59 protein-coding genes and 1 pseudogene (2 of these 60 cut by a window edge) are annotated in these 57671 nt (G+C 27.6%); 5 read left to right on the top strand and 55 right to left on the bottom strand.

Annotation, left to right across the window (positions count from 1 at the left end; translation table 11 throughout):
* From glyS to H8891_RS00725, 24 genes are all read right to left on the bottom strand, one after another.
* Window positions 1-1451: the 5' portion of a glycine--tRNA ligase subunit beta gene (gene glyS / locus H8891_RS00845; protein ID WP_187004804.1), read on the bottom strand. The gene continues 616 nt to the left of window position 1, outside the view; 1451 of the gene's 2067 nt are visible here — the first part of the coding sequence; its start codon is at window positions 1449-1451; the stop codon falls past the left edge of the window.
* Window positions 1451-2329 (bottom strand): glycine--tRNA ligase subunit alpha, encoded by an 879-nt coding sequence (gene glyQ, locus H8891_RS00840; RefSeq protein WP_147546394.1) that lies wholly within the window; start codon window positions 2327-2329, stop codon window positions 1451-1453. Before glyQ ends, glyS begins: the two co-directional genes overlap by 1 nt.
* Window positions 2330-2465: 136 nt before the next feature.
* Window positions 2466-3044, bottom strand: a complete 579-nt coding sequence (locus H8891_RS00835; protein WP_207723182.1) for a DUF4342 domain-containing protein — start codon at window positions 3042-3044, stop codon at window positions 2466-2468.
* Complete coding sequence (recO, locus tag H8891_RS00830; RefSeq protein WP_147546390.1) at window positions 3037-3810, bottom strand: DNA repair protein RecO; 774 nt, start codon at window positions 3808-3810, stop codon at window positions 3037-3039. Before recO ends, H8891_RS00835 begins: the two co-directional genes overlap by 8 nt.
* The gene (locus H8891_RS00825; protein ID WP_147546388.1) at window positions 3761-3934 is read right to left on the bottom strand and encodes a YqzL family protein; all 174 of its coding nucleotides are present in this window, start codon (window positions 3932-3934) and stop codon (window positions 3761-3763) included. Before H8891_RS00825 ends, recO begins: the two co-directional genes overlap by 50 nt.
* Before the next feature lie 70 nt (window positions 3935-4004).
* A complete protein-coding gene (gene mgtE / locus H8891_RS00820) occupies window positions 4005-5384 on the bottom strand; it encodes a magnesium transporter (protein WP_187004803.1) in 1380 nt (459 codons plus the stop codon).
* A gap of 15 nt (window positions 5385-5399) precedes the next feature.
* Entirely contained in the window at window positions 5400-6290 is an 891-nt protein-coding gene (gene era / locus H8891_RS00815; protein WP_147546384.1) for a GTPase Era, read from the bottom strand.
* Window positions 6291-6330: 40 nt separating this feature from the next.
* Complete coding sequence (cdd, locus tag H8891_RS00810) at window positions 6331-6732, bottom strand: cytidine deaminase (protein ID WP_147546381.1); 402 nt, start codon at window positions 6730-6732, stop codon at window positions 6331-6333.
* Between the two features lie 134 nt (window positions 6733-6866).
* A complete protein-coding gene (locus H8891_RS00805; RefSeq protein WP_147546379.1) occupies window positions 6867-7580 on the bottom strand; it encodes a diacylglycerol kinase in 714 nt (237 codons plus the stop codon).
* A 4-nt stretch (window positions 7581-7584) separates the two neighbouring features.
* A complete protein-coding gene (gene ybeY / locus H8891_RS00800; protein WP_147546377.1) occupies window positions 7585-8043 on the bottom strand; it encodes an rRNA maturation RNase YbeY in 459 nt (152 codons plus the stop codon).
* Between the two features lie 10 nt (window positions 8044-8053).
* Complete coding sequence (locus tag H8891_RS00795; RefSeq protein WP_147546375.1) at window positions 8054-9055, bottom strand: PhoH family protein; 1002 nt, start codon at window positions 9053-9055, stop codon at window positions 8054-8056.
* 12 nt (window positions 9056-9067) lie between these two features.
* Window positions 9068-10387, bottom strand: coding sequence for a sporulation protein YqfD (yqfD, locus tag H8891_RS00790; RefSeq protein ID WP_187004802.1), 1320 nt, complete (start codon window positions 10385-10387; stop codon window positions 9068-9070).
* A gap of 13 nt (window positions 10388-10400) precedes the next feature.
* On the bottom strand, window positions 10401-10637 hold the full coding sequence (locus tag H8891_RS00785) for a YabP/YqfC family sporulation protein (RefSeq protein ID WP_147546372.1): 237 nt from the start codon (window positions 10635-10637) through the stop codon (window positions 10401-10403).
* A gap of 146 nt (window positions 10638-10783) precedes the next feature.
* Window positions 10784-11290, bottom strand: coding sequence for a TspO/MBR family protein (locus tag H8891_RS00780; RefSeq protein WP_334298990.1), 507 nt, complete (start codon window positions 11288-11290; stop codon window positions 10784-10786).
* 108 nt (window positions 11291-11398) lie between these two features.
* On the bottom strand, window positions 11399-11842 hold the full coding sequence (locus H8891_RS00775; RefSeq protein WP_187004800.1) for a GatB/YqeY domain-containing protein: 444 nt from the start codon (window positions 11840-11842) through the stop codon (window positions 11399-11401).
* Window positions 11843-11868: 26 nt separating this feature from the next.
* Window positions 11869-12048, bottom strand: a complete 180-nt coding sequence (rpsU, locus tag H8891_RS00770) for a 30S ribosomal protein S21 (protein WP_021125460.1) — start codon at window positions 12046-12048, stop codon at window positions 11869-11871.
* Between the two features lie 164 nt (window positions 12049-12212).
* Window positions 12213-12560 carry a histidine triad nucleotide-binding protein gene (locus H8891_RS00765; RefSeq protein WP_187004799.1) on the bottom strand — a complete coding sequence of 116 codons (348 nt, stop codon included), beginning with the start codon at window positions 12558-12560 and terminating at the stop codon, window positions 12213-12215.
* A gap of 40 nt (window positions 12561-12600) precedes the next feature.
* Window positions 12601-13902 (bottom strand): tRNA (N(6)-L-threonylcarbamoyladenosine(37)-C(2))-methylthiotransferase MtaB, encoded by a 1302-nt coding sequence (gene mtaB, locus H8891_RS00760; RefSeq protein ID WP_187004798.1) that lies wholly within the window; start codon window positions 13900-13902, stop codon window positions 12601-12603.
* Window position 13903: 1 nt separating this feature from the next.
* Entirely contained in the window at window positions 13904-14656 is a 753-nt protein-coding gene (locus H8891_RS00755) for a 16S rRNA (uracil(1498)-N(3))-methyltransferase (protein ID WP_147546367.1), read from the bottom strand.
* A 9-nt stretch (window positions 14657-14665) separates the two neighbouring features.
* Window positions 14666-15607 (bottom strand): 50S ribosomal protein L11 methyltransferase, encoded by a 942-nt coding sequence (prmA, locus tag H8891_RS00750; RefSeq protein ID WP_147546366.1) that lies wholly within the window; start codon window positions 15605-15607, stop codon window positions 14666-14668.
* Between the two features lie 221 nt (window positions 15608-15828).
* Entirely contained in the window at window positions 15829-16794 is a 966-nt protein-coding gene (locus H8891_RS00745) for a DUF4003 family protein (RefSeq protein WP_187004797.1), read from the bottom strand.
* Between the two features lie 47 nt (window positions 16795-16841).
* Window positions 16842-17366 (bottom strand): GNAT family N-acetyltransferase, encoded by a 525-nt coding sequence (locus tag H8891_RS00740; protein WP_187004796.1) that lies wholly within the window; start codon window positions 17364-17366, stop codon window positions 16842-16844.
* 160 nt (window positions 17367-17526) lie between these two features.
* Window positions 17527-18117, bottom strand: a complete 591-nt coding sequence (locus tag H8891_RS00735) for a phosphatase PAP2 family protein (RefSeq protein ID WP_187004795.1) — start codon at window positions 18115-18117, stop codon at window positions 17527-17529.
* A gap of 403 nt (window positions 18118-18520) precedes the next feature.
* Window positions 18521-19324 (bottom strand): MerR family transcriptional regulator, encoded by an 804-nt coding sequence (locus H8891_RS00725; RefSeq protein ID WP_187004793.1) that lies wholly within the window; start codon window positions 19322-19324, stop codon window positions 18521-18523.
* A 111-nt stretch (window positions 19325-19435) separates the two neighbouring features.
* On the opposite strand from H8891_RS00725, the gene H8891_RS00720 reads away from it, so the two are divergent.
* A complete protein-coding gene (locus H8891_RS00720; protein ID WP_187004792.1) occupies window positions 19436-20065 on the top strand; it encodes a GNAT family N-acetyltransferase in 630 nt (209 codons plus the stop codon).
* Window positions 20066-20132: 67 nt separating this feature from the next.
* On the opposite strand, the gene H8891_RS00715 is transcribed toward H8891_RS00720, so the two are convergent.
* On the bottom strand, window positions 20133-21053 hold the full coding sequence (locus H8891_RS00715) for a hypothetical protein (RefSeq protein WP_187004791.1): 921 nt from the start codon (window positions 21051-21053) through the stop codon (window positions 20133-20135).
* 292 nt (window positions 21054-21345) lie between these two features.
* On the opposite strand from H8891_RS00715, the gene H8891_RS00710 reads away from it, so the two are divergent.
* A complete protein-coding gene (locus tag H8891_RS00710) occupies window positions 21346-21963 on the top strand; it encodes a VanZ family protein (RefSeq protein ID WP_187004790.1) in 618 nt (205 codons plus the stop codon).
* A gap of 74 nt (window positions 21964-22037) precedes the next feature.
* On the opposite strand, the gene H8891_RS00705 is transcribed toward H8891_RS00710, so the two are convergent.
* Window positions 22038-22715, bottom strand: coding sequence for an MgtC/SapB family protein (locus H8891_RS00705; protein ID WP_187004789.1), 678 nt, complete (start codon window positions 22713-22715; stop codon window positions 22038-22040).
* Between the two features lie 198 nt (window positions 22716-22913).
* Between H8891_RS00705 and H8891_RS00700 the strand changes: the two genes are divergently transcribed.
* Window positions 22914-24011 (top strand): PQQ-dependent sugar dehydrogenase, encoded by a 1098-nt coding sequence (locus tag H8891_RS00700; RefSeq protein WP_187004788.1) that lies wholly within the window; start codon window positions 22914-22916, stop codon window positions 24009-24011.
* 305 nt (window positions 24012-24316) lie between these two features.
* Here H8891_RS00700 and H8891_RS00695 read toward each other — a convergent pair whose 3' ends face one another.
* Window positions 24317-24748: a YmaF family protein gene (locus H8891_RS00695; protein ID WP_187004787.1), complete on the bottom strand. Its 432-nt coding sequence runs from the start codon at window positions 24746-24748 to the stop codon at window positions 24317-24319.
* Window positions 24749-25214: 466 nt separating this feature from the next.
* Between H8891_RS00695 and H8891_RS00690 the strand changes: the two genes are divergently transcribed.
* Window positions 25215-26594 (top strand): GntP family permease, encoded by a 1380-nt coding sequence (locus tag H8891_RS00690; RefSeq protein WP_187004786.1) that lies wholly within the window; start codon window positions 25215-25217, stop codon window positions 26592-26594.
* An 81-nt stretch (window positions 26595-26675) separates the two neighbouring features.
* Here H8891_RS00690 and H8891_RS00685 read toward each other — a convergent pair whose 3' ends face one another.
* The 24 genes and pseudogenes from H8891_RS00685 to gpr form a co-directional block, all read right to left on the bottom strand.
* Entirely contained in the window at window positions 26676-27731 is a 1056-nt protein-coding gene (locus H8891_RS00685) for an ABC transporter substrate-binding protein (RefSeq protein ID WP_187004785.1), read from the bottom strand.
* 320 nt (window positions 27732-28051) lie between these two features.
* Entirely contained in the window at window positions 28052-28420 is a 369-nt protein-coding gene (locus tag H8891_RS00680) for a phage holin family protein (RefSeq protein ID WP_147546340.1), read from the bottom strand.
* Window positions 28421-28795: 375 nt separating this feature from the next.
* Complete coding sequence (locus H8891_RS00675) at window positions 28796-29017, bottom strand: YdbC family protein (RefSeq protein ID WP_187004784.1); 222 nt, start codon at window positions 29015-29017, stop codon at window positions 28796-28798.
* 17 nt (window positions 29018-29034) lie between these two features.
* The gene (locus H8891_RS00670; RefSeq protein WP_207723511.1) at window positions 29035-29274 is read right to left on the bottom strand and encodes a DUF1653 domain-containing protein; all 240 of its coding nucleotides are present in this window, start codon (window positions 29272-29274) and stop codon (window positions 29035-29037) included.
* Window positions 29275-29850: 576 nt separating this feature from the next.
* Complete coding sequence (locus tag H8891_RS00665; RefSeq protein WP_187004783.1) at window positions 29851-30381, bottom strand: hypothetical protein; 531 nt, start codon at window positions 30379-30381, stop codon at window positions 29851-29853.
* Between the two features lie 249 nt (window positions 30382-30630).
* A complete protein-coding gene (locus tag H8891_RS00660; protein ID WP_187004782.1) occupies window positions 30631-31545 on the bottom strand; it encodes a DUF2935 domain-containing protein in 915 nt (304 codons plus the stop codon).
* 110 nt (window positions 31546-31655) lie between these two features.
* On the bottom strand, window positions 31656-32990 hold the full coding sequence (locus H8891_RS00655) for an amidohydrolase (RefSeq protein ID WP_187004781.1): 1335 nt from the start codon (window positions 32988-32990) through the stop codon (window positions 31656-31658).
* A gap of 15 nt (window positions 32991-33005) precedes the next feature.
* The gene (locus H8891_RS00650; protein WP_187004780.1) at window positions 33006-34112 is read right to left on the bottom strand and encodes a M20/M25/M40 family metallo-hydrolase; all 1107 of its coding nucleotides are present in this window, start codon (window positions 34110-34112) and stop codon (window positions 33006-33008) included.
* 72 nt (window positions 34113-34184) lie between these two features.
* Window positions 34185-34901, bottom strand: a complete 717-nt coding sequence (locus tag H8891_RS00645; RefSeq protein ID WP_147546327.1) for a hypothetical protein — start codon at window positions 34899-34901, stop codon at window positions 34185-34187.
* Between the two features lie 13 nt (window positions 34902-34914).
* Window positions 34915-35667, bottom strand: a complete 753-nt coding sequence (locus H8891_RS00640; RefSeq protein ID WP_243196515.1) for a DUF5058 family protein — start codon at window positions 35665-35667, stop codon at window positions 34915-34917.
* A 247-nt stretch (window positions 35668-35914) separates the two neighbouring features.
* Window positions 35915-37201, bottom strand: a complete 1287-nt coding sequence (locus H8891_RS00635; protein ID WP_187004779.1) for a transcriptional regulator — start codon at window positions 37199-37201, stop codon at window positions 35915-35917.
* A gap of 151 nt (window positions 37202-37352) precedes the next feature.
* Window positions 37353-38060, bottom strand: coding sequence for a YjjG family noncanonical pyrimidine nucleotidase (locus tag H8891_RS00630; protein WP_187004778.1), 708 nt, complete (start codon window positions 38058-38060; stop codon window positions 37353-37355).
* Window positions 38061-38188: 128 nt separating this feature from the next.
* On the bottom strand, window positions 38189-38680 hold the full coding sequence (locus H8891_RS00625) for a hypothetical protein (protein WP_187004777.1): 492 nt from the start codon (window positions 38678-38680) through the stop codon (window positions 38189-38191).
* A gap of 118 nt (window positions 38681-38798) precedes the next feature.
* A pseudogene (locus tag H8891_RS00615) lies at window positions 38799-40067 on the bottom strand (dicarboxylate/amino acid:cation symporter).
* A gap of 285 nt (window positions 40068-40352) precedes the next feature.
* Window positions 40353-41504, bottom strand: coding sequence for a molecular chaperone DnaJ (dnaJ, locus tag H8891_RS00610; protein WP_147546313.1), 1152 nt, complete (start codon window positions 41502-41504; stop codon window positions 40353-40355).
* Window positions 41505-41607: 103 nt separating this feature from the next.
* Window positions 41608-43443, bottom strand: a complete 1836-nt coding sequence (dnaK, locus tag H8891_RS00605) for a molecular chaperone DnaK (RefSeq protein ID WP_147546312.1) — start codon at window positions 43441-43443, stop codon at window positions 41608-41610.
* Between the two features lie 65 nt (window positions 43444-43508).
* On the bottom strand, window positions 43509-44063 hold the full coding sequence (gene grpE, locus H8891_RS00600; RefSeq protein WP_330594187.1) for a nucleotide exchange factor GrpE: 555 nt from the start codon (window positions 44061-44063) through the stop codon (window positions 43509-43511).
* Between the two features lie 15 nt (window positions 44064-44078).
* A complete protein-coding gene (gene hrcA / locus H8891_RS00595) occupies window positions 44079-45098 on the bottom strand; it encodes a heat-inducible transcriptional repressor HrcA (RefSeq protein ID WP_187005925.1) in 1020 nt (339 codons plus the stop codon).
* A gap of 104 nt (window positions 45099-45202) precedes the next feature.
* The gene (gene hemW, locus H8891_RS00590) at window positions 45203-46333 is read right to left on the bottom strand and encodes a radical SAM family heme chaperone HemW (RefSeq protein ID WP_187004774.1); all 1131 of its coding nucleotides are present in this window, start codon (window positions 46331-46333) and stop codon (window positions 45203-45205) included.
* Between the two features lie 139 nt (window positions 46334-46472).
* Window positions 46473-47795: an APC family permease gene (locus H8891_RS00585; protein WP_187004773.1), complete on the bottom strand. Its 1323-nt coding sequence runs from the start codon at window positions 47793-47795 to the stop codon at window positions 46473-46475.
* A gap of 299 nt (window positions 47796-48094) precedes the next feature.
* Entirely contained in the window at window positions 48095-49900 is a 1806-nt protein-coding gene (gene lepA / locus H8891_RS00580; protein WP_147546305.1) for a translation elongation factor 4, read from the bottom strand.
* 133 nt (window positions 49901-50033) lie between these two features.
* Window positions 50034-50291 carry a hypothetical protein gene (locus tag H8891_RS00575; protein WP_187004772.1) on the bottom strand — a complete coding sequence of 86 codons (258 nt, stop codon included), beginning with the start codon at window positions 50289-50291 and terminating at the stop codon, window positions 50034-50036.
* A gap of 9 nt (window positions 50292-50300) precedes the next feature.
* Window positions 50301-51254, bottom strand: a complete 954-nt coding sequence (gene spoIIP, locus H8891_RS00570; RefSeq protein ID WP_187004771.1) for a stage II sporulation protein P — start codon at window positions 51252-51254, stop codon at window positions 50301-50303.
* A gap of 12 nt (window positions 51255-51266) precedes the next feature.
* Window positions 51267-52223 (bottom strand): GPR endopeptidase, encoded by a 957-nt coding sequence (gene gpr, locus H8891_RS00565; protein WP_187004770.1) that lies wholly within the window; start codon window positions 52221-52223, stop codon window positions 51267-51269.
* A 275-nt stretch (window positions 52224-52498) separates the two neighbouring features.
* On the opposite strand from gpr, the gene rpsT reads away from it, so the two are divergent.
* Complete coding sequence (gene rpsT, locus H8891_RS00560; RefSeq protein ID WP_147546297.1) at window positions 52499-52765, top strand: 30S ribosomal protein S20; 267 nt, start codon at window positions 52499-52501, stop codon at window positions 52763-52765.
* A gap of 252 nt (window positions 52766-53017) precedes the next feature.
* Here rpsT and holA read toward each other — a convergent pair whose 3' ends face one another.
* The 4 genes from holA to H8891_RS00540 all read right to left on the bottom strand — a co-directional run.
* A complete protein-coding gene (gene holA, locus H8891_RS00555) occupies window positions 53018-54049 on the bottom strand; it encodes a DNA polymerase III subunit delta (RefSeq protein WP_187004769.1) in 1032 nt (343 codons plus the stop codon).
* The gene (locus H8891_RS00550; RefSeq protein WP_207723184.1) at window positions 54003-55283 is read right to left on the bottom strand and encodes a ComEC/Rec2 family competence protein; all 1281 of its coding nucleotides are present in this window, start codon (window positions 55281-55283) and stop codon (window positions 54003-54005) included. The genes holA and H8891_RS00550 overlap by 47 nt, the downstream gene beginning before the upstream one ends.
* Before the next feature lie 108 nt (window positions 55284-55391).
* Window positions 55392-56420, bottom strand: coding sequence for a BMP family lipoprotein (locus tag H8891_RS00545; protein ID WP_187004768.1), 1029 nt, complete (start codon window positions 56418-56420; stop codon window positions 55392-55394).
* A gap of 136 nt (window positions 56421-56556) precedes the next feature.
* On the bottom strand, window positions 56557-57671 hold the 3' portion of the coding sequence (locus tag H8891_RS00540; RefSeq protein WP_187004767.1) for a GNAT family N-acetyltransferase. 52 nt of this gene lie beyond the right edge of the window; only the last 1115 of its 1167 coding nucleotides appear in the window; the start codon falls outside the window, past its right edge; its stop codon occupies window positions 56557-56559.

The following is a 57671-nucleotide window of genomic DNA, read 5'->3' as shown; positions in this document are numbered from 1 at the left end:
AATGCTTGACGTCTAAGTGCATAAGGGTCTTGAGATCCTGTTGGTTGTATTCCTATTGCAAAGAACCCTGCTATAGAGTCTAATTTATCTGCTATTGATAATATAACTCCATGGTTAGTTTTTGGCAGTATATCTCCTGCAAATCTTGGTAAATAATGTTCGAATATAGCTTCTGCTACATTTTCATTTTCTCCACTTACTTTTGCATATTCTCTTCCCATTATTCCTTGAAGTTCTGTAAATTCAAACACCATACCTGTAACTAAATCTGCTTTACATAATTTAGCTGCACGAAGTGTATCTTCTTTTATATCTTGGAAATTTAATCTATCTATTATATCATTTGCTAATTTTTCTATTCTTAAAGACTTATCGTATACTGTTCCAAGTTTAGCTTGGAATACAACAGTCTTTAATTTTTCTATGTAATCTTCTAAAGGCTTCTTAGTATCTTCTTTGTAGAAGAATAATGCATCTGCAAGTCTAGCTTCTAGAACTTTTTCATTACCTTTTTTTACATTATCTATCTTATGGCTGTCCCCATTTCTAACAGCTATAAAGTTTGGAAGTAATTTTCCATCTTTTAAAACTGGGAAATATCTTTGATGTTGCTTCATAGGAGTTATTACCACTTCCTTTGGAAGTTTAGCATAATCTTCATCAAACTCTCCATAGAAAGCTGTTGGATATTCTACTAGATGAGTTACTTCTTCAAGTAATTCTTCATCAAATTCTATTTCTCCACCTAAAGATTTTGCAACATCTTCACATTGTTTCTTTATAAGTTCTTTTCTTTCATCTTGATTTAATATTACAAAGTTTTCTTGTAACTTAGTTAAGTACTCATCTAAAGTATTAACTTCAAATTCACTTTGTCCTAAGAATCTATGTCCTTTAGTAACATTTGATGATACTATTCCTTCTAATTCTATGTTAAGTAATGAATCATTTAATATACAAACCATCCATCTTATAGGTCTTATAAATCTCATGTTCTTTCCACCCCAACGCATAGCTTTAGGGAATGTCATAGATTTTATAACCTCTGGAAGTATAGTTTTTAATACTTCACTAGTTAACTTTCCTTCTTGCTTTATTTTACCAAAAGCATATTCTTCTTTTCCTGCTTGTTTAAAGTATAAATCTTCTTCCTTTATACCTTTACTTTTCATAAATCCTAAAAGAGGCTTAGTGAAGTTTCCATCAGCATCAACAGCTATTCTTTTAGCTGGACCTTTTAATTCTTCTTCTAAATCTGATTGTTTTTCACAAATATTTTCTACTATAACAGTTAATCTTCTTGGTGTAGAGTATACATTAACATTATCAAAAGTTATTCTATTTTCATTAAATGCTTTAACAACATTATTTTTTAATTGTTCCATTGATGAATTTACATATCTTGCTGGTAATTCCTCAACACCTATTTCAAATAAAAGGTAATTATTCATTACTTGTCACCTTCCTTTAAAAGTGGATATCCCATTTCTTTTCTTAATTCAACGTAAGCTTTAGCTACTGTTCTAGCCATGTTTCTTACTCTACTTATAAATGAAGCTCTTTGGCTTACACCTATTGCTCCTCTAGCATCTAAAGTATTGAATGTATGAGAACATTTTAACACATAGTCATATGCTGGAGTTATTAATCCTTTTTCCATAAGTTTTAATGCTTCTTTTTCATATACATCGAATAAGTTAAATAATAAATCTGCATCGCACTCTTCAAATGCATATACAGAGTTTTCATATTCTGCTCTTTGGAACACTTCTCCGTATGTAATTTCATCATTCCATTTTAAATCATATACACTTTCAACTTCTTGAAGATACATTGCTAATCTTTCTAGTCCATATGTAATTTCTCCAGTTTCAAGTTCACACTCTATACCACCAACTTGTTGGAAGTAAGTAAACTGAGTTATTTCCATTCCATCTAACCAAACTTCCCATCCAAGTCCCCAGGCACCAACTGCTGTTGCTTCCCAGTTATCTTCAACAAATCTTATATCGTGTGCTTTTGTATCTATTCCTATAGCTTCTAAGCTTCCTAAGTATAATTCTTGTATATTATCTGGAGATGGCTTTAATATAACTTGAAATTGGTGATGTTGATATAATCTGTTAGGATTCTCACCATATCTACCATCTGCCGGTCTTCTAGACGGTTCTACATAACATACTTTCCAAGGTTCTGGACCTAAAGATCTAAGAAATGTATTTGGATTCATTGTTCCTGCACCTTTTTCTACATCGTAAGGTTGCATCATTATACATCCTTGCTTAGCCCAATAATCTTGTAATGTTAGTATCATATTTTGAAAATTCATACGAATACCCTCCTATACTAAAAACAAAGCCTTTCGTGCTATACGAAAGGCCATTAAATGGTTATTTTCTAACTTTTAGAATATCAAAATCCTTGAAATTTGTCAATATTCTTAAGCTAGTGTATGTCAATGCTTTTTAATACTTAGTTACATTGTCATCTTCTTCTTTTATTAACTCTTCAGTTATATCTTTGTCGTCTTTGTTCTTTTCTTTAACTACACCAGTAACTTCCTTTGCAGTACTAGTTAACATATTCTTTAATATATTCAGTTTTTCTTCATTTAGTTCTCCTAAATCAACAACTGTTTTATCTTCTTCATTTTCAACTTTTATATTAAATTTACCTATTACAGCTGCTGAAAGTCCTACTAATGTGACTAATGGCCCTAAAGCTAAACCAACAACTCCAACTGTTAAAGGTATATTCATTATTGTCTTGTTGTCTTTTTCAACTATTATTCTTATAACATTACTTCTTTTTAACATCTCTTTTAGTTGACATTTCATTTCTTCTGCATCTTTGCCTAAAGCATTTTCCATTTTTTCTTTAGCTTTAGCTTTTACTTTAGTAGATTTTTTGTTTTGCTCTAAATATATTATTGCATCTACTATATTTCCATTTGTAACTACTAAGGCTTCTTTGGCTTCTTTGTAACTTGCACTTGGAACTCTTTCTAATACTTGATCTATTTTTTCTAATGTTATATCAGTCATTATTATCAGCTCCCTTATTATTTTCTATTCCTTGAAATAAGTGTAACGATTTTATATTTACATTGTCAATGTAAACTTGAATATATACTTTTAAAATTTTGTCTAGTTCATTTACTATATATTTAGATACCTTTGCTTTACTACAAGTTATTATGTCGTTTCTAAATACATAATCCATAAGCTTTATGGTTGTGCTATCTATTTTAAAATTATATACATGATTTTCTTTACACTTTTCACATAGTATACCACCTTCATCAACATTAAATACACTGTTTTTAAGATTAGTGGTATTGCAGTTAACACATCTATTTACAATAGGTTTAAATCCTGCATAATCTAAAAATTTTAGTTCAAATGCTTTTGTTATAAATTCTTTATCTATATCTTTTTGAGTATATAAATAAAGAGTTTGCGCTAATAGTACAAATAGCCTATTATTGCTTTGATTTTCATATATAGATCCTTCTACTAAGCTTGTTATATATGTTGCATATGAAAAAGCATCTATATCATAAGCTATATCATAAAAGCTTTTAATAGTTTCACTTTGACTTACTCTATACATATTTCCTTGTTTTTTTAAAGTAAAATTAGAATAAGAGAAAACTTGAGACGATGATAACAAAGAACTTTTATTTCTTTTAGCACCTTTTGCTATAGCTGATACTTTCCCAAGTTTTCTTGTAAATATAGTTAATATTAAATCGCTTTCTTTATATCTCGCTGATCGTAGTACTATCCCCTGGGTGTTTACAATTATCATAGTCGATTTCTATCTCCCTATTTATATTATCATTTATTTCATTTATATTAGTTTTATTTTTTATGTATAGGTATGCTTCTATACTTCCTGTCTTTTTAAAAACTTCCCAACATAAATTGTTCATTTTTAAAAACCCCCTTCTTACGCTTATATTATATCTTTAGTAAGAAAGGGGGAAAAAATGCATTAAGTTGTTAGACAATTTTTGCCAATATAATTGTCGTGATTATAAAATAAATCATCATTCCAATTATATCAAGGGCCGTAGCAATTAATGGGGCAGATACTATTGATGGATCTGCATCCATTTTTTTTAATATCATAGGAACAAAAGATCCTAACATAGCTCCAATTATCATATTTATAAAAAGTGATAAAGAAACTATTAAAACGATATTTATATCCTTGACAAAAACATAAGTAGTTATACTTAAAATTAAACTACAAATTATTCCTGTTAATACCCCAACTAATCCTTCTAATAAAACATTTTTAAAATCTAAGTGCTTATTAGATAGCGCCATAACAGTAAGTGCAGAAACTTGAGTACCTATATTTCCACCCATACCTGTTACTACAGGTACAAAATATATTAAAGGGAAATATTTTGAATCAATTACATAATCAAAACTTGATAGTATTAAAGTTGATAAAAGACCGCCTAATAAGGTTACTATAAGCCATGGTATTCTAGCTTTAAAAGATGATATAACTTGATCTTTAGGATCTACATTGCTTTGCTCTATTATATCTCTTTCTTGCTCAGATGTTCCAGCAAACTTATACATATCTTCACTAGCTTCTTCTTCTATAACATCTATTACATCATCAACAGTTATAATCCCTCTTAAAGTATCATCTCTACCTACTACAGGTATTGCTATTAAATCATATTTAGAAACTAATTTAACAGCTTTTTCTCTATCTTCATCTACATATACGGAGATTATATTTTCACTCATTAAATCTTCTATTATACTATCATCCCTTGAAGTTATAAGCTCTCTTAAAGATAATACTCCAACTAATTTTTCAAAGTTGTCTACTACATATATATAGTATATAGTTTCTGCATCTATGGCATTTTCTCTCATATAGCTTATAGCTTCTTTTGCAGTCATATGCTTATTTATAGCTATATAGCCTGTAGTCATTATACCTCCAGCAGATTCTTCCTCATATATAAGAAGTTCTTTAACATCTTGAGCATCTTCTTGATTTAAAAGATTTATTACTTCTTCTCTTTCATCTTCTTCTAAATCAGCTAATATATCAGCCATATCATCTAATGACATCATTTCTAGTATATTAGCTTTATGCTCTGTATTTAGCTTTGAAAGAATATACTTAAAAAATTCAGAATCAGCATCATCAAGTATTGATGCCGCCATGTCTATTGGCAATATTTCAAATAGCTTTATTTGCTTGTCTTCATCTAAATTTTCTAGAATATCAAAAATATCTCTATTATGATACTCTTCCATTAATTCTCTTAGCTCTAATATCTTATTATTGTCTATTAAATCTTCAACTTGATTTAATAGCTCCTTGGAATGTTCGTCTTTCCTATCCATAAAACCCACCTTTTACTATTTATCAGTATAACCAAAGTTATTTATAAAGCTTTGCAGGTTTCTCCAGTTTTCTTTAACTTTAACCCATATTTGAAGGTTAATTTGAGAACCTAATAATAATTCTATTTCTTCTCTGGCTGACTTTCCTATACCTTTTAATTTTCTTCCATTCTTACCTATTATTATACCCTTATGTGAATCTCTTTCACAATATATAACTGCAGATATATCTATTATATCTTTATCAGGTCTTTTTTTCATTCTTTCTATTTCTACAGCAACACCATGAGGTATTTCATCATGAACATAGTGAAGTACTTTTTCTCTTATAAGTTCAGATATTAATACTCTTTCTGGTTGATCTGTAATCATATACTCAGGGAAGTATTGAGGTCCTTCTTCTAAGTATCCTTCTATTACTTTTAATAATCTATCTGTATTTTTTCCTTTTAATGCTGATATTGGAACTATATCATCAAACATATTTTCAGCATCATACATTTTTATTAAGTCAAATAATTCTTCTTCACTTAACATATCAATTTTATTTAATACTAATATCTTAGGAGTTTTTATGCCTCTTAAGCTTTCTATTATCATTCTGTCTCCTGGTCCAATTTTTTTAGACTCATCAACAACATATAAAACTACATCTACGTTTTTAAATGCATCTGTTGCTGACTTTACCATAAACTCACCTAATTTATTTTTAGGCTTATGTATACCTGGTGTGTCTAAAAATACTATTTGACATTCTTTATCTGTGTACACTGCTTGAATAGTATTTCTTGTAGTTTGAGGTTTATCACTCATTATTGCTATTTTTTCTCCTACTACACTATTCATAAGAGTAGATTTACCAACATTTGGTCTACCTACTATACTAACAAATCCTGATTTAAACATTTCAATTCCTCTTTTCAACTTGTCTTTTGTCTTTTTTAATTTATTTAAAGTCACTACCTGAGAAATAATGTGGAATTAATTCTGCGATAGTATGTTCTTGTATATCTCCTTTTGAGTATCCAGTTATTATTCTTATATTTGGTCCAAACTCTATTATAACTTGCCTACATATTGCACATGGATATGTAGGTTCATTTTTTTCTGAATTAATGCTTGCAATTGCTATAGCTTCTATATCTTTGTGTCCTTCAGATATAGCTTTAAATAGTGCAGTTCTTTCTGCACAGTTTGTTCCTGAAAAAGATGCACATTCTACATTACATCCTGTAAATACTTTTCCACTTTTAGTTAAAAGTGCGGCACCAACCTTAAAGTTTGAGTATGGTGAATAAGAGTTTTCTCTTGCTTTTTCTGCTATTTCTAATAATTCTTTATTGTTCATATATTTAACCTCCCAGTAAGGTATCTGTCCCTTAATATTTTCAAGTAGTATATTACATTATACCAAAATAGAAAAAAAGAACAAAGTAAATTTATATTTAGTTTCAAAAAAAGTGGGAATAAATCTCCCACTTTCTAATATTGAGCTATTTGTAAAACTAACATAGCTACTAAAACTCCAAGTAAAGCTCCAGCTACAGTTTCCCAAAAAGTATGTATTTTGCCTTCTATCCTGCTTTGTGCAACTAGTATTGCCATTAAGTATGCAAGAGTTGAAGCGACAACTCTTTCTGTCATAAATGTCACAAGTGTAGCTAGTGCAAAAGCAAGCGCTGAGTGACCACTTGGCATACCACCTTGCAATGGTGTTCCCGTAGATGTTAGTGATTTCACTACAACTACAGCTATTAAAACCAATACTATACATATTAAAGTAACGTGTATAGGTGATTTTCTAATTGTGAAAAATACTGTGTTTCCTAAACTTTCAAGTTTATCAACAAATAATAAATATCCTACTACACATGCATTTAAACTTGCTATTAAAACTCCCCCTGCAGCAACATCTTTTGCAATTTTTGCTAGCGGATGATAAGTATCAGTTATCATATCCACAGTTTTCTCTATAGCTGTATTAAACATTTCAGATATTACAACTAAGCTTATAGTAAAAAGTAAAAGAATCATTTCAAATCTGTTAAATTCACAAAATAAACTAGCAGTAAGAACTAATACAGCTACAAAGTAATGTATTTTCATGTTTCTTTCATGTTTAAAGGTATATAATATTCCCGCAATAGCAGCATTAAAAGCTTCTATTATGCCTTGCTTACCTTTTTTCTTCCCCATAAATTTACTCCCTCGTTATATTAAGCTTATTTAATACATCTTCTTCTCTTTTTCTCATATCCTTAGTATTTTCCTCTGTATCGTGGTCATATCCTAATAAATGGAACATACTATGACATACTAAAAAGCATACTTCTCTTTCAAAGCTATGATTATATTCCTCACTTTGTTCTAATGCTCTTTCTAAAGATATTACTATATCTCCTAAAGATTCTTCTTCTATTTCAACATCAAACTCATCTGTCAAAAGTGGAAAAGATAAAACATCTGTAGCTCTATCTACCCCTCTAAATTCTTTATTTAACTCATGTATTTCTTCATTGTCAACAAAAGATAAGCTAACCTCGTAGTTATCATCATACCCTTCATAATGTAGAGTTTCTACTATTATATCATGTATTTTTTCTAAAAGGTCTTCACTTACTTTTATTTTATCTTGTCTGTCGTCTAATATAATTTCCATAATGCATCTCCTATTTCTTTCTTTTGTTTCTTTCTTCTTTAGATATCTTTTTTTCTTCTTGTTTTTCATCATACTTTTCATAGGCTTTTATTATTCTTTGAACTAATTCATGTCTTACAACATCTTTTTCAGTAAACTTATTTATACCAACTCCATCTACATCTTTTAAAACATCCATAGCCTGTATAAGACCACTTCTTGTTTTACTTGGTAAATCTATTTGTGTTAAATCCCCTGTAACTACAGCTTTTGACCCAAAACCAAGTCTAGTTAAAAACATCTTCATTTGTTCTGGAGTTGTATTTTGTGCTTCATCTAGTATTATAAAAGCATTGTCTAAAGTTCTACCTCTCATAAATGCTAATGGAGCAACTTCTATTATACCTCTTTCTAGGTATTTAGCACACTTTTCATCTCCTAGCATATCAAATAATGCATCATATAAAGGTCTTAAATATGGGTCTACTTTATCTTTTAAATCTCCTGGTAAAAATCCTAAACTCTCTCCTGCTTCAACAGCTGGTCTTGTTAGTATTATCCTACTTATTTCATCTTTTTTAAATGCTCTAACTGCCATAGCTACAGCTAAATAAGTTTTACCAGTACCTGCAGGCCCTACACCAAGAGTTATATCATTGTTTCTAATAAGATTTATATAGTGTTTTTGACCGATTGTTTTTGGTTTTACTTCTCTTCCTTTTTTAGTTACTGCTATAGTGTCTTCTAGTTCTTCTATTTGCTCTTTATTGCCTTCCATTAATAGTGATATAGCATAATTAATACTTTGTTTATCTAGAGTTTTGCCTTTTTTAAAATTCTTATATAGTTCATTTATAAATTCTATAGTTTTGTCTACATTTTTAGATTGACCTATTAAGACTATATTACCTTCTCTTAAAAGTACATCTACATTTAAACTTCTTTCTATGATTTGTATATTTTCATCAAAGTTTCCAAATAATTCTCTTTCAAATTTATCATCAGTTATTTCAAAACTCTTTTGTACTATCAATTTATGTCCTCCTTAGTTATCCCTTGTTTCTAGTTCCTTTTTATTTTTATCTTTATTTTCATTGTCCTTATCTTTATTTATATCCTCAAATTCATTTCTTATGTCATTTATAGGTCTTTTTTGTGGATTTGAAGGTATTGCTTCATCTTCTTTTTGTTTTTTCTCATTTTCTTGTCTTATTAATTCCTCTGCTTCTGATTTACTTAAAGAATGTACTTTAGCTATATTTTCTAAAGTTTTAACAGTTAATATGTATTCAAGTTTACCATTTTTTACTTTATGTTGATGTTCTACATCTTTTATTCTAGTATCAACTGGCATGTTGTATTCTAAATCTTTAAGAGCTTTTTTTTCTAAATCTTTTTTAACTTTATTTTTGTCTCTTTTTACTTCTTTTATGTTAACTTCATAAAAAGTGCTAGCTTGTATTTTTAACGGGAAAGTATAATCTCCAATTTTTAATTCATAATCTTTATTTTCTATTTCATAGTTTTTATAATTTATATTTCGTCTTAATGTATATTTTTTATTGTAAAATCTAAGAGTATATATAGTTTTTTTGTTTCCAGTTTTTACTTTTACCTTATCTATGTAACTTGCACTTTGCTTAGATTCGTAAAAAGTAACAGCCCAAACTTCTGGGATAGACTTTGTATTAGCTCCAGAAACTAATACATCACCTTCTCTTACTATATCTCCAACATTAACTACCTGATTCCCACTTCTTGGTATTACTTTATCTATTATACCATTTTTCTTAGCAATTACATTACAATAATTGGTTTCTTTTTTCTCTTTTAGAGACTCATCTTTTTTAGTAACTGTAACAAATATATTAGTTCCTTTTACATTTATAGAAACGTATGCTATATCATCAAATTTTCCCATAACAATATCTCTTACTTGTTTTCTATCTATGCTTTTTTTGTAAACCCCAGGCTTAACGCCAGCTTTTTCTAATTCTTTTCTTACAAGCACCTTATCTATGCCTTCTGGTGCTTGTATATAAACATCCGTTACAAACATCGATGTACTCATTAAAATTAATAAGGAAATTATGGCACAAATCCACATTCCCTTATATTTATATATTCTTTTAGCTAAAAAAGGTAATCCCATTTTTTGCTTTACTTTAATATCATATTTACTATTTCTATATATTTTTTTAAAAGCTTTAATATCTTTTCTATCCAATTTAATTTCAATTTTAGTATTTGTTACACGTTTAACTTCATATATATTTATTTTGTTTCTTATAAGAATATTTAAAAACTTTTCAGTATTTATACCCTCTACAGTTATCACATAGTATCCCCTAATATAACTTATCAAAAGTAACTCCCCCTTATGTAGTGTATTCTACACTATATATAATCCCTTTTATTCCTATTTCTGTATCTGTAATGTACTTTAGATACATTTTATCTCCACTTATTTTTATAGTATTTATCTTAGTTTTTATTTTAATTAAGTTTATATCATACTCAAGAATAGACTTATAGTTTTCTATACTTATAAATGAATTGCTCAATATAGTTACACTTGGCTGATTTACCTGTAAATCAGTTGGAACCTCTATCATACTTATACCCCCTTAATATATTCTATGTATATTCATAATTTTAATTACTTGTATTAATAAGTAAACTATATATAATACTATGTACTAAATATAAATTTGGGGACTTTTTATTTAATAAAAAATAAAGCCAGATCGGCTTTTATTTTTTATCTATTTATTGACCATATAACATAATTTAAAAAGAAAGCATAAAATAACCAAGCTAAATACAATAGATTTAAATAAGCCGCTCTTTTGTCAACTTTAGTAAATTTAATTATCATTACCATAACCACAACTATCATAATTCCTATAACAACTAGTGATGTAAGTCTAAGCCCTAATCCAAAGAATAATATAGACCATATAAAATTTAATCCTAGTTGTAAATAGTAATAAAACATAGCATCTCTAACTTTAAGAGAGTTTAAATCTTTTTTAGAAACTAAATATGCTGATATTCCCATAAGTATATATAAAATAGTCCATATTATAGGAAATATGTATGGAGGAGGGAAAAATCCTGGCTTTATTAACTCTAAGTACTGAATATTTGAATCTGTTTTACTTATAATCTCTGCTATAAAATTACTTGAGAAACCTATTATAAGCGGTATTAAAACACTTACTATAAATTTTTTTATATCTTTTGCAGATACAATCAATGAATTCACCCTTTCCTTATCTATACTTAATTTATAAATATGTACAAATATTTAAAGTTATTACTATTTTTTTGGACAAAGCAAAAAGCCTAGAGCTTTTGCTCTAGGCTTTTTAATCTATTGTAAGTTAGATTTAACTAACTCATTTATCATTTTTCCGTCAGCTCTACCTTTTGTTTTAGGTTTTATAGCTGCCATGATTTTACCCATATCTTTCATAGAAGTAGCTCCTACTTCAGATATAGTTTCTTTAACTATCTCATTTAATTCTTCTTTGCTCAGCTGTTGAGGTAGGTATTCCATTAATACTTCAATCTCAGCTTCAGCTTCTTGAACTAAGTCATCTCTTGATGCTTTAGCAAATTCAGTCATAGCATCTCTACGTTGCTTTAACTGCTTTGTTATTACGTCTATAATAGCGTCATCATCAAGTTCTACTCTAGTATCAACTTCTTGCTGTTTGATTGCAGCTCTTATTAAAGTAACAACAGATTTTTTAACTGTATCTTTGTTTTTCATAGCAAGTTTTAAGTCTTCTTGCAACTTTGCTTTAAGGGACATATCCCTTCACCTCTTATCTACAAAAATTATTTCTTAGCGTTTTTTCTTCTTGCAGCTTCAGCTTTTTTCTTACGTCTTACGCTTGGCTTATCATAGTGTTCTCTTTTTCTTACTTCAGACATTATGCCAGACATAGCACATGAACGCTTAAATCTTCTTAAAGCGCTGTCTAATGTTTCGTTTTCTCTTACTCTTACTTCTGACATTCTTTTTCCCTCCCTCCGATAGCGCAAATTATGCTGGGACTGTAACTCGATTATATCTGCATAATATGCATTACAACCTCACACTTTGTTTATTATAAACTAATTTTTTTAATTTTTCAAGTATTTTTATGAATAATACAGTTAAAATTTTAATTTATAAAAACTTATTTACAAGCGTCGTACCAATCTAGTTTCTTTCCAGCTAATACATGGTAGTGAATATGCTTAACTTCTTGGCATCCATCACTTCCACAGTTATTTATTATTCTAAATCCAGTTTTATCATATCCCTTTTCTTTTACTAATTTATTAATAACCTTATGAATATGTGCAATTATTTCCATATCATTATCATCTATATCTAATATAGATTCGTAATGTTTTTTAGGTATAACTAAAACATGAAACGGTGCAACTGGATTTATATCATTAAAAGCTAAGACTTTATCATCTTCATAAACTTTATTTGATGGTATTTCTCCATTTATTATTTTGCAAAATATACAACTCATACTTACACCTCCCATCTGTTATATTATTTATTTCTACATATTATACTAAAATTCCTTCTACGTATTCATCTTTTACATCAGATATTTTAGTATTTAGTATTTTACCTTGTATATCTTCATCACTTTCAACTACTACTCTTATATAGTTAGGAGTTAATCCTTCGTATTTGTTATCTCCTATGTTTTGTTCAAATAAAACTTCAAATTCTTCACCTATAAACCTAGTTGCAAACTTATTGAAGTTTTTCTTATTTAAAGCTATTAATTTGTCACTTCTTAAATGCTTCATTTGTGGATCTATTTGATTTTCCATAGTAGCAGCTGGAGTTCCTTTTCTTGGTGAATACTTAAATATATGCATTTGTGAAAGTTCAACATCACTTAAAAACTTATAAGTTTGATTAAACTCATCATTAGTTTCTCCAGGGAATCCTACTATTACATCTGTAGTTATTGCTACATTAGGCATTTTTTCTCTTAATTTATGAACTATTTCCTTATATTCTTTAGTTGTATATCTTCTATTCATTCTCTTTAGTGTTTCATCACATCCACTTTGAAGTGATAAATGAAAATGTGGACATACTTTTGGCATTTTAGAAACTGTATCTATAAATTCATCAGTCATAAGAAGTGGTTCAACTGAACTTAATCTTATTCTTTTCACACCTTCTATTTCATTTATAGCTTTTATAACACTTAATAAATTAATTTCTGCATCAGTTACATCTTTTCCGTAAGATGCAACGTGTATACCTGTTAGAACTATTTCTGTATACCCATTATCAACTAATTTATTTGCTTCATTTACTACACTTTCTAAATCTCTACTTCTTACTTTACCACCTCTAGCATAAGGTATTATACAGTAAGAACAGAATCTATCGCATCCATCTTGTATTTTCATAAATGCTCTAGTTCTTCCATTAGTTTGATTTATTTCTATTTCTTCAAAAGCTCTAACTTTCATTATATCATCAACTGTACTAGCTTTTTTAGAAGCATCAAGTTTTTTAATTTCTTCAACTATTTGTCTTCTTTCGTTAGTACCCATAACTAAGTTTACTTCTTCTATTTCAAGTATTTCTTCTGGTGAAACTTGAGAATAACATCCAACAACTGCTATTATTGCTTCTGGATTTTTCTTTTTCATTCTTCTTATATATTGACGTGATTTTCTATCACTCATATGAGTTACTGTACAAGTGTTTATAACATAAACATCAGCAAACTCTTCGCTATCTACTTGAGTGTATCCATCTTTTTTAAACATCTCAAGCATAGCTTCTGTTTCATATTGATTTACTTTACATCCTAAAGTATAAAAAGCTACCTTTTTCACTTTACTCGCCTCCTCCTAAGTCGCTTAATTCGTATAATACTATAGATGAAGCTACAAGTGATGCTGTTTCAGTTCTTAATATTCTTGGTCCAAGAGAAACTGATTGTCCACCTATTTCTTCTATAGCATTAATTTCAGTATCTTCAAATCCACCTTCTGGTCCTACGAAAATACCTATATTATTTATGTCTTTTCCTTTTATGGCTTGTTTTATCGTTTTTGTTTTTTCATTTTCATATGGAGCTATGTTAAAGTCATTTTCTTTCATATCAGCTAAAGCTTCTTTAAAGCTTAAAACCCCTCTTAATTTAGGAATTTTTCCACGCTTACTTTGCTTAGCTGCTTCATAGATTATTCTTTCCCATCTTTCGATTTTCTTATCTTCTTTTTTGTCATCTACTTTAACAACAGTTCTTTTAGTTTGAACTAATATTATTTCATCAACTCCAACTTCAGTTAACTTTTGAAGTATCATTTCCATTTTAGGCCCTTTTGGAAGACCTTGATATACTTTTATTTTTAAATCTGATTCTCTTTTTATATCAACACGTTTTAATATATTAAGATTAACTTGAGATTTATCTATATTAGTTATTTCACATATATATTCATTGTTGTCATTATCACATATTTCTAATTCTTCACCAACTCTACATCTTAAAACCTTAGAAATATGTTTTACATCTTCACCTTCTATGATACATGTGTTGTTTTCAAGGTTTACATTTTTCTTTTCTACAAAAAATCTATCCATGAATTCCACCTACTTTGCTATTTTAGATACTATAGCATTCCACTCACCTAAAGATTCTACATGTACTATTTCAAGTCCATTTTCAGTTAAAGCTTGTTTAACTTCATCTACCTTAGCGTGTATTATTCCTGAAGATATAAATACTGCATCATCTTTCATGAATTGTTTTATATCTTTAGCTAATATTTTTATTATATCTGCTATAATGTTTGCTACTACTATATCAGCTTTATCAGTTACAACTTCCATTAAGTTTCCGTGAAGTGCAGTTACACTACCTTCTACTTTATTTAACTCTATGTTTTCTTTAGATACTTTTACAGCTACTTCATCTAAGTCAACTGCTAATACATCTTTAGCTCCAAGTTTTGCTGCTGCTATTGCAAGTATCCCACTTCCGCATCCTATATCAAATACCTTTGATTCTGGCTTAACGTATTTTTCTAACTCTCTTATACACATGCTTGTAGTTTCATGAGTTCCTGTTCCAAAAGCCATTCCTGGGTCTAGTTCTATTATTAAGTCAGATTCAGCTTTTTCATATTCTTCCCAAGTTGGTTTTACTACTATTTTTTCACCTATTTTAGTTGGCTTGTAATAATTTTTCCACTCATTAGCCCAATCTTCTTCATCTACTTGAGAAAGTTCTACTATAGCTTCTCCTACATCTATTCCGAATTCTTTAAGACCGTCTATCTTTTCTTTTATTAATTTAATATCATCCGTAACGTCTCTTTCTTCTGTTATATAAGTTTTTATTATAACTCCATCGTATCCGCTGTTAAATATTTCTTCTTCAACGAAATCCCAATCATATTCATTTTTCTTTTGGAATTTGAAATCTTTAGGATCTTCTATAGAAACTCCTCCTACATTTTGCTCATATAATATATTAGTTATAGCTTCAACTGCTTCAGTTGTTGTTTTTATTGTAATTTCTGCCCATTTCATTTATGTACACGCTCCTTTTAAAATTCCAGTTTTTCGTAAACTTTATTATATCATATTTATTATTGTCTTTTAAAATAATCTTTTATACTTTAATACATATATTTAGATTATCAAACTAATTCAATTTTGTATACAATGTCCAAATTTAATAATAATTAAATAAAAGATAGAGTTAAATAATAATTTACTTAACTCTATCTTTTTATACGTATAAATTAAGTTCATATATTATTTAAAATTATTGAACTTGTAGTTGCTGTCATTATAGCTATATTCATAGCCTTATTTATATCATCAATTGTTTTACTTATTAAAATACTATTTTTATCTTTATTAGATATATAATTTTGAATCACTAAAAATCCTGCTATAATGTTTCTATAATTTTCATCTAATGCAAAGCTTCCATATCCCCTATATATTTTTAATTTATCTGATATATTTTTTATTTTTTCTATTGTACTTTTCATATCTTTTATTTCTAAAAATGCCATAACTCCAATCAATGGATATCCAAATTTATGAAATTTGCAATTATTTTTTTCTAATTCCTTTTTTACATATATGCATTTTTCCCAAACTTCTTTTTTTCTAGTTAATGAAATTACCTGAGATAAATTTTTTAGTGTATTATTTTTATAAAAACCATTCTTACATAAATAAACATATGCCTCTTCCATATCAATTAATTCTTCATCTATATTTTGTGAATTAATAGCTACTATACAAGCGTTGATATAATCATCTATAGATGTTGAAAACGGATGGTTATTCCTCATAAATTCATATACATATTTTGTTTTTTCTATACATTCATCAATATCTATTTTATTTTTATTTTCAAAAATCATATTTGAGATTAGTGCTAAAGAATCTCCTGAATAGAATTTATTTTGTCTTAGTTTTTTGTGTATTTTAAGAATTTCTTCTAAGCTTTCTTTGAATTGTGATTGAAATGATATTATTATTGCTGTATTTATAGAGATATCTCCTCTAAAATCTGAAAATATTGAAGTGCTTTCTCTTATAATGTCTGTACATTCATTTACTTCTTTAAAATTTATATATTTATCTTTTAGTGTATATTTAAGTGCACGTTCATGTAGTGTTAATTTAATACAGGGTTCAGTCTTTACATTTTTTAATGATTCATAATTCTTTATTAGAAGGCTAACTTTACGCTCCATATCATTCCCCCTAAAAGCTTTTAATATATTATTCAATTAAAGAAAATTTATTTGTATAAATTAATTAACTTTTTATTATATCTTCCCATTATTATTTCATCTACATACTCTCCATTTTTTATCGCTGAGTATTTTTTAACTCCTTCTTTTTCAAAGCCTAGCGATTCATATAATTTAATAGCTTTTTCATTGTCTTTATATACACCTAATTCTAATCTTACTAACATAAGCCAGTTGTCTGCTAAATCTATTAGTTCCTCCATTAATTTTTTTCCTATACCTTTTCCCTGATAATTTGTATGTATGCTTATTGCCATACTTGCACTGTGTCTTATTCTTGGCGATGTATTTACATTTAAAGATGCTACTCCTACTACTTTTTTATCATTATTTTCTATTACTTCTGCTACCATCATATGATTATTGATATCTAAATTCTCAGTTATTTTTTTAGTTTTTTCTATTCTTTCAGAACTTATTGCTAAAGTATTTTCTTTTACACCTTTCATTTTTCTTATTTCATTTATAGCATGTGAATCTTCTATTTTTACTGCCCTTATTGTTACCTCCATAACTACCTCCTTTTTATATTCGTTTTATTATAATTTTAGTTTATATTTTATTTACTTTCTTTAAATTGTAAAAAAAATATATATAATTCTTTTTATATTTATTTTTTAATAAAAAATGGAGTATCAAAATGATACTCCATATCTGTATAATTAATTTATATTATTTTTTATCTTTAACCATATCTTTTAATATTGGCGTACGCTTTTCTATATTGAAATATAGATTTTTAATTTTTTTTCTTAAGAATTTATTGTATAAAATACTTGTTATAATAGCTATTATATATGATATTACAACATGCTCTGGATAATGATGTCCTACATATACTCTAGAAAATCCTATTAATAGTGATAGACATATTGATACAACTCCAAGTATCTTACTATATACGTTTAACCCTAATGCAATACTCATACTAGCTAATGAGTGATCACTTGGAAAAGATGAGTTTGGTTTATGAGGGTATAATAAATTAGCTGAACTATTGTTTACAAAAGGTCTTGGTGCAAACCATATACCAGCTAATATAGCCGATAAAACCATATTTAAAATTGTAAATATTACTGTATTTACAGCTACTTCTCTTGCATTTTTATTTTTCTTTATAACTCCAACAATATATAATATAACTACCATTAATGCTAATATTAAAGGCACTTTTCTTGAAGTAAAAATCATTATACTATCTAATGTTGAATTTTTTCCTGCTAATCCGTTTATTGAATTAAATACTTTCTCCCAAAAATTCATTATTTAAGCCTCCTATTTTATTGTGCATAATCATTTTTTAATATTATATATTTTGTGATATTTTGTCAATCTTTGTCTTGTAGATATTATAGAATCAATTATAATTTCTAATTTTATTTAAATGTAATTTCATATTTATATTATAGTAAAAAAGATATATCATTAAATTTGAAATACAAAAGGGAGTCCCAAAATAGTACTCCCTTTTGTATAGATTTTATATTATTGTATAATTTAGTATAAAAGTTTCACAACTACCAGTTCTTGTATTTATTTTTACTTCTTTTGCCCTACATTCCTTTGAATTTTTATATTTACAATTTTTGATTGGGATTACCATTTAAAATATATATGCTTATTTATATTTTAAATTTTAAATATTTTTACTAGAACTTTAAATTACTTAATTATCTTCTATAAATATTTGGATTTGACAATTATAAGATTCTATATTGAAAAAATCATTAAATAACTCAATTTCAATAATGTTTTTGATTTTTAAATTATTTTCTTTTACGTAATTAATTATTTTTTTCCTACGTTCATTTTCATTTTCTTTACTGTAAGATAAGGTTAAGTAATTTCCTCTTGGTAGTATTTTTATATTATTTTCATCTTCTATATTTATACTTCCTTCAAATCCGCTAAAAACATATCTTGGTTTTATAGTGTTGTCTGAATTGAGTTCATATATTATACCTCTATCCATAGACATATTTAAATTTTTATCTTCAAATATTTTTTCTAAATCTGAGTAGTAAAGTAACTCTTTTAAACTTCCTACTTCTTTACAAGGAGCTGTAATTATATATCGATTTTCAAAAAACTTAATATTTATATCATCATTATTTAATATATATTTAGAGTTTTCTACACTCATATTTAAAGAATCAATATTTTTAATCACTTCTTTCATTTTATTTATGTTTTCTTGTGCTTCACATTTTTTTATTTGTAAAAATTCTAGTAATTTGTCAGTATCACATTGTTTAAAAATTTCTTGTAGCTCTTTTATACTAGTTCCTAAAGCTCTACATCCTTTTATAATATCTATATAAATAAATTGATCTATAGAGTAATATCTATAACCCGTTTCATTATCTATGTATTTTGGAATAAGAATACCCATTTTATGATAATATCTTAAAGCTTTTATTGTAATATCTTTTATTTTTGCAACTTCCCCAATAGAAAATAAATCCTTCATTTCACTCCTCCTTTTTATTGACTCTCCCCTTAGGGTACATCTTATTATCATTATAAAGTATTTAAATTTAATACTAAATCTAAATTTAATTATATAAAAGGAGTATTTAATATGGGTAAAGTAATTTATAGAAATTTAGTAGAAACAGATTATGAAACTATGAAAGAATTTATAGGTGAAGCATTTGGTTTTAATGAATTTGTCAAAGATAAGAAACTTTTAGATATATTACTTGCAGGGTATCTTAAAGAATGTCTTTTAGAAAGTTCATTTAGTAAAGTTGCTCAAAAAGATAATCAAGTCGTTGGATTTATTTTAGGTAGTGCAAAAAAAGATAAAAATCGTTTTGAAAATTGTAACAATATTTTAAGTATTGACCCTAATGAGGTTGATTCAATTATAAATGATGATAAAAACAAAGACCTTTTCAAGGAATTTTCAAAAATTACAGATACGTATAAAGAACTTATAAGAAAACGAGAAAATGATTTTCAAGGTTGTATACAATTGTTTATTGTATCAAAAAAATATAGAGGTTTAGGTATTGGTAAGTCTTTAGTTAATCATTTATTTAATTATATGAGAAAAATGGATGTAAAATCTTTGTATCTATATACAGACACTAGATGTAACTACAAGTTTTATGATATTCAAAACTTTAATCGTATAGGTGAAAAAGAAATTTATTTTAAATCACTTAAAACATCTTTAAATGTATTCTTATACAATTATAATTTTTAATATATTTAATTATTAAAGGTAATAGCTTTATAAGCTATTACCTTTGTTATAAAATGTGAATATTTCATTATTTATTATTTTTTTCTAAACACTTTGTTGGGTCAATATATATTTGATCCCATTTTCCATCTTTATTCTTTTTATAATCTGCAATTTTAATATCAACACCATTAGTTAATTGATAAAAAAGTACATAATACTCGTTCATATTTTTATCTTTAAAATAAACTTTCTTTTCATATCCATTTTCTTTTACATAAACTTTATTATCTATTAAAGAACACCAATTTCCATATTCAATTTCAACAAATGATTTAGCATCATATGACCATCCATGATAAGGAGCGCATAAATAATTTTCTGGAGTGAAATTCATATTTACAATTTTATAAACTTCACCTTGCTTTTGTAAATAAATATATCCAAAATAATAAGCAAAAACTCCTTTTGACTCATTTGTACCTTCTATTGTTTCAATTTCAACAAAATATTTTATAATGTCGGGATTTTCCTTATCTGAACCTACCTTATTTAATTTAATTAAATTAATATGAAGTGTATTTTCAAAAGACTTTAAATAATTTTCATAAGACACCTTATTTTTATAAGAATCGGATAAAAACTTATATGCAATTGGATAAGGTGCTCTTGTATCTCCTAAACTTCCACATCCAGTTTCAGAACCTTCTACAGGATTAGCTGCCTCTCTTAAAACACTAAAGTAATTGATTATAGTATCTTCAGGATTTTTTAAAAATTTATTAGGTATTTTAATTTTAGATGTATCTGTTCCATACATATTATAAAAGATTTCATCTATTTTATTATTTAATATAGGAGCTTTAGATGGTCTAAAAAATCGTTCTTGATTTTTATATTGCTCAGTGTCATTTCTTTTTTTATCTTCTTTTAAATTTAATAATTTTATATATTGTCCTCCAAGTATTAACTGCTTTTCTTCACATTTACTTACTGTAGTACTTAACATAAAAAATAAAATAAAAACTGTTATAATACTTCTTCTGAGCATAATTCTTGTCAAAATTTTAACCATAAATATATAATATTAGTAATTTTGACAGCCTCCTTTCATATCTTCAATTTTATTATGAAGTTTTTTATATTATTTAATTTTTTTACATTAACTATACTCAAAAACTTTATTAATTATAAAAAGCCTAAATTTTGAAATAATTGTTACTTTTTTTTAATCGTAAATAAGTACAAAGCAAGTTAAAATGGAAATATATGTAATAATTATAGCCGGAGGATTTATTTAAATGACTTTTGATATGAGTTTTCTTTTAAGCACTTGTTTCCCATTCTGGTTAATTTATAGATGCTTAATATTGTTTAAAAGAAAAAAAGACAAAATTAAAATCAACTTATTTAGTGAAATTTTAGTCAATTTGTTTGTATTGTATTTATTTTTTATTTTAGGAATACGTATTTTTCCTATACATATAGGTTATCGTTTACCTTGGCCAGAGCAATTAAGTTTTGCTGAACAGTGCAATTTAAATATTTTACCTTTTGTAGACTTTTTTAATTATAATATTTATAAAATATCTTCTATTAAAATTTTATTAGGTAATTTTTTGTTACTAATTCCTCTAATAATATATTTATGTGCCATGGAAGTTTGTATAAGAAATCTAAAATCTTGTACAATAATTTCTTTTTTAGTATCAATTTCGATAGAATTAACACAATTAATAACTAATATTTTAAATATATCTGACTATAGAATTGTTGATGTAAATGATTTGATATTAAATACATTAGGTGGAGCTTTAGGCTTTTATATATTCGAGGAAATATATAAAGGTAAACTTAAAGAATATATAGATTCTTTATCTGAAGATTTTGTTGAAAGTGATATCGACACAGTTTCATAAAAAACATTTTGTATTTTTTAGTTTAGATAATAAGGGGTACTAAAATGGTACCCCCTTAATATATACAATTAAATCTATAATTTAGTTGCTGTAACTATACTTTTATTTTCAATTAACATACTTATAATTTCATTTATACTAATCAATTTTGACTTTCTTAAAGTATATAAACATTCATCATCTCCTATAACTTCTATACTTTCAATTTTTATTTCACAATTTTCAATTGATTCCTTAACTTCTTTTATAGCTTCAATCCTAGATTTATATTTTATTTTTATTTTAATAATATTAGCTTTACTCATAAATTTATCTTCAAATTTCTTTAGAAAAACAAGAACTATTACTATACTAACTCCACTTAATATACTTATATTATAAAACCCCATTCCTATAGCAATCCCAACACAAGCTACAGCCCATATAGATGCTGCTGTTGTTAATCCCTTTATAGCTCCTTTTGTTTTTATTATAGTTCCAGCTCCTAAAAACCCTATACCTGATACTACTTGTCCTATAAATCTTCCATCATTTAATTTTATTATTCCTGAAAGTGCTGGTGCTTTAGCAATTTGATTTAAAGCAAGATTTGCTAATTCTACTTGAATAAGCGCTGCTACAGTAGCTCCCAGACACACTAGTGTATGAGTTCTAAATCCCGCTGATACATTTTCACGTTCTCTATTGTAACCTATAGTTCCTCCTATACATATAGCTAATAAGATTCTTATAATTATGTCTTTTATATCCATGAAACTACTCCAATCTATATATTTTAATAGATTATATACCCCCTACTATAAAGTTATAACCCATGTAGTTTTTATAATTTTAATTTTAAAAATTTATATATTAAAAATATTTATGAAATTTTTTAATATCACATTCAAATCTATAAATGAATACTATATTAATTAGGATACATTCATTTATATTTGGAGGATAACAATATGAAAAAGATGATTAAAAATATTTTATCGAATATAATGCCTCATAATAATTTTTCTAATGTAAAAATAAAGTCAATCAAATCAAGACAATTCCCTTATGAAATTGAAATTATTGCCACAAATTTATATGTACCTTGGGCTATAGATATAAGTGATGATGGAAATATATATTTTACAGAACGCTCTGGTTCAGTTAGAGTTATTAAAGATGGCAAACTTAATCCAAAACCACTAATTAAGTTTACTTCTCCATTTATAACTCAAGGCGAAGGTGGATTAATGGGTATTGCCCTAGATCCAAATTTTTCACAAAATAATTATATATACGTTATGTATTCATATAGAGAAAATAATAAAATATATAATCAAGTTGTTAGATTAATTGAAGAAAATAATAGTGCATATATTGATAAAGTTCTTATCGATAAAATTCTTGGTGGACGAATTCATAATGGCGGAAGGATAAAAATAGGACCAGACAAAAAACTTTATATAACAACAGGGGATGCAGGGAATCCTGAATTAGCACAAGATATTAAAAGTAAAGCAGGAAAAATACTTAGAATAGAACTAGATGGAAGTATTCCTAATGATAATCCATTTGCTAATTCACCTGTTTATAGCTTAGGACATAGAAATCCTCAAGGATTAGCTTGGAATTTAGAAAATGTATTATACTCATCTGAACATGGTCAATCTGCTCATGATGAAATAAATATAATATATCCAGGTAAAAATTATGGCTGGCCTATAGTTCAAGGAGATGAAAATTTTTCAGAAATTACAGTACAAAAGCCTTTGATACACAGTGGTGAAAATACATGGGCTCCTTCTGGGATTGCTTTTGTAAATCAAGGTCCATGGGAAGGAAAGTTATTAGTTACTAATTTACGTGGGCAACAAATACTTGCTCTAACGTTAAATGAAGAAGGAACATTAGTAAAAAATTTAGAATTATTATTTAAAAATGAATATGGTCGTTTACGTGAAGTCATTCAAGGAAAAGATGGATTAATTTACATTGCAACAAGTAATAGAGATGGTAGAGGTAATCCAGATGAAACTGATGATAAAATTTTACGTCTTACTTTAAAGTAAATATATATTTTAATTATTCATAAATTATTGATATTGCAAACACTAGATTTATAGAATATATACATTTTTTTCAATATAACTTCCTCTTGATACCCTATAATTTTACGAATCAATCCATTGTTCTTTTATTTTTATACTAACTCATCCAAATAAACATATAATTTTTTACAAAATCAAAAAATACTATAAGCACTCCTGTATCAGCTAGTATAATCGCTTTTCCTGTATTTATCAAATAAAAAATATATTTAAAAAGGACTATGAAAATTATAATCATAGTCCCATATAAACTTTATATCTTGAATCTATACTAAAGGTGCATCAATTTGAGTAGTAAAAAGGAATGCATGGAAGTGACCATCAGCAATAGTAGTATTTCCAGATACTAAATGGACATGTTTATTAGTACCTGGTATATTAATTGCTGGTCCTGTTGTAGTGCATATTTTATGAAAATGATCAAGGAAATCTGTATTATCATTTTTTATTTTATGAACATGGTTAGTTCCACCATATATTGGTATAGCTTCTCCTGTAACTCCTGCAGCACGGTGGTTATGTCTATCATTGCCTTCTTCTGCTAGTTTTACACTTTCTGAATATTCATGAACATGTCTCATTTCATCTTCATAACAGTTATACCAATTATCCCATTTATCCCATTTATTGCAATCCCAATAATCATCTGAACAACAGTGTTTACAATTTTTTTTGCATTTATAATCTTGACAGCTCATTTTAACATCTCTCCATTATATATATTAAAAAGTTCTTATAAAGAACCTCTTTATATAATATGAATAAATATCAAAAAAGTTCATATTTTGTAGTATTTTGTACTAATTTAATTAATTTTTATTACTTCTTTCTCTTAATGCTAGTTTCATCAGTGAATTTACAAAAGCCAATTTCTTTAAAATCAAATATAGAAGCTTTTTTAGAAACTTTAATTCTTTTTTATCCAATACTTTTTTAAATAGTTTTAAATATGTACCTATATATAACTTTATCTAGATACTTAAATATAAAAATAAAAAAGAACTTAATCACAATATAATTAATGTTAATTTTCTTAATATTTTCAAATTATTATTAAATTGGTTTATACAGCTATTTAACGGGTAAAATAAAAAAATACTTAGAAAATCTATAAAAATAGCTAAAGAAAGGAGATTATCAAAATTATTTTGATATTAAATTATAATGTTTAGCATCTTAGGATTAATTTTATCGTTAATACTTATAATGCATCTTGCTTACAAAGGATACTCAACAATAATAACAGCGCCAATAATTGCAATGATAACAATAATCCTTACTACTGGATTTGACGCTCATTTAATGGCAAATTATACAGAAGTTTACATGTCAGGCTTTGCAAACTTTATAAAAAACTACTTCCCACTTTTTATGACTGGAGCAGTTTTTGCAAAATTAATGGAGGAAGTTGGTTATGCAAAGTCAATAGCACATTTTATAACTAAAAAACTAGGAAAAGATAAATCAGTATTAGCAGTAGTTCTATCTGGAGCAATTCTTACTTATGGAGGGGTTTCTTTATTTGTAGTAGCATTTATTCTTTATCCAATTGCATCTATGTTATTTAAAGAAGCAGATATTCCAAAAAGACTTATACCTGGAACTATTGCACTTGGAGCTTTTACTTTTACTATGACTGCACTACCTGGTTCACCAGAAATTCAAAATGTTATACCAATGAAATACTTTGGAACAGATACTTTTGCAGCTCCAGTTATAGGAATATTTGCAAGTATTATGATGTTATCACTTGGTATGATTTGGCTTACAAAACGTGTAAAATCTGCTAAAGCTAATAATGAAGGTTATGGAAATCATAGTGATAATATAGCTGAAGAAAACTACGAAAATCTGCCAAGTATTTTTAAAGCAATGCTTCCTATAATGATAATTTTTATAATCAACTTATTCTTCTCAAAAGTTTATTATGAAAATATCGATGGAAGCTATTTAAGTAAGTTTAACACTACATTAAGTAATGTTTCAGGTACTTGGAGTGTAATAATAGCTATAGTTTTATCTGATATATTTATTTTATTAACTAATTTTAAAAAAATAAAAAATATAAAATCAGTACTAGATATAGGTGTTACTAATTCCTTTAAACCATTATTAAACTCTAGTGCTATAGTTGGCTATGGAAGTGTGATAAAGTCTTTAGCAATATTTAGTGTTATACAATCATTTATTTTTGGTATTTCATCAAATCCAATAATATCTGAAGCTTTATCAGTAAATTTAATTTGCGGTCTTACGGCTTCAGCTTCTGGAGGTCTTGAAATATCGCTTAATGCCTTAGCTCCAACTTATTTGCAAATAAGTCATGCTTTAAATATTCCACCAGAAATTCTTCATAGAATTGCTTCACTTTCTTCAGGTGGATTAGACACTCTACCTCATAATGGAGCAGTAATTACTACTCTTGCTATTTGTGGATTAACTCATAAAGAAGCTTATACAGATATGTTTGTAACTTCTGTTGTTATTCCAATATTTGTAACCACTATAGTTGTTATACTAACATCTATTCGATTTGGAGTTTAATATAAATTTGTAAATAAATATAATTTAATAAGTAATATAAAAATAAGGAAAGGTCATTTTATTGACCTTTCCTTATTTTCTTTAATTATCTGATTTTATTTGTGTCCATGCATCGTCATATATTCTTTTAACATCACTAGAAAAATCAGTGTAGATTTCACATCTATCCATTATCTCTTTAGGCATATATGCATTAGGATTATTTCTAACATTTTCTGGTTGCTCTAATCTAGCTTCTTTATTTGGAGTTGTATATCCTATTTCATCTGCTATTCTTAACGCACTTTCTTTATCACTTACAAAGTTTATAAACTTTTCAGCACCTTCAACATTTTTGGCATTATGTGGTATACATAAGCTATCAATCCAGAAGTTTGCACCTTCCTTAGGCACTACATAAACTAAGTTAGGATTTTCATCTTGAAGATTTAATCCTTCTCCAGACCAAATCATATTTATATCAGATTCACCTGATGGAATCATTGTAGTTCCATTATCAACTCCATATATTGGATTTACTAATTTTCTTTGACTTATTAATAAATCTTTAGCTTCTTCAATTTCTTTTGGATTTTTTGTATTTAAAGAGTATCCAAGTTTCTTTAAGGCTGCTCCCATTGTATCTCTATAAGTATCAAACATAAAGATTTTATCTTTATATTTTTCATTCCATAGTATATCCCAACTATCTACTTTTTCTTTTACTACATCTTTATTATAAATAAGTCCTACTGTTCCAAACATATAAGGAACTGAATATTTGTTGTTTGGATCTATTTTTAAATTTAAGTAATCTTCATCCATTTGAGATATATTAGGTATATTGTCTTTGTTTAGTTTTTGAACAAGATTATTTTTAATCATTCTTGGCATTAAAGCATCAGATACTAAAATAACATCATATTGACCTGCACCTTTGCTAATTTTTTGATACATTGTTTCCATGTCATCAAAAGTTTCAATATTAACTTTTATACCGTATTTTTTCTCAAATTCTTTCACAGTTTCTTTGTCTATGTTTTCTCCATAGTTAAGAAAGCTTATTTGCTCTGAAGAGTTTTTGCTACACCCTACAAAAAATACGCTTATTATTACAGCACAAATTGATAAACTCAATAATTTAAATATTTTTTTCATACTACAATCCTTTCTATTATTTTAGGGTTATTCTAATACCCAAAATTATTAATAATTAATCTACTTTTCTTATGATTTTAAATATATTATGACTAATATATTTTACTACGCAAAATAGTCTAAATAAAGTATTGATTACTTTATTTAGCTTTATTATATGTATCTTATAATTATCGAAATATAAATTAATCACATTTAACCAGTAATATATTTTTTTAAAAATTACTAATATAAAAACCGTATCATACTCCTATGATACGGCTTTTTGTTATTATTTAAATTAAATTTTTTTATAAATTGTTGTGTTAATGTATTTAACATTACATAGCTCTAACAGGAAATATCGCATCTAAAATTCCAATAACTATAGCTGCCAATATTGCTCCTATAATAGTTACTCCCATATTAGGAACTAAAAATTGTGCTAAGTATATTATTATAGCCGCAATTACAAAACCTTTTATTCCTTTTCCAAAAGGAGATGCATCAACTCCCATAAATAATTCTACTAAATAATCTAGTACAGATATTACAACAGCAGCTATTAAAAATGACCACATTCCATTGATTGAAAATCCTGGAGTTACAAATGATGTTACCATAAGAATAATTGCAACTAATATAAATCTTCCTAGCCATCTTAATAAACTACCATTACCTTCTTTGTTTTTATTATTATCATATCCCATAAAAGACACTCCTTTAATAAAATTTTATAATTACTTTTTAATTCTTAAATATCAAATTTTTTCAAATAAATCCTTAATAGTAATTAAATAATTAGATTTTCATAATAAATATATATTTATTATTTTTATTTTACAGTTATATTTTGACCACTATATTAAATAATATTCCATATAAAATTAGTAAAACTTAGCATTAATATTTTTATTGTATAGTTTTTAAAATATAATAAATAATATTTTATAATTAATCTCTCTATAAAATTTAACTACTATAGAAAATGTTTATCTTAGAATTTTTTAATTTTTTATATCGTGAATTAATTCTAGTTTTCTTTTTACACTCTAAAAAAGAGAGTACCAAAACGGTACTCTCATCTATAAATCTATATCATTTAAAATCTTTTTAAGCTCTCTTACCTCATCAATACTTAAAGTAATTCCCTTACCCATCTTTTGATGATCTTCATCCCAATCTCTTATATCAAACTTAGCCGGTCTATCATTCCAACTAACTAAATTTAACTCTTTACTCCATCCATTACTTGAATTTGAAATAATTCCAAAATTCTCTTCTATCTCAAATTTTATACCTGCCATTATTATTCACCTCTTTTTTATTTTCCTGTATATAATTCAAATCTATAAACTTGATTTGTTACATTATCTTCTCTACCTTCTTCAACCTTTTCCTTAAACATAGAAAGTGGTCTAACATACATATCATAAGGAGGATACAACATCTGATAAGAAACCAACTCCTCATCAGTTTCTGAATGTTTCACTATACTATGTACATAATATAAATTCCCCTTAAAATGTCTATACGGTCTTTGTACCTGTATTTCATGACTCATAAGCACACCTTCTTTCTTACTTTTCTCAATATATATCTTATACCCAATTTAATCATATATATCTGATATATTATACAACATTTTTAACATTAATTTTAAACTTAATACCTAACTTTTTCTAAACTTATTTAATATTTTAAAATTTATATATCTCCTATACTTATATTAACAAGTTAAATGAAGGTGATTTAAATGGCAGTTACAGAAACTAAAAATCCATCTACTTTAAAAATCAAATTCGATTGTGGTCTTGATGATAACGTCAAGACTATAGTTAAAAAATAGCTATAACTGAAGCTACGGACTACAATTTAGCTATATAATATCAAATTTGATATTTAAATATAAAAAAGAGACTATTTAAAATAGTCTCTTTTTGCATAATTGAAATTTTTAAATATACACTTATATACATGGTCGCTTGATTTGTAATTATTAAATTTAAATTGTAATTTTAGGTATATAACCTTAATTTAATTGTAAGTTGTGATTTGTAATTTGTATTTTAATTTTAAAATTCTTTAATTTTAATCAATCAAACTAAATTTCAATTATTAATATATATATTACTAGCATTTAAGCTAAAGTAATAACTGTCTCATTATTAGCTTTGTTTATTGCTAACTCTAAAGCTAATATTTCATTATTTATACTTTCTAAAAGCAACTTCATATCTTTTTTATCAAAGTTTGATTCAACCACTTTGTAATATACTGAAGTTGCAGCTGCATCAACTCTTCTTTGCTTAGATGCTTTAGATTGTTCAATAATCATATCAATTATATCTACTTGTTCTCTTAATCTTTTAAGTCTATTTAAACCACCTTGTATAGTTAAATCTTCTTTTTCTATATCTATTATAGTAATATTATTTAATTTAGCTATTTCAGTTCTTAAAGTTTCTATTGTATTTCCAATTTCTAAAGTTTCTTTAAATTCTTTTTCAAAGTCAAATTCATCATTACATTGATATTTTTGACCGTCTGATTCTAATATGTATGAAACAGTTGAATTTTGAACATCTGATATTTGATTAAGTTTTGCTCTATATATTTTTTCTAATTCTGCTACTTTTATTATAGCTTGACTTAGTGTTAGTGTTTCCATACTTATCACCATCCCTTGTTGCTATATTATATTTTTTCTAAATTTATTTCAAGTTTTTTTATAATTTGTATCAAACCTGTAATCAAATTCATATTTTTAAGTATTAAAATTTAAAACTTTACTTTTTTCTTTAAATACAAAATAGCCACTTTTAAAATTAAAAAAGTAGCTATTTTATTTAATTTAAAGATATAAATTTTTCTTAACCTATATTTTTTACTTGAAAAATTAAAAATATACTAATTTAAATTACATCTCTTTATATGTTTCTAAAAGTCTTATATAATGATTAGCTTCTCTTAATACATGATCTGCAAGAAGTGGAAGTATTATAGATCTTATTTTACAACTTGCAATCCCTTCTGTTCCTGCTTTTTTGAAATTCTTAAGTTGAATAGTTTTATTTAAAGTTTCATCTGTGATACTATTTATTGTCGTAGTTGTCATAGTTTTTGCCTCTTCTATTAAATCTTCAAAATCATCTGCAAATTCATCTGCAGTTTCAATTAATTTTTCTTCATAAGGATCAAGTAATCCCCTTATAAATAAGGAATGTTCCATCATAATTTGATTCCAGAATAACTCTGTTTCTCTAGTATTAGAGGAATCTATATCAACTCTATTTTCAAGATCTTCTACTAGTGAAAGATACAATTTTGCTTCACGAAGTATATGTTCAATAAGTGATGGATAGTTAACTGTAAATAAACTACAAGATAATACACCATCTAATAATCTTTGTTTAAAATTAATAATTCCATTAAGAAGTTTTTTTGCATTATAGTTAAGTTGATCTACATAGTTTACTAATTCAGAATTAACTCTTGGATTTTTTCCACTACGTAATCTCGATTGTAGTGTAGTTATATTTTGATTTATTTCTATGCCTGTTAAGTTTTGTGTTTTTTGTTCTGTACCTAATGTATAATCAGTAATAATTTCTCCAGATTCTAAAACATTTGATCTAATTACTCCATTACTAGCACTTACTGCATATGATAATAATTTTTCAAATTCTCTTTTATAATGATCAGCTTCATTAGCAAGTTTTGAATCTTTAGGTGTAAATCCAGCTTCTAAAAATATAGAGTGTTCTTTCATTATTCTAGAAAAAAATAAATGTAATTCAAGTGATAAAATCACATATCTTTGATCGTTTATCATATTCCCTCCTAAAAAAGCATTTTTACGTATACTATGCATTTAATTATTAATTAGTGAGTAAGGAAATTAAAATAAAAAGCAGTTTAGGAATTTTCCCAAACTGCTTTTTATTAATTTTTATAATCGTATTTATATGTATTTGTATTTTTATTCATAAAATCTAAGTAGCTTTCTTTAGTAAATTTAGGCTTAAAGTTTTTTATAATATCTTGTGCGATTTTAGCATCATCTGCTAATAAGTCTATTAAAGTCATGGCCATAGCTTTTGCTGGTATTATATAAGCTAATTCTTCATCACTTATATAATAATCTTTAGTATGTAAGCTTCCACTTACCCCTCCTATCCAAGGATGAATACATGGTATTATTTGAGATATATCTCCAAAATCAGTTGACCCAGATGACTTTATAACATCTATTATAGATTCATCACTTCCACCAACTAATTCCATGTAATTTTTCTTAAATACCAAGTCCATACTATTATCAGAATCTAGTGGAAGATATCCAATAGTGTCCTCTATTATAACCTCTCCACCTAAAGCCATTGCTGCTGCATGAAGTGATCTATTTACTTTTTCATTTGCATCCATCATAGATTCTACATTTGCCGCTCTTACCATAGCTTCAATTGTAATCTTTGATGGAACAACATTAACTATATCTCCACCATGATTTATTACTGTACTTACTCTAACTCTATCTTCATCTTTAAAAGTTTCTCTTTGAGCATTTATATTGTTAGCAGCTAAACTTGCCATATTTAAAGCATTTATACCTTCATGAGGTGCTATACCTGCATGAGATGCTCTTCCTATGAAGGTTGCATGCTTACTTATAAATCCATTAGTATAAGATTTTATTACACAGTTTTTATTTTCTTCAAAGTTTAATGCATGAAACATCATTGCCATATCCACATCATCTAATGTTCCTCTGTATAATAATTCTTGTTTACCACCAACATACTTTATCTCATTTTTATCTTGTAAGCTTTTTCTAAACTCTAAGTCTATACATTCTTCAGATGGAACTGCCATAAAATCTATCTTACCATCTAAATGCTTTAGCACTCCTGAATTTATAATTCCTAATGCACATCCTAGCATACCAGCTACTTGTATATTATGTCCGCAACAATGAATATTACCTATTTCATTTGCATCTTTATGATCTGGACAAACTACCGAGTCTAGCTCTCCCATTACTGCTATTTTCGGTCCATCTTTATCCTTATTTAAAGATGTCATACATCCTGTAACTGCTATATTTTCAACTACCTCAACACCTAAACTTTTTAAAAAATCTGAAGCAGTTTTAGTAGATTTTACTTCTTTGTACCCAAGCTCTGGAGTTTCGTATATACTTCTTCCAGCCTCAATTATTCTATCTTTGTTTTTATCTATTTCTTCCAAAACCAATCTTTTAAGTTCTTTTATATCCATTTTATCCACCTTACTTTATAAAGCCATTATGTTATAAACTATTTTAGTAGCATCATATAATTCATCTATATTTACATACTCGTTTACTGTATGTACATCATACATTCCTAAACTTATTATCGCACTTTGATATCCTAAGTTAGCCATTATATTAGCATCACTTCCTCCACCTATTACCATAGGCTTTGGCTCTATTCCAACCTTTTTAGTAGCTTCCTCAACTAATTTAAATACTTTACTTTCTAAACTTAATTCAAAACTTGGATATGCATTTGTATGCTCAAAATCACAAGTTGTATTCATATTTTTCGCTGCTTCTTCACAACAAATTTTCATATGATTTATTTCTTCTTCTAATCTTTTTGTTATATGACTTCTTATTTCAGCAGTGAAACTAACTTTATCCGTTACTATATTAGTAGCTCCTCCACCTTCTATTCTGCCTATATTAGAAGTAGTCATTTCATCTATTCTTCCTATGTGCATATTACTTATTGCATTAGAAGCTGCTACTATTGCATTTATCCCTTTTTCTGGCTCTATACCAGCATGTGCTTTTTTACCATAAAAAGTTACTTTTATATTTTCTTGTGCTGGTGCTTTATAAGCTATTACTCCAGTAGCTCCACCAGCATCTAAAATTACTACATCTTTACAAGGAAGATTTTCAGGATTAAAGTTTTTAGCACCTAACATTCCTGCTTCTTCACATACAGTAAATAATAAGTATATATCCCTATGAGGTATTTTATCTTCCATTATACATTCTAATGCTTCTAATATAGCAGCTATTCCTGCTTTGTCATCTGCTCCTAGTGTTGTTGTTTTATCCGTTTCTATTATATTCTCCCTGATAACTGGATTTACTCCAAGGCATGGTGCTACTTGATCCATATGTGCTGCAAAGCATATTGGATTTTCACTATCTTGTCCTTTTATATAAGCTATTACATTTCCTGAATTACCACCAAATTTATCTCCCGCATCATCCATCTTAACCTCTATACCTCTTTCAGTTAAGTAATTTACTAACCATTTAGCCATTTCTACTTCTTGGTTAGAAGGACTATCTACCTTTACCATATCTATAAAATTGTTTACTAATCTTTCTCTAGATAACATAATAATCTCCCCTTATATTTTTAATTTTCCTACCCTATAATAAGAGGGATGCCTCAGACACCCCTTGCTTACCTATGCTGCCTTTTGGCTTTCTTTAATTTCTTCTTTTTCGTTTATTTTCTTACCGATTAATATAGTTCCAAATACTGCAGTTAATATAACTAAATATGATGGACTTCCACTTCCTGGCATAAAATCAAATACCCCATTTTTTAATAAGAAGTTCATAGGTACTGCTATTAATGCTGCAACTGCTGCAAACTTAGGCTTCATTATAGCAAACTGTCCAAACACTGCTCCGAATAGTGCCGGTAATATTAAATCAAATGCTGCTGTTACTTGTGGAGGTAATACTGATAATATTGCTTGTCCAAATACAACCCCAATTGATAATATAACTATATTTACTATTATAGAAACCGCTATACCTATTGTAGATATTACTGAACCTTTTTCCGTTCCTGGTTCAACATCTGCTGCTTCTTGAGCTACCATTGCACATGGAACTCTCATGTTTGAAGTATTTCCTGATATAAATGTCATATATGTACCTGGTATTCCAAGTATCGGGAAGTATGCTATAGGCTCAACCACATAAAAAGCTCCACTAACACTTATTTGTGATATTGTCCCAGCTATTATAGCTGCTATTGGAGGCATATATCCAAATATTCCTGACACAACTAATACTGGTGCAAAACATAATATAATTCCTAATAATAAAGTACCTTTACCCCATTTAGTTATACTTGGTATGTATTTTTTTGAATAATAATTGTTATTGCTCATATATTTGTCCTCCTTATATTACGTTTATTAATACTGTTCCTATTATCATTCCAGAAAACATTGATATTGATAAAGCCCACTCTTTTATCCATTGTATGTTTTTATCTTTTGCAATCTTAGATAATCCCATCATAACAACACAACCAATTATTGTAGCAACTGCTGCTGGTGATGTGAAAGTTACTGAACCTTCTCCTGTTATGAAGTTTCCTGATGCTAAGTAAGCAAATGCTCCAAGCATTGCACAAGCTGATATTATTGGAACTAATTTTTCATTACCACTTGATAATAAATGATTAACTTTGTCCATTTTATCAGTGAATAATAAAGTGAATATTAACCAACCTAAAGAACCTAAAACCATTACCCATATAGCACAAGCAAATACCATTGGGTCCATTCCAGCTCCAAGCTTTGCACCCATAGCTTCTGCTCCAAATCCCGCTGCCATAAGTTCATAGTTAACCGAACCTATAAATGAAAGTCTCATCCAAGACATAGGTCCACCCATTGAAACTAATAAAGATATCATACCAACTAATATAACTATCGATGGTCCTATTGATGATATTGCACTACTTTTTATAGCTGCTTTAACTTGAGTATCTTTTATTCCCATTTCTTTTGCAGCTACTACTGATTTTCTAAAAAATACTATGGATTGAATCACAACAACCATTACAGCTAACCCTGCAGCTATCCACATAAAAGGATGATTTGCCATTTTTAAATAATCTGCTTCAAATACACTTCTTAAATTATCCATCATAATTCCTCCTTTGTTTTAAAAACGTTTTCTTGTCATTTTTTATTTTTTGACAAGTCCATAATATGTCCTTAATTGGATAATATAATATTTGTAGAATATTGTCAATATAAATAAAAAAACTTTTTCCTATATTTTTTTAATTATTTAGAAATTTCATTTACTTTTAATATATATCAAACTATGTTATTAATATTTAAATTAGAAAAATAAAAAATGCCTAAAATTTACTTTTAGGCACTTTTATTTAAAACAATATTTCTATTAAATTTTTAGGTCTACCTGCACCTTTACTACTTTCTTTGGCATGTACCTTTCCTAATTTTGCTGAAGTTATTTTTTGTAAAATTCTTCTTGCACTTCTATCACTTATATCTAAGTATCCTGCTAATTCTTTCGAATCGTAAATTTTACTTCCCCTAACTTCACTTATACCAATAATTTTAGAAATAGTTTCACAACTTAAGCCAGTTTGATTTGATATTTCTAAAATGCTTTTATCATTAGGTATAATACAATAACTAATTTCATTATCCATTCCTAATGGTCCTGTAAGATTTTCATCTTCATCAATTGAGTATATGTAAAATTCTTTTGAATCTATTCCTCTTTCTAATGCTTTTGTCGCATTTATTTCTGCTTTAAAAGCAGTAGCTCCAAATCCAATTCCTATATTTAAATCAAATCCTAATGCTTTAATTTCCTTTTGTAATTTTAATAATTTCTCATAGTTACTATTTTTATTTACAGATCCTTTATTACTAAATATAATATACTCATTACGCCCAAATGGAAATACTGCTCCATTTATACTTCTAACATAAGAGATTATATATTTATCTATATCTGTTTTCTTTATCATATTTGAATAATAATTTTCTATATTATTACTATAATTTCCAAAATTAAATATTTCTACTGCTATTTGAGAAGACTCAGCTTTACTAATAGCATGTTTACTCATAACTTCATCATATGATGCTTTAACTAGTGACCTTGTTGGTCTAAGCAATACAATTGGATAACCTTTTTCTTTAATTTGATTATATATATTCATAAATCCTGTAATCATTATATTGATTTTGCCACTTTTATATAAATTAATATGCCAATCTAAATAATTATCTTCATTTATATTTGTTGAAAACGGCAAACAAAACATTTCAGTATTCTTTATCTCAAATTCATCTATTATATTTTCTACCATTTCATCTTCAACTACATCTATACTAAACTTATCTATTTCCATATTTAAATTACGTATATCCCAAAATGCTTTAAGAATGCTTGTATCACTTCTTTGAACAAATGAATGAGGCTTTTTTATTTCATGATTTTTTATTATTTCTTCATAAACTCCACATCCTGTTAATATAATCCCATCACACTCATGCTCACACTTTTCTATTAAATCTACCGATTCTATTATCTTCTCTTTTGTATATAATCTTGTCTCTAAACTACTATCTATGTTTTTTAAATGTTTTTCTATTCTTACAGCTGAGTCTAGTGGTCCAAGAATTCCTATTATCATATAATTCCTCCCACATTATCTATATTTTAAAATTATTTTATACTTATACATATTATACTATTTTAAGACAATAATACAATTTATTATTTATTAAATAAAAAAAAGGAGCTTATGCCCCTTTTAATACTTTACTTAATTTTAACTATATATATTAAACAGCTGCATTAGCTTCTCTATTTAACATTAATAGTAATTCAGATAAATCATGTATTTCATAAGTTGCTTTTATATCTTTACACTCTTTATTTAAAATATTAAACCATACACAATCAATTCCAAAATTATTAGCACCCTTAATGTCAGATGCTAAACTATCACCTATCATCAATGTCTCATCTTTTTTCATAAAATCATACTTATTAAAAATCATCTCAAAGAACTTTGAATTAGGTTTTTCAACTCCCATTTCTTCAGAAATGAATACATCATCAAATAAATTCATTAATTTTGAATCTTTAAGTCTTTGTTTTTGTGTTTGTCCTATTCCATTAGTTCCTGCAAATATTTTATACCCTCTATTTCTTAGCTCTATTAAAGTTTCCATGGCTTTTGGAATTGTTTTATGACCTTTAGTTAAACAATTTTGATATTCATTTTCTATTATTTCACCTTCAATATTATATCCATATAAGGCGAAGAATTCTTCAAATCTTTTAGTTAAAGCTTCTTCCTTTTTTATACAACCTTGTTCTATTTGACTCCAAAATTTCCTATTAATAGTCTTATATTGATTAATTGATTTTTCATCAAATGGAATATTGTATTTTTTAAAGATAAATTCTAAAGAATTTCTTTCATTATCTTGAAAGTCTAATAAAGTATCATCTAAATCGAATATTAAATTTTTATACTGTCTCATGCGTTCACCTCTACCTATTATAATACTCTATTCATTTTTTATAATATGTTATTTTTTTAATCTATTTTTATATTATAACATAGGTATCTTTTTAAATAAAAAGAAGTGCTAACTTTAGTCAGCACTTTTTAATAATAATTATTATCTCTAACTTCTACATGCATAACTTTATCTAAATCTGTACCTACACAACACATTTTTATAAATCCGCATCCAGGTCTTTCCCCTACAAAAGTGGTACAAAAACATCCATCTCCAAAACTAATAGCAGGGCTAAATCCAATATTACCTAATCTATGATCCGATAATTCAAATTCAACAATAGGGTTTTTGATAGGTTTTCCATCACAATCTATCAAAACTCCAAGTATAATTTGTTTACATCCACAAGCTACATCTATTTTATATGGAAACATAAACTTCAAATGAACATGCTTAGGCCCTGGTGGCTTACAATCAGATTGTTTCTTTTTATGTTTATGCTTATGTTTCTTGCCTCTACAGTTGTCATCTTCTACGAATTCTTCACCACATAAATCTATTTTTTCTAGTATAAATTTATGTAGCTCTTCTTCATTAGTAATATGTTTATCATCTATAATGAAGTTTAAATTACTCATAATACTTCCCACCTTATAATATTTTATAGTAGTATATATTATGTCTATGTTATTAAAGTTGTTCTTAATAAAACAAAAAGGTAGTAATCTTAACCTAAGATTACTACCTTTTTTCCTGTTATCCAACCTTTTTTAAACTTTGAACTTCATCTTTTAACCAATTCTTACCTTCTACCAATCTTGCTACTAACATAGAACTTACTGTATTTCCTGTAGTATTAAGTACTGTATTTGGTATATCAGTTATTGTAGTTATTACTGTTAATAAAGGTATCGCTTCAACAGGGAATCCGAAAATGCTTACCACGAGCATCTCACCTATAAGTCAGCCGCCTGCTACTGGAGCCATAAATACTCCAACTACAAGAACTGTCACTAATAAACTTAATAGTGTTTCTGGGTTACCCATATTTCCACCCATTATTCCAGTTAAGAATGCAACCTTAACTATAACAGCTAATACAGATCCATCTTTATGTATGTTAATACCAAGAGGTATAACTGTTTCAGCTATATCATCTGGCACCCCTATTTTTTTACTTGCTTCTAAGTTAGAAGGTATACAAGCAGAACTTGAAGATGTTGCAAGTGCCGTTGCTATTGGACTTATTGAATTTTTATAAAAACTCTTAACTCCTTTTTTACCCCCTGATAAATATGCATATAATGTATAGCATATAACAAAGTATAATACTGCTATTACAGAATAAGTAATAAACACCCTTATATATCCTGTAATTATTTCTTGTCCTAGTTCACCTATAATAGATGCCGTATAGCATCCTAATCCTATAGGTCCTAGTTTCATTATTATGTTAACTATATTTAAAACTACATTAGTTCCTTCATTTAGTATTTTTCTTATACTATCTGCTTTTTCCCCTAAAACTGAAACTGAAGTTCCTACTAATACTGCAAATATTACAAGTTGAAGTAAGTTGCTACTTGAGAATAATTCACTAAAATCAGAAACTGTAATTGAATTTACAACCTGATTTAACAAACTTCCTTTTGATGCTAGCTTCTCCTGGTCTGGTGCTACCATCATTTCCTTTACTGAACTTATATCAATTCCTTTTGCTGGATCAAATATTATAGACCCCACAATTCCTACTACCGCCATAACTAGCGTAGTTAATGTAAATACTACTACTACATTTTTCATGATCTTACCAAATCTATTCATACTCTTTACGTTTGCAACCCCAGATGCAACGCTAAAGAATACAAGTGGTACTACGATCATCATAATTAAATTGATGAATAAATCTCCAAATGGTTTAATAACTGTTGCCTTTGGCCCTAATACTAATCCAATTATAGCACCCAATATGGTACATCCTAGTAAAATAAATGAAGACTTATACGTTTTAAAAAATTCCCTCATTCCTAAAACCCTTTCCTAGATGTTTTAATTTTCTTGTGGCCACGAAATACATTGTATTTAAATTTTTTATCATCGTCAATAAATTTTATTAAGTATAGTTTTTTATAATATTTAAATATTTTATTATAGTTTTTTTCTATATTTTCTAGTTAATGACAATTTTCATAAAATTCATTTTGTTAAAATTTTATTATTTAGTATTTCTTATGGCTTAAATATCAGTAAATAACCCCGGTTTTTAGGTAAAAATAAAAACTCCTAGATAATCTAGGAGTTTTTATCTATTTATTTTCCTTTAAAGAAATCTTCTATTTTTTGCCCAAAAGTTTTCTTTTTTTCGTGAACTTCATCACCACAAGACTCAGCAAATTGTTTTAATATATCTTTTTGCTTTTCATTTAATTTCTTAGGAACTTCAACTACTACTTTAACATATTGATCTCCTCTAGAGTTTCCTCTCATTTTTGGTATACCTTTTTCTCTTAATCTAAATACAGTTCCTGTTTGAGTTCCTGATGGTACAGTATACATTACCTTTCCATCTAATGTAGGTACTTCTATTTCATCTCCAAGTGCAGCTTGGACAAATGTTATAGGTAATTCAAAGTAAACATCATATCCATCTCTAGTAAATAATTGATGTGATTTTACATTAACTACAATGTATAAGTCTCCTCTTGGTCCACCTTTAGAACCTAAGTCACCTTGACCACTTAATTTTATTATTTGTCCATCATCTATACCTGCTGGTATATCTACTTCTATAGTTTTAGTTTTTCTAACTTTACCAGAGCCTGAACACTTAGGACATGGAGATTCTAAAATTTCCCCTTCTCCGTTACATGTAGAACATGTTCTTGTACTCATTATATTACCAAATGGAGTTCTTTGAGCAGTTCTAACTTCTCCTGTACCATTACATGTAGGACAAGTTTTTTTGCCAGTTCCATTTTTAGATCCACTTCCGTGACACTCACTACATTCTTCTGTTCTGTTTATTTTTACAGATTTTTTAACTCCAAATGCAGCTTCTTCAAATGTTATAGTAACAGATTGTTTTATATCAGCTCCACGCTCAGGACCTTTTCTTCTAGGTCTTCCTCCGCCGAAGCCTCCACCAAACATGTCACCGAATATATCTCCAAATATATCTTCGAATCCTCCAGCTCCTCCGCCGAAGCCTCCAAATCCTCCTTGGCCACCAAATCCTCCGTTTACACCTTCGTGTCCAAATTGGTCATAGTTAGCTCTTTTTGTTTCATCTGATAATACTTCATATGCTTCATTTATTTCTTTAAACTTTGCTTCTGCTTCTTTATCATCCGGGTTTCTATCTGGATGATACTTCATCGCAAGTTTTCTGTATGCTTTTTTTAACGCCTGTGCATCAGCGCCTTTATCAACGCCTAACACCTCATAATAGTCTCTTTTAGCCACTCTTGCCACCACCTTTAATTACAGAACAATAGCTTGTAGACGTCTACAAGCTATTATTAATTTTATATATTTATTATATACAAGTAACTCTGTTTTTTAAATACTATTTTTGATCATCTACTTCTCTAAAATCAGCATCTACTACATTGTCATCTTGTTTAGTTTCTTCTTGAGCTCCACCTTGAGCTTGCTCTTGTTGAGCTTGTTGATACATTTGCTCAGCTATTTTGTGGAATTTGTTGTTTAATTCTTCTAAAGCTTTGTTTAATTCTTCAGCTGTAACATCTTCTTTAGCTTTTAATTCTTTTAATTTAGCTATTTCAGCTTCAACTTCAGATTTAGCAGCAGCATCTACTTTATCTCCAGCTTCATTTAAAGTTTTTTCCATTTGATATATAGTAGCTTCAGTTTGGTTTACAGCTTCTATTTTTTCTTTCTTTTGTTTGTCAGCTTCAGCGTTCATTTCAGCTTCTTTAACTTTTTGTTGTATTTCTTCTTCACTTAAGTTAGTTCCTGAAGTTATAGTAACTTTTTGTTCTTTTCCAGTTCCTAAATCTTTAGCTGTAACGTGAACTATACCGTTAGCATCTATATCAAATGTAACTTCTATTTGAGGTATTCCTCTTGGAGCTGGTGGTATATCAGTTAATTGGAATCTACCTAAAGTAGTGTTGTCATAAGACATACTTCTTTCACCTTGAAGTACATGTATATCAACAGCAGTTTGGTTATCTGCAGCAGTTGAGAATACTTGTGATTTCTTAGTTGGTATAGTAGTATTTCTTTCTATTATCTTAGTCATTACATTACCCATAGTTTCGATACCTAATGATAATGGAGTAACATCAAGAAGTAATAAGTCTTTAACATCTCCAGCTAAAACTCCACCTTGTATAGCAGCACCTGCAGCAACACATTCATCTGGGTTTATACCTTTATGAGGTTCTTTTCCTATGAATTTCTTAACAGCTTCTTGAACAGCTGGTATTCTTGTAGAACCACCAACTAATAATACATCATCTATATCAGAAGTTGAAAGTCCAGCATCTTGTAATGCTCTTCTTGTTGGTTCCATAGTTTTTTCTACTAAGTGAGCAGTTAATTCATCAAATTTAGCTCTTGATAAATCTATGTTAAGGTGTTTTGGTCCTTCAGCAGTAGCAGTTATAAACGGTAAGTTTATGTTAGTACTCATTGTTGAAGATAACTCTTTTTTAGCTTTCTCAGCAGCTTCTTTTAATCTTTGAAGAGCCATTTTGTCGTTTCTTAAATCTACACCTTCAGCTTTTTTGAATTCTTCAGCTAAGTAATCTATTATAACTTGGTCAAAGTCATCTCCACCTAATCTGTTGTTACCAGCAGTAGCTAAAACTTCGAATGTTCCATCTCCGATTTCTAGAACAGATACGTCAAATGTACCTCCACCTAAGTCAAATACTAATATTTTCTTTTCTTGATCTAATTTATCCATACCGTAAGCAAGTGCAGCAGCAGTTGGCTCGTTTATTATTCTCTTAACATCAAGTCCTGCTATTCTACCTGCATCTTTAGTTGCTTGTCTTTGAGCATCTGTAAAGTATGCTGGAACTGTTATAACAGCTTCAGTTACAGGTTGCCCTAAGTAGCTTTCAGCATCAGCTTTTAATTTTTGTAATGTTATAGCTGATATTTCTTGTGGACTATAATCTTTTCCATCTATATTAACTTTATAATCAGTTCCCATGTGAGTTTTTATTGATATTATTGTTCTATCAGCATTAGTAACTGCTTGTCTTTTTGCAGGTTCTCCTACTATTCTTTCACCATCTTTAGTGAATGCAACTACTGACGGAGTAGTTCTCATTCCTTCTGAGTTTGGTATTATTTGAGGTTCTCCACCTTCTAAAACTGCAACACAAGAGTTTGTTGTTCCTAAGTCAATTCCTATTATTTTTCCCATTTTAATATCCTCCTTGAATTCTTCTATATAATATTGATATTAATTCAATCTTAATTGTTTATTTATTAGCAAGATACTTTAACCATTGCAGGTCTTAGTACTTTTGTATTTAATTTATACCCTTTTTGTAAAACCATAACCACTTTATTAGCTTCAGTGCCTTCTACGGGTTCTTGCATAACTGCTAAGTGTAGGTTTGGATCAAATTCTTGACCTTCAGCTTCTATTTCTTCTAGTCCGAATTTTTCAAATGTAGCTTTTAATTGTTTTTGAACCATGTCAATTCCCTTATACATGCTATCTTCTTTATCAGTACAAGCATCCATAGCTCTTTCCATATTATCCATAACTGGTATTAACTCATTTAAGATTTTTTCATTAGCAAATATGCCCATAGTTTCTTTCTCTTGTTGAGTTCTTCTTCTATAGTTAGCATATTCAGCTTGAAGTCTTTGAAGAGTATCAGTTAATTCTTCTACCTTTTTGTCTTTTTCATCAGCTTCCGAAGTTTCTTTAGCTTCTGTAGCTTCTTCTATTGCTTCTTCAATAGTTTCTTCAACTTCCTCTGAAGCATTTTCCTTTACTTCTTCTTGTAATTCTTCTTGCATATCTTTTTCCAAAACTTACACCCCTAACTATTTTTTGTTTAGTAGTAGTCCCATATAATTAAGTATTGAGTATACTTTTGCATAATCCATTCTAGTTGGACCAATCAAACTAATCTTTCCTACTACATTTTTATCTATATTGTAAGTTGCAGTTATAATACTACAATCTTGAGCTACCTTACATTCATTATCGCTTCCGATAATTATATTTAGATTTTCTTTTTGAATTCCTCTTGATTTTAACATACTAGATATATTTTCTTTTTCTTCTAGCATAGTTAAAAATGTTTTTGCTCTAACTACATCACTAAACTCTGGGAAATTAAATATATTAGTTGCTCCACTTAAAGAAATTGATGTATCATTTTCTTCAAAACCAAAGTTTAATGAATCTATAAGCTTATCTATAACTAAAGAGTTTTCTGTAATCTCGTATTTTATGTAGTTTAAAAACTCGTCGTCTATCTCAGTTATATTTTTACCTGAAAGCTTTCTAGTAAGATTATCAGAAATTAAATTAAGCTTAGCTTGATCAATAGGCACATTAGTTGAAAGATTTGTATTTTTAATTTCGCCTTTTTCAGTAACTACTATTAAAACTATACTTTTTTCATCTAATCCAACTAACTGTATATGTTTTATATTTTGTAAACTTGATACATTTTTAGTAACAGCTATAGTTGTATAATTAGTTAACTTTGATATCAACTTAGATGTTTCATGTATTAAATCATTCATATAGTTTATATTTTTATTTATTGATTCTTTTATTAATTTTTTTTCAACATTATCTAATTCATGTTCTTTCATAAGAGAATCAACATAAAGCTTATATCCTTTTTCTGAAGGAATTCTCCCTGAGGAGGTATGAGGTTGAATTAAATATCCTAATTCTTCTAAGTCAGCCATTTCATTTCTTATAGTGGCTGCGCTTATTCCTAACTCATACTTTTTAGAAAGAGTTCTAGATCCTACAGCTTCTGCAGTTTCTATATAATCTTTAACTATAGCTTTAAGGATATTTAGTTTTCTTTCATTTAGTTCCACCATAATCCTAAGCCTCCTCTTTTGTTAGCACTCATTTAGTTGGAGTGCTAAAAGATTATATATATTTTATAACACTTTAAATTTTCTTTGTCAACAGTTTTTAATTAATTTATAAATTCTATAAATACACTGTTTGAAATTTCTCTTCCTTTTTGAGTCAAAGACAAATTAAATTTGTCTAATTTTATAAGTTCACGCTCTAATAATTTGTCTAAAACATCTTTATATAATTCATAAAAATCAATCTTAAATCTTTCCTTAAATACTTCTAGATTTATACCTTTATTCATTCTAAGCCCCATGAAAATAAATTCTTCTATTTTATCTTTCTCACTTAATTTATTTTCTTCACTTATAGGTTTTATATTTTGATTAATTTTATTATTATATTCATTTAAATCTTCTATATTAGAGTATCTTACGTCATTTATATACCCTGAAGCTCCAGGTCCTAACCCTAAATAGTTGTCACATGTCCAATATATTACATTATGCTTACACTCTTTTCCTTTTTTTGCATAATTAGATATTTCATATTGATTGTATCCATGCTTTTTTAATGTATTTATAGTATATTCATACATATCTATATCTGTATCCTCATCTAAAAGGTTAAATTCATTATTTTCATACATATCATAAAGTTTAGTTCCTTCTTCTAATATAAGAGAATATGCTGATATATGTGATGGATTTAACTTTATAATTTTATCTAATGTTTCTTTCCATTCATATTCTTTTTGATTTGGAAGAGCATACATTAAATCTACATTTATATTAGTTAATCCTACATCTATAGCATCATAATAGTTTTTCTCAAATTCCTCATATGTATGTATTCTTCCTATAGATTTTAAATGATAATTTTGAGTAGCTTGAAGACCTATACTTAATCTATTTATCCCCATTTCTTTCATAGCTTTTAATTTTTCTTTATTTATAGTTCCTGGATTGCATTCAACAGTTATTTCTGCATCTTTTTTTATATTAAAATTCTCAAACATATAATTAACAAGTTTTCTTAATTCATCAATTTTTAATATACTTGGAGTTCCCCCTCCAAAAAATACAGTATCAAAGTACTTGTCCTTAAATTCCTCTTTATAAAATTTCATCTCTTTTTCTATATTTATTAAATAATCTTCTTTTTCATTACTTTTAATTTTATATGAATTAAAATCACAATAATAACATTTTTGTGCACAAAATGGCACATGTATATATAGTCCTAACATAATATCTCCTTTATTAAATATAATTATATATATTATACATCATTATATAAAGTATTCTAATCTTATAAACATATAATACTTTTTTATATAATAAAAAAAGAGATAGTATTAATACTATCTCTTTATATGTAATTAATTATTAGTTTTTCTTTTTCATTATTGAATATACAGGTAATCCTATAGCTGTAACTATTAATCCACCTGCTGCTATTAAAGTATTGTTCATTAATTGGTTAACTATAACGAATAATCCTCCTGCTATAGCTATTAATGGTATTATTGGGTATAAAGGTACTTTGTAAGGTCTTTCTAAGTTTGGTTGATCTTTTCTTAACTTCATTACACCTATAAAAGTTAATACATAAAATACCCATATTATAAATATTGTTAAGTCAGTTAATAAGTTGAACTGTCCAGATAAAGCATATAAACAAGCAAGTATTGCCATTAAGAAAGTAGCATTTGCTGGAACTCCACCTTTATTTAACTTAGATAAAGATTTGCTTCCTGGTAATGTACCTTCGCAAGCTAAAGCATAAGATATTCTAGGTCCAGTTAATAAGTATCCATTTAGTCCACCAAATACTGATATTAATATACCAGCAGTAACTAACTTACCACCTATTGGTCCAAACATCTTTTCTGCAACTAAAGCTGCAGGAGCACTAACTTGTGCCATTTCATTAGCTGGTACAACCCATAAGTATGCTAAGTTTATTATTACATAAACTGCCATAACTATTGATAATCCACCAACTATAGCTTTAGGTAAATCTTTACCTGGATTTTTCATTTCTCCAGCTATAGCTCCAACGTTTATCCATCCATCATATGCAAATAACGCTGCTATTAATACTTGTCCTAAAACAGTTCCTACTGATAAGTTTTGTGCTACTAATGGAGTAGTTATTGAGTTATCACCAGATCCATTTATAAATCCAAATATCATTATAACACCTAATGGTATTAACTTACATATAGTGGCAACAGTTTGTATTGTTCCACCTAATTTTGAACCTACTGTATTTAATACAGCTAAAAATAATATAATTCCTAATGCTATTGGTAAAACAACTGACATGTTGTTTTCATTTTGTCCTATTATAGTTGCTGCTTGTTGAGCAAATATTACACCTAGTGCCGCAGCTGTTGCTGGGAAGAATAATACCGTTTGCATCCACCCTGTTAAAAATCCTAATCTTTCTCCATATATCTCTTGGATATAAATCATCATCCCACCAGTTTTTGGTATTGCTGCTGAAACCTCTGCCGCTGTAAGTCCTGCTGCGATAGTTATGAAACCAGCAATAACCCATGCTAACATACCTAATCCTGGAGCTCCACCTGTTGCTTGATATATAGCTTGAGGTTTAAAGAATACACCTGCACCTATAACCATACCTACAACTGTAGAAAGCGCTGCTGAAAGACCTAAAGTTTTTTGAAGTCCTTTGTTACTCATCGTTTTCCTCCTTATATTTTGATTTATTAAAATGTCCAATTTGAATATTACTACATTTCATTATAAATAACAATAGATTTCGACACTTTTATTTATTTTTTTGTCTATTATTTACAATTACTCCTTATTTAATTATTTATGATAACATTTCTCTAATTATTTATTAAATTTTCATTCTGTTTTGTATAAATATTTTTAATTTTTAAGCTTGTGTGTAACTTCAAATCTGTAAATAATAAAATTTATCAATTTAAATTTAATACAATAAAAAAAGATGCTTATTTAAGCATCTTTTTTTATTAACTATCTAATTTTAATACAGACATAAATGCCTTTTGAGGAACTTCAACAGATCCTATTTGTCTCATACGTTTCTTACCTTCTTTTTGTTTTTCAAGAAGTTTCTTCTTACGAGATATATCTCCACCGTAACACTTAGCAAGTACGTCTTTTCTAAGTGCACTTATAGTTTCTCTAGCAACTACCTTATTACCAACTGCTGCTTGTATAGGTACAGCAAATTGATGTCTTGGTATCTCACCTTTTAATTTTTCACACATAGCCTTACCTCTTGGATAAGCTCTACTTTCATGAACTATAAAGCTAAGTGCATCAACTTGTTCTTTATTTATCAATATATCTAGTTTTACAAGCTTAGAAGGAACATATCCTTTTAACTCATAATCTAATGATCCATATCCTCTTGTTCTAGACTTTAGGGCATCAAAGAAATCATAAACAACCTCATTAAGTGGAAGGTCATAGTGAAGCATAACTCTCTTTTCATCTATATATTCCATATTTATCATGTCCCCACGTCTTTCTTGACAAAGTTCCATGACAGTACCGACATAATCTTTAGGAACTATTATATCACCTTTTACCATAGGCTCTTCTATCATATCTATTTCATCACGTTCTGGTAAGTTAGCAGGGTTTTGTACCATAACTACTTCTCCGTCAGTTTTTGTTACTCTGTATATAACAGATGGAGCTGTAGTTATTATGTTTAGGTCGAATTCTCTTTCTAATCTTTCTTGGATTATTTCCATATGTAATAATCCTAAGAATCCACATCTAAATCCAAATCCAAGTGCTGCTGAACTTTCAGCTTCAAACTCAAGAGCTGCATCGTTAACTTGAAGTTTTTCTAAAGCATCTCTTACGTTTTCGTACTTTTCACCTTCACCTGGATATATACCACAATAAACCATTGGAGTAGCTTTTTTGTATCCTGGCATCGGTTCATCAGTTGGGTTGTTAGCATCAGTTATTGTATCACCAACACTACAACTTCTTATATCTTTTATACTAGCTGCAATATAACCAACATCTCCAGCACTTAACTCATCTAATTCTCTTTGTCCTGGAGCCATAACACCAACTTCAGTTACTTCAAACTTTTTGTTAGTGTTCATCATCTTTATAGTCATGCCTTTTTTAACAGTACCTTCATATACTCTAACATAAGCTACAACACCTTTGTATGCATCATAGTATGAGTCAAATATTAAAGCTTTTAAAGGCGCATCTTTATCTCCTGTTGGAGCTGGTACATTATTTACTATATCTTCTAGTACATCTTCTATATTTAAACCACTTTTAGCTGATATAAGTGGAGCTTCACTTGCATCAAGTCCTATTATATCTTCTATTTCTGCTTTTATTTCATCCGGTCTTGCACTTGGTAAATCTATCTTATTTATAACTGGTAATATTTCTAAGTCTTGATCTAGTGCTAAGTAAACATTAGCTAAAGTTTGAGCTTCAACACCTTGTGCTGCATCAACTACAAGTAATGCTCCCTCACAAGCTGCCAAACTTCTTGAAACCTCATAGTTAAAGTCTACGTGACCTGGAGTATCTATTAAATTTAAGAAATACTCATTCCCGTCCTTAGCTTTATAAACTAATCTGATATTTTGAAGCTTTATAGTGATTCCTCTTTCTCTTTCAAGATCCATATTATCTAGTAACTGATCTTTCATTTCTCTTTCACTAACAAGCCCTGTATGCTGAATTAATCTATCTGCTAAGGTAGACTTACCATGGTCTATATGTGCTATTATACTAAAATTTCTCGTTCTACTTTGTTTGCTGTCCACCTTTTATTCCTCCTTTTTATTATTATCATAACTTTTATTTTATAATATATCCGTCATTATGTAAATATTGATACTACAATTTAAAGACTTACTTTCTAAAATAAATTAGGGCTATCAAAATGATAACCCTAATTTATTTTAAGTTATTAAGTTTACTTAACTTTCTTTCTATATCCTTTATAGTATCCATAACAGAATTTCCAAAATTATTTATAAAAACTTCTATATTATATTCTTTGACTTCACCTATCATAAGTGTTGCTTCTTTATCTATAAAAAATGCGCAAATACTTATTATAAAAGTCATTACTATTAAAAATATAAATCTATAAATAGCTTTTCTAGCTTTTTTCTTATTTTTTTCTTCTAATTTTCGCTCTACACGGCTCATAAAGTAAACCTACATACCTTTTTGTTTTAAAAATTCATCAATTATTTCTGCTATGTATTTAGTAGATGCTTTTGCTTCCTCTGTAGTATTCATTTGACCTCCTACTTCTATTAAAAGTGGATTGTCCGATTTGTGTTGGTTGTATCTTGCATTTCCAGTTCCCTTTGTTACTACAGGTCTTGTTATTCCAGGGTACTTACTTTCAGCAAATGCAGTTATTTCCTCAGCTAACTTTAAGTTTTTAGAATAGTTAGGGCTTTTTTTCCCTACAACAAATAAAAATTTAGCTACATTTTCTCCATTTATGTTGGCTGTGCATGCATCTTTGAATTTTTTCTCATCTTCTTTCGTTTTTAAAGTTCTTCCATCTCTATGCAAATCTATTATCATATCTATACTACTATATTTAGTTTGCATAGTTTCTATAGTTTTTAAACTTCTTCCATATGCACCTACAAACTGAGGAATATCATGATATGTAGTATTGTGAACTACTGCTCTACCTCTTTTATTTAATTGTTGAGTAAGTGACGCTCCTATTTCTAAAGTAGAATTTGCTTTATCTTCTGAGTGGTAATTTCCTGCAGGATTATTTGCATAAGTTTCACCCCCATGAGTATGATATATAAGTATTTGTGGCTCATTTTTAGTTACTAATACATTGTCCACATATTTAGCACTTTCAGAAGATGCTTTATTCGAACTTTCTACAGTAGGTAAATTTTCTTCCCCAACATACATTTTTACAAATTCATCATCTTTTTTATCTGATTTATTCTCATTATTACTATCATCTTTAGCTTCTTTTTCATCTTTTGGCTGTTCTAATTTAGTTTCTGGATAGCTAGTATTCATAAGAAACTTTAAAAATTCATCATTTTCTAATGCATAAGACTTCTTTAAACATACTACACAAGCTATACAAGTTATAAGACTGAGACTTATAAGTCTTTTTGATACCATATTATCTCCTCCTTAATTTACAATTCTACCAGGATGCAACGACCTATTTAGACCTTCACTTATGATTATTGATAAATTTTCTATAGTATCATCTATATCTTTTGGTGTAACTATCAAGTTTTTATCATATGGTTCTAGCGAATCTTTTATAAGATGATACTTTTCATCTTCCTTTAAAGTCTTTAACATATTATAAAAACTCTCACTTTCTTTAGATTGGCTCATTAAATTGTCAATAGCAAGGTCTAATACATCACTAGTAAGTGTTGCTGCATCAACAACAGTTGGAACCCCTATAGCTATTACATCAACTCCTAGATATTCTTTATTTAATGCTTTTCTCTTATTTCCTACCCCTCCACCGGGAGAAATACCCGCTGTTGATATTTGTATTGTAGAGTTTACTCTTTCCATCTTCCTAGAAGCTAGTGCATCTATTGCTATAACTCTGTCTGGTTTTATCATATCTACTATCGATTTTACTATTTCACTAGTTTCAATCCCTGTAATACCCATAACTCCAGGGCTAAGACCTGCAACTTCTGTAAAATCATCATCATAATCTTTATTGTAATTTTTAAATATATGTCTAGTTACTAATGTTTTTGAAACTGCCTTAGGACCTAAGGCATCTGAAGTTATATTCCAGTTCCCAAGTCCGATGACCAAAGTTTTTTTACTTTTATCAGTTCCAAGTATGTCTATTAATTCATCTTTTAAATACTCTATAATCTGTTCTCTTGACTCATCATCATCATACTTCATTAATTTACTTTCTATAGTTGTATAAATTCCTATACCCTTATTCATAATATTAGCGCCTTCTTCATTTAAAACTTCTACTTTACTTACAATACAGTTATCTAATTCCTTTGTATCTATCTTAACTCCAGGTATATGACTAGCATCATTTCCTTGTTCATATATTTCTCTAGCTTCTAGCGCTAAATCAGTTCTTAAACTTATCATAAAACTTCCTCCAATTCAAAAGTTTAAATTAAATCATACTAAAGATTGTTAACAACTTTTATAATTTTATAACTTAATCAGATTAATTTAAAAATTTTTATAATAATTAATTTCTATGTTGTAAAATATTTTGATATAGGTTATAATCTAAAAAGTCAAATGGAAAGATATTTAAGAACTTACTAATAATTATCCTTGATTTTTAGATTTATTTCTGTTAAAATCTAATATGTTGACGATGAATAATATAAATTACTCACGAGGGGGTGAAACGGATGGCAAACATAAAATCAGCAAAGAAAAGAATAAAAGTTATCGAAAAGAAAACTGCTTTAAATAGAGCTAGAAAATCTCAAATAAAAACTGCAATAAGAAAGTTTGAAGAAGCTGTTACTGCAGGAAACAGAGAGGAAGCTGTTGCTAGATTCCAATACGCTCAAAAGAGAATATCTCAAATAGCTTCAAAAGGAACTATACACAAGAACGCTGCAGCTAGAAAAGTTGCTAAATTAGCTCAAAAGTTAAACGGAATGAACGCTTAATTATCCGTTCAGAATAGATATTGACCCTTGATTTTATCAAGGGTCTTTTCTTTTGCCATCATTTCCTCCTATTCTAAACTTTATTGTATAAAAATAAGGAATTGTTTAAGTTTCAGATTTACCAAGTAACCTAGCGAAGTGTGAATATAGAATTTAACCGACATTTGCAAGCATCTTTTTAGCTTGCATGGAGGAAAATTTTATATTCACATGTAGCGCTGATTACGCTATAAATCTATTTTAAACAATTCCTTACTGACAATACTTACTTACAAGTATCTCTACTGCAAGAGTATCTTTCATTAATCCATTTTTTATTTTAAAATCACTTTCTAATATATAGTTTAACATATCAACTACAATATCATCTGAAAATAATCTACCTTGCTTTAAAGCTTTCGAAATTACAAAAGGATGAGCTCCTAATTTTTCTGCAATAACTTTTGATGAATATCCTTGATTTTGAAGTTGTCTTGCTTGCATAACAAGTTTAAATTGTTTAGAAACCATAGCAAATATTCCAAGAACAGACTCACCTTCTAAAATCATATCTGTAACTATCTTCATAGCATGAGATGAATTTTTACTTCCTATCTCATCTATTAATTTAAATATATCATTTTCAACCTTCTTTTGAGATAACTTATCTATTATATATTTTGTTACATTATTGCCTTTACCTACAAATGATCCTATTTTATTAATTTCATTTTCTAAATCAGATAAAGTCTTTTCACTATTTTTATCTCTATATCCTTCTTGTTCTATAAAATACATTACTTCAGAATCATTAATAACTACTTCTCTTTTTTTAAATCTATTTTTAACCCATCTAAATAAGTCCATATCATTTAACTTATCGCAATGGTTTACTATACCAACTTTATTAATCTTTTTAACTAAACTCTTTCTCTTATCTACATCTCCGTATACTATAAAAACTATAACAGTTGTATTTGGTATTTTATCTAAATAGTCTATAATTTCAGCTTCATCACTATCTGAGAAATTCTTTTTCTTACCCTTTAATAATTCAAAGTCTTTTATTATTAATATTTTTTTCTCATCCATAAATGGAAGAGTCTCCGCATTACTTAAAACTTGATCTAATGTAAGCTCTTTTCCATCAAGGATATCCATATTAAAATCAATCATGCTTTCATTTAAACTTTTTTTACAAGTTTTAATTACATTTTCTAATAAATAAAATTCTCTTCCGTAGAAAAGATATACATTTTTAAATTCGTTGTTGTTCATGCTCTTGATGATATCCTTGTAATCCATTCTTTTGCTCCTTTATCGTCTTTTTTTCTTTATATATCATATATATTCCTACTAAAATATAGTAAATAATAACAATCAACTTGTTGCTTTTTTCAAATTCAATATAACTAAATTTTAGATTATATAAACTTTCTAAAATAATATTTATTTTATCTATTATGAAAGTATTTATTATAACCATAAACTTAGATAAAGTAAAACTCATAGGTAATATTATAACACTTATAATACTTATGTATATTATTATACTTAAAAATGGCACAACTACTACATTGCTAATTACAGAAACCAATGATATATTTTTAAAATGTAAATATACTATTGGTATAGTTAATATGTTAGCGGCTAAAGTAAGCGCTATTAATTTAAATTTAATCTTAGAATTTATATAACCATAGAAATATATTATAGACAATGTTGCTAAAAAAGACAATTGAAAACTTATATTATAAATTATATATGGGTTACTTACAACTAAAATTGTACCTATAAAAGATAAACTCGATATCCCATCTGTTCTTTCATGAATAAATATAGATAAGTAAGATATAACACTACAAACTATAGCTCTAATTATAGAAGGTGATTGTCCAACCATAATACTATATAACCATAATATAATAGTTATTATTAAAAGCTTATAAAACCTATTAACTTTTCCTAAACTATATCCTATAATTGTAATTAAAATACTAACATGAAGACCTGATAAAGCTAAGATGTGACTTACACCTGTTTTTGAAAACACTTCTTTAAGGCTTTCATCTAAATTTTCTTTTTCTCCTATTAATATTGAATTTATAAATTTGGATTTATCTTTATATAAATATTTAATTGACTTACTAATTTTATCTTTTACATTAAATAACTTCGAATAAAATAAGTTCTTTTTTACTATATTATAATACTTTATATCTATAGTCCCTTCATAACCTTGACTTTTTAAGTATCTTCCATAGTCAAAATCTTCAAATTTTAGATCTTTATAATTTTTAAATTTACCCGTAACTTTTACTACGCTTCCCGGATTTATATTTACTTTTTTAGAATAATCCTTTATAAGGTAATTATCTAATTTATATTGCGTGTATTTTTCTTTAATCACCTTTTCAGATATGAGTCCTTCTACAGTTATTAATTTATTTGTTTCATATTCATTTTTATTTTCTAAATTAGTAATAATTAAGCTTATAATTATTACTATAAAAAACACTAATAATAATGGCCTTCTCATGTATAACTCCTAAATATATATTTTCTAAATTATATACATTCAGATTTTTTTAAATCAAAAATAAAAAAATTATAGGATATAAATATTTATATCCTATAATTTTTACAATTACTTTGATGATGTAATAGTTATTTTTCCATCTATTATTTTTTTAGTTTGAGTATCAACATAATCTAATATATCTTTTGATACATTCTTTGATGTAGAAGGAGCTATTCCAACTGCTTTTTCTTTTAATCCATAAACTACTGATTTTCCACCTTCAAAATTGCCATCCTTAATCTTTGATATAATATCAAATACTCCTATATCCACTCTTTTCATAGCAGAAGTTATAACATTATCAGGTGCTAAACTATTTTGATCCATGTCTACACCTATAGCATATTTATTTCTTTCTTTAGCTGATTCTATAGCTCCTGTTCCAACTCCTCCAGCTGCAGAAAATATAACCTCGACTCCTTTTGAATACATTTGATTTGCTATTGATTTACCTAAACTTGCATCGTCAAATGAATTTGCATACTGTGATATACATTCAGCATCAGGCTTTCCTTCTTTTACCCCTTTTATAAACCCTTCTTCAAATCTTGTTATATTAGGTATTTTCATTCCACCTATAAATCCAATTTTATTAGATTCACTCATTTTAGATGCTATTAACCCTACTAAGTATGCTGCTTCTCTTTCATCAAAAGTCATACATATCATATTTTTAGGAATTTCTTGCCCTTCCTCTTCATAATTATGATCTACTATAACAAACTTTTTATCTGGGTAAAGTTTAGCTGCATTTAACATAGAGTTTGCTGTCGTATATCCAACACCTACTATTAAATCAGCATCTTCATCTATAAAAGTTTCTATATTTGGCACATAGTCAGAGTCTTGATTTGATTCTAAATATGTACCCTTTATTTTTAATTCCTTTTTTGCTTTTTCTAACCCTTCTAAAGCAGATTGATTAAAACTTTGATCATTAGCTCCTCCTTCTCCTAATACAACACCTACAGAAAATTTACTATCTTTACTTTCTGTATTACTTTTTTTATCTTCTTCTTCTTTACTGCATCCAACTGCACTTATAGATAATACTGTGATCATAAACACTGTTAGATACTTTCTTAAATTCCTCATATACCCCTCCTTAAATCATTTGACTTCAAGATTATTTTAGCAGCTGTCTTTACAGTTGTAAATACGCAGATGTATTTACGTTCTAAAATCAAAAATATCCATTATAAGTGAAATCACTTATAATGGATACTTTTGATTATACATATTCATTTATATAGTTTTCTTTCTTACTAAAAATAGATTTTAATAAGTTTATAGCTTTTGTGTTTTCTTTAGTTTTAGTTATATTTTCTAGGAATAATACTTTTTCTATATCTATATATGAAAATGCTAATTGACTAATATAATTTATACTTAAACCTATATCAGCTTTTTTATTACTTTTTATTGCTTTCACTTCATTGTCTTTGACACGTATTTCAAATACATTGTTATTTTCTTTAATTTGATTATCTATAATCTCTATGTAAACACCATCTAAATCATTACATTCTATACTTAAAGTATTTAAAAATTTTTCTAAATTTATAACTCTACCCATCATAAAAGGTTTAATATTTATCTCACTAGTTTTTAAATTAGGTAATATGTATCTTATACTGTCTATTACAGGAGACATTATAGTTACCTTTTTACATTGAGTGTTATGATTATAAATAAACTTTAACATAGACTTTAAAGAACTTATATTTTTATAGCATATTTCTCTTATAAACATTGTATCTTCCATAATAAAGTATATTATATATCCTTCATAATTTTCTTCTTTATGTATATACATATGTCCATTTTCACACTTTATTTCTTTGAATAAATTTTCATAGTAATTTTTATCTCTAACAACGTATCCATTTGTATTTAATAAAAATTCATTATATATATCCATCATATAGTTTATATGATTATTAGTTATTTTCTCAAAATCGCCAACTATTTTAAATTGTTTTAACTCTTCTATATTTAACTTATATTCTATTTTATCATAACAATGTTCATATCCATACTTTTTATATAATCTATAATCTATAGGCATAAGTAAAGAAACTAACTGATCTTTTTTATAAAGTTCATTTAATGCAAAGTCCATCATATCTTTCATGTAACCTTTGCCTCTAGCATTTGGATATGTTGATACTCCCACTACGTAAGACGTGTCATAAATTTTATTATTTAAATTTATTTTATATTGATTTAATTGAAGAGATGACATTAATTCATCATTCTCCTCAATTAATATAGTATTTTCCGGTTTATATTTATTGTCAAAATAATAATTAACAAATCCTTCTTCATCCCCAAAACAATAATTCC

Source organism: Paeniclostridium hominis, from assembly GCF_014306135.1.
Lineage (GTDB): Bacteria > Bacillota > Clostridia > Peptostreptococcales > Peptostreptococcaceae > Paraclostridium > Paraclostridium hominis.
The sequence above is the reverse complement of the archived record's forward strand: the minus strand, read 5'-3'. Positions and strand labels throughout refer to the sequence as shown.

Excerpts from the sequence above, each read along its gene's own strand:
- glyQ (WP_147546394.1), bottom strand. The coding sequence starts at position 2,329 with ATGAATTTTCAAAATATGATACTAACATTACAAGATTATTGGGCTAAG.
- H8891_RS00835 (WP_207723182.1), bottom strand. The coding sequence starts at position 3,044 with ATGACTGATATAACATTAGAAAAAATAGATCAAGTATTAGAAAGAGTT.
- recO (WP_147546390.1), bottom strand. The coding sequence starts at position 3,810 with ATGATAATTGTAAACACCCAGGGGATAGTACTACGATCAGCGAGATAT.
- H8891_RS00825 (WP_147546388.1), bottom strand. The coding sequence starts at position 3,934 with ATGAACAATTTATGTTGGGAAGTTTTTAAAAAGACAGGAAGTATAGAA.
- mgtE (WP_187004803.1), bottom strand. The coding sequence starts at position 5,384 with ATGGATAGGAAAGACGAACATTCCAAGGAGCTATTAAATCAAGTTGAA.
- era (WP_147546384.1), bottom strand. The coding sequence starts at position 6,290 with ATGTTTAAATCAGGATTTGTTAGTATAGTAGGTAGACCAAATGTTGGT.
- cdd (WP_147546381.1), bottom strand. The coding sequence starts at position 6,732 with ATGAACAATAAAGAATTATTAGAAATAGCAGAAAAAGCAAGAGAAAAC.
- H8891_RS00805 (WP_147546379.1), bottom strand. The coding sequence starts at position 7,580 with ATGGGGAAGAAAAAAGGTAAGCAAGGCATAATAGAAGCTTTTAATGCT.
- ybeY (WP_147546377.1), bottom strand. The coding sequence starts at position 8,043 with ATGGAAATTATATTAGACGACAGACAAGATAAAATAAAAGTAAGTGAA.
- H8891_RS00785 (WP_147546372.1), bottom strand. The coding sequence starts at position 10,637 with ATGATAGAGGTTCCAACTGATTTACAGGTAAATCAGCCAAGTGTAACT.
- H8891_RS00775 (WP_187004800.1), bottom strand. The coding sequence starts at position 11,842 with ATGTCCCTTAAAGCAAAGTTGCAAGAAGACTTAAAACTTGCTATGAAA.
- rpsU (WP_021125460.1), bottom strand. The coding sequence starts at position 12,048 with ATGTCAGAAGTAAGAGTAAGAGAAAACGAAACATTAGACAGCGCTTTA.
- H8891_RS00765 (WP_187004799.1), bottom strand. The coding sequence starts at position 12,560 with ATGAGTTGTATATTTTGCAAAATAATAAATGGAGAAATACCATCAAAT.
- H8891_RS00755 (WP_147546367.1), bottom strand. The coding sequence starts at position 14,656 with ATGGATAGATTTTTTGTAGAAAAGAAAAATGTAAACCTTGAAAACAAC.
- prmA (WP_147546366.1), bottom strand. The coding sequence starts at position 15,607 with ATGAAATGGGCAGAAATTACAATAAAAACAACAACTGAAGCAGTTGAA.
- H8891_RS00745 (WP_187004797.1), bottom strand. The coding sequence starts at position 16,794 with ATGGAGCGTAAAGTTAGCCTTCTAATAAAGAATTATGAATCATTAAAA.
- H8891_RS00740 (WP_187004796.1), bottom strand. The coding sequence starts at position 17,366 with ATGGAGGTAACAATAAGGGCAGTAAAAATAGAAGATTCACATGCTATA.
- H8891_RS00735 (WP_187004795.1), bottom strand. The coding sequence starts at position 18,117 with ATGAATTTTTGGGAGAAAGTATTTAATTCAATAAACGGATTAGCAGGA.
- H8891_RS00725 (WP_187004793.1), bottom strand. The coding sequence starts at position 19,324 with ATGAAGGATTTATTTTCTATTGGGGAAGTTGCAAAAATAAAAGATATT.
- H8891_RS00720 (WP_187004792.1), top strand. The coding sequence starts at position 19,436 with ATGGGTAAAGTAATTTATAGAAATTTAGTAGAAACAGATTATGAAACT.
- H8891_RS00715 (WP_187004791.1), bottom strand. The coding sequence starts at position 21,053 with ATGTTAAGTACTACAGTAAGTAAATGTGAAGAAAAGCAGTTAATACTT.
- H8891_RS00710 (WP_187004790.1), top strand. The coding sequence starts at position 21,346 with ATGACTTTTGATATGAGTTTTCTTTTAAGCACTTGTTTCCCATTCTGG.
- H8891_RS00705 (WP_187004789.1), bottom strand. The coding sequence starts at position 22,715 with ATGGATATAAAAGACATAATTATAAGAATCTTATTAGCTATATGTATA.
- H8891_RS00700 (WP_187004788.1), top strand. The coding sequence starts at position 22,914 with ATGAAAAAGATGATTAAAAATATTTTATCGAATATAATGCCTCATAAT.
- H8891_RS00695 (WP_187004787.1), bottom strand. The coding sequence starts at position 24,748 with ATGAGCTGTCAAGATTATAAATGCAAAAAAAATTGTAAACACTGTTGT.
- H8891_RS00690 (WP_187004786.1), top strand. The coding sequence starts at position 25,215 with ATGTTTAGCATCTTAGGATTAATTTTATCGTTAATACTTATAATGCAT.
- H8891_RS00685 (WP_187004785.1), bottom strand. The coding sequence starts at position 27,731 with ATGAAAAAAATATTTAAATTATTGAGTTTATCAATTTGTGCTGTAATA.
- H8891_RS00680 (WP_147546340.1), bottom strand. The coding sequence starts at position 28,420 with ATGGGATATGATAATAATAAAAACAAAGAAGGTAATGGTAGTTTATTA.
- H8891_RS00675 (WP_187004784.1), bottom strand. The coding sequence starts at position 29,017 with ATGGCAGGTATAAAATTTGAGATAGAAGAGAATTTTGGAATTATTTCA.
- H8891_RS00670 (WP_207723511.1), bottom strand. The coding sequence starts at position 29,274 with ATGAGTCATGAAATACAGGTACAAAGACCGTATAGACATTTTAAGGGG.
- H8891_RS00665 (WP_187004783.1), bottom strand. The coding sequence starts at position 30,381 with ATGGAAACACTAACACTAAGTCAAGCTATAATAAAAGTAGCAGAATTA.
- H8891_RS00660 (WP_187004782.1), bottom strand. The coding sequence starts at position 31,545 with ATGATAAACGATCAAAGATATGTGATTTTATCACTTGAATTACATTTA.
- H8891_RS00655 (WP_187004781.1), bottom strand. The coding sequence starts at position 32,990 with ATGGATATAAAAGAACTTAAAAGATTGGTTTTGGAAGAAATAGATAAA.
- H8891_RS00650 (WP_187004780.1), bottom strand. The coding sequence starts at position 34,112 with ATGTTATCTAGAGAAAGATTAGTAAACAATTTTATAGATATGGTAAAG.
- H8891_RS00645 (WP_147546327.1), bottom strand. The coding sequence starts at position 34,901 with ATGAGCAATAACAATTATTATTCAAAAAAATACATACCAAGTATAACT.
- H8891_RS00640 (WP_243196515.1), bottom strand. The coding sequence starts at position 35,667 with ATGGATAATTTAAGAAGTGTATTTGAAGCAGATTATTTAAAAATGGCA.
- H8891_RS00635 (WP_187004779.1), bottom strand. The coding sequence starts at position 37,201 with ATGATAATAGGAATTCTTGGACCACTAGACTCAGCTGTAAGAATAGAA.
- H8891_RS00630 (WP_187004778.1), bottom strand. The coding sequence starts at position 38,060 with ATGAGACAGTATAAAAATTTAATATTCGATTTAGATGATACTTTATTA.
- H8891_RS00625 (WP_187004777.1), bottom strand. The coding sequence starts at position 38,680 with ATGAGTAATTTAAACTTCATTATAGATGATAAACATATTACTAATGAA.
- dnaK (WP_147546312.1), bottom strand. The coding sequence starts at position 43,443 with ATGGGAAAAATAATAGGAATTGACTTAGGAACAACAAACTCTTGTGTT.
- hemW (WP_187004774.1), bottom strand. The coding sequence starts at position 46,333 with ATGTTAGGACTATATATACATGTGCCATTTTGTGCACAAAAATGTTAT.
- H8891_RS00585 (WP_187004773.1), bottom strand. The coding sequence starts at position 47,795 with ATGAGTAACAAAGGACTTCAAAAAACTTTAGGTCTTTCAGCAGCGCTT.
- H8891_RS00575 (WP_187004772.1), bottom strand. The coding sequence starts at position 50,291 with ATGAGCCGTGTAGAGCGAAAATTAGAAGAAAAAAATAAGAAAAAAGCT.
- spoIIP (WP_187004771.1), bottom strand. The coding sequence starts at position 51,254 with ATGGTATCAAAAAGACTTATAAGTCTCAGTCTTATAACTTGTATAGCT.
- gpr (WP_187004770.1), bottom strand. The coding sequence starts at position 52,223 with ATGATAAGTTTAAGAACTGATTTAGCGCTAGAAGCTAGAGAAATATAT.
- rpsT (WP_147546297.1), top strand. The coding sequence starts at position 52,499 with ATGGCAAACATAAAATCAGCAAAGAAAAGAATAAAAGTTATCGAAAAG.
- holA (WP_187004769.1), bottom strand. The coding sequence starts at position 54,049 with ATGGATTACAAGGATATCATCAAGAGCATGAACAACAACGAATTTAAA.
- H8891_RS00550 (WP_207723184.1), bottom strand. The coding sequence starts at position 55,283 with ATGAGAAGGCCATTATTATTAGTGTTTTTTATAGTAATAATTATAAGC.
- H8891_RS00545 (WP_187004768.1), bottom strand. The coding sequence starts at position 56,420 with ATGAGGAATTTAAGAAAGTATCTAACAGTGTTTATGATCACAGTATTA.